Here is a 57671-nt window from a genome sequence, read left to right as displayed (position 1 = left end):
TCCGCGCTTCAGTGGTCGACGTGTCCACAGACTCGGTGGTCATTGAAGCAACCGGCCATCCCGAAAAGCTCACTGCACTGTTGTCAGTGCTCGAGCCCTTCGGCATCCGCGAAATTGTGCAGTCCGGCACCCTTGCCGTTGGGCGGGGATCCCGATCCATGAGTGACAGGGCCTTGCGCTCCGCTTAAGACACAGTCTTGACCGCAGGCGGGGCATAGTCCCGCCTGCGGAGCAATGCCCGTGCAGTACCGCAGCACCACAGACTATTTACACCAGAGAATCCACTCAAAAGGAGTTACGCAAGTGACTGAAATGTTCTATGACGACGACGCAGACCTCTCCATCATCCAGGGCCGGAAGGTGGCCATCGTCGGCTATGGCTCGCAGGGCCACGCCCACGCCCTGAACCTGCGCGACTCCGGCGTTGAGGTGACGATCGCCCTCAAGGAGGGCTCTTCCTCGATCGCCAAGGCCCAGGATGCAGGCTTCACGGTCAAGAACGTCGCCGACGCCGCCGAATGGGCAGACGTCATCATGATCCTGGCGCCGGACCAGCACCAGCGCTCGATCTACAACGACTCCATCAAGGACAAGCTCACCCCCGGAAAGGCCCTGGCCTTCGCGCACGGCTTCAACATCCGCTTCGGCTACATCAAGGCACCGGAGGGCGTTGACGTCATCCTGATCGCCCCGAAGGCTCCCGGCCACACTGTGCGCCGCGAATTCGAAGCCGGCCGCGGCATCCCCGATATCATCGCCGTAGAGCAGGACGCCACCGGTGCAGCATGGGACCTCGCGAAGTCCTACGCCAAGGCCATTGGCGGTACCCGCGCCGGCGTCATCAAGACCACCTTCACCGAAGAGACCGAGACCGACCTGTTCGGCGAGCAGGCAGTCCTGTGCGGCGGTGTCTCCCAGCTGGTCCAGTACGGCTTCGAGACCCTCACCGAGGCCGGCTACCAGCCGCAGATCGCCTACTTCGAGGTCCTGCACGAGCTCAAGCTCATCGTCGACCTCATGTGGGAAGGCGGCATCGCCAAGCAGCGCTGGAGCGTCTCCGACACCGCAGAGTACGGCGACTACGTTTCCGGCCCGCGCGTCATCACCCCCGAGGTGAAGGAAAACATGAAGGCTGTCCTCGCCGACATCCAGAATGGTGCGTTCGCCAAGCGCTTCATCGAGGACCAGGACAACGGCGGCGTAGAGTTCAAGGCGCTCCGGGCCAAGGCAGAGCAGCACCCCATCGAGAGCGTTGGCCGCGAACTGCGCGGGCTCTTCTCCTGGCAGCAGCAGGACGAGGACTACGTCGAGGGCTCGGCAGCCCGCTAAGGCTGCCTGCCGCCCAGGCCATCGGCCAGGTGCCCTCAAGAGTCAACAGTGAGGCCGGGTTCACACTTAACAATGTGAGCCCGGCCTTTCCGTCAGCCTAGACTTGATTTATCCCCCGGACTGCAACGCAGAGGATCAGCCGTGTCAAAACCCGTAGTACTGCTCGCCGAAGAACTTTCACCCGCCACAGTCGAGGCCCTCGGCCCGGACTTCGAAATCCGCCAGACCGACGGCGCCGACCGTTCCCAGCTGCTTTCTGCCATCGCGGATGTTGACGCAATCCTGGTCCGCTCCGCCACGCAGGTGGACGCCGAAGCCATCGCCGCGGCCAAGAACCTCAAGGTCATTGCCCGCGCAGGGGTCGGCTTGGACAACGTCGACATCAAGGCCGCCACGCAGGCCGGTGTCATGGTCGTCAACGCGCCGACGTCGAACATCGTCTCCGCTGCCGAACTGACCGTGGGCCACATCCTGAGCCTCGCCCGCCACATTCCGCAGGCCAGCGCCGCGCTCAAGGACGGCGAATGGAAGCGCTCCAAGTACACGGGCATTGAACTTTACGAGAAGAAGATCGGCATCATCGGCCTCGGCCGGATCGGCGCCCTGGTGGCAGCCCGCCTGAAGGGCTTCGACACCAAGATCCTGGCGTACGACCCCTACATCACCTCCGCCCGCGCCGCCCAGCTGGGCGTGCAGCTGGTCACCCTGGACGAGCTGCTGGCGCAGTCCGACTTCATCACCATCCACATGCCCAAGACGCCTGAAACGGTGGGCATGCTCGGCGCCGAGGCATTTAAGAAGATGAAGAAGACCGCCTACGTCATCAACGTGGCCCGCGGCGGTCTGGTGGACGAGGAAGCCCTCCACGCCGCCCTGAAGGACGGCGAAATCGCCGGCGCCGGTGTTGACGTCTTCGTCAAGGAACCCAGCACCGACCTGCCGTTCTTCGCGATGGATAACGTGGTGGTCACCCCGCACCTGGGCGCATCCACTGACGAAGCGCAGGAAAAAGCAGGCGTTTCCGTGGCCAAGTCGGTTCGGCTTGCCCTGGCCGGGGAACTGGTTCCGGACGCAGTCAACGTTGCCGGCGGCGTCATCGCGCCGGACGTCCGTCCGGGCATCCCGCTGATCGAGAAGCTGGGCCGCATCTTCACCGCCCTCACCCATGCATCCCTGACGCAGTTCGACGTCGAAGTTGCCGGTGAGATCGCCTCCCTCGACGTCAAGGTGCTGGAACTGGCCGCCCTGAAGGGCATCTTCGCCGACGTCGTGACGGAACAGGTTTCCTACGTCAACGCCCCGGTCATTGCAGAGCAGCGCGGCATCAACGTGCGCCTCATCACCACTCCCGACACCGAGTCGTACCGCAACCTCCTGACTCTGCGCGGCGCCCTCAGCGACGGCAGCCAGATCTCGGTGGCCGGAACGCTGACGGGTCCCAAGCAGATCCAGAAGCTCGTGGGTGTCAACGGCTACGAGGTGGAAATCCCCATCAGCGAGCACCTGGTGGTGGTGGCCTACGCGGACCGTCCCGGCGTGATCGGTACTATCGGGCACATCCTGGGCATGAACAACATCAACATTGCCGGCATGCAGGTTGCGCGCCAGGCTGAGGGCGGCCAGGTCCTGGCCCTCCTGACCATTGACAGCTCGGTTCCGCAGCAGGTCCTTGACGCGATCAAGGCCGGCATCGGCGCCGAGATGGTACGGGAAGTCGACCTCGAAGACTGACCTCCCGCCTATTCGGTGAACTTCTCGTGACAGACGTTAACTTCTGCCACGTATGATTGGCCGGTCTGCGTACAATGGCTGGGTCCGATTTTCGGATCCGGCCGGCAGACCGGCCATTATTTTTTGCACATCCGGCAGGGGACGCCTTCACATCCATTAGGTGTGGACTGAGGTGTGCGCTCACGCAATCCAGCTTTTCAGGGAGCCCAATGAACGCCGTCCAGAGGTTCATCAGAAGCCGAGTGCTTTTGCTGACCGCGGCCATTTTGATCGTCGCCATGTGCCTGTCCGTCCTCGTCCAGGGCCAGTCGCAGGCAGCGCTCAACCGAACAGTCGACCAGAATTCCCGCGGACTCTATGACATCCTGGTCCAGGCCAAGGCGGGTTCCGGCGGAGTGCTCATGCAGCCGGAAATCGCCAACGGCCAGGGCGGCATCAGCTTCGACCAGCTGGACAGCATCCGGAAACTGTCCGGTACGTCCGTGGCGGCCCCCATCAGCCTGGTGTCACGGGTATCCCAGAACCTCGAATCTCCGCGCCTTGACGCCATGGACTACCTGGGCTTCAACTCCGGACTCGTGGGCACGGCCACCGCCGGTGAACCCGGCGCAACCGATCCCAGCAAGTGGCCGGCAGCGGAATCGGTCCTCACTGACAAGGCCAAGAAGTACCGGCTGACCGCCAGTGCCGTCAGCTCGGACGGCCATTCGGAACAGACCCTGTTCAAGTCCATGGCCGAGGGTTCCCTCGGCAAGGCCAGGCTCATCGAGGAGCAGGCCGCAGGCGGCAAGAGTATCCGCATCGCGGGCGCCGAGGGGGAAACCGGCATCAAGTTCCCGGCCCCCGCAGGCGGATCCGAACACAACCTCTTCAACCTTTCAGTGTCACTGCCGCTGGCCCCGCAGGTGACCGAGTCCGTCGTCGCCGTCGACCCCGTCTCCGAACGTGCCTTGCTGGGCACTGCCGGCGACTTCCTGGCTCCGCTCGAAAAGGCGCCGCCGGCGGACGCCCGGAACGCCGGAGCCATTGGCCGGCATTTCGAGAGCCTGTTCACCACTGGCATCAGCATGAAGGAACTCGAAGAGGGACCTGACTTCCTCGGCGTCAAGCTCAAGTACTGGGCGCCCCTGATGACCCAGTACCAGCAGGCAAAGCGTAACGGCCAGCTCACCGCAGACTCCCAGGCCATCCCGCTGATCGTCCGCTCCGGCACGTCCCTGGACCTCAAGTACTCCGTGAAGATCGAAGAAATCGACGACTCCGGAAACGTGGTCAAGGATGTCGGCACGGTGACCAGGTCGCTGGACAAGGACTACCTGCCCTTCGTTTCCAAATCACCGTTCGCACTCTCGTGGCCGGGCTCGCAGGACTACTCCCAGCTCCTGGGAAACACCGGCAACTTCAGCCAGGGCCTCTACAACCCGGCAACGTGGAGCACCGACTTCGCCTCCGCCCCCAAGTACACCGACGGCGCCACCGCCGGCAACGGCGCCGTTGACAAGACCGCCACGCCGGGGGAGTGGATCACCGTCAACCGGCTCCCGGAGAAGGGCGCCGGCGGCGCACCCGTCGACCAGACCCAGCGCGAGCCCGTAGACGAGCGCTCCTACCGCGAAAGCCTGCAGACCGGCACCAAGGTCGCGGCACCCCTGGCCATGGTCTACGGCACGTTCGACGCCGATAAGGTCAAGGAAGCCGCAGGGGACGTCAACCGGCTGCCCCTGGGCGGCTACGACCCCTCACCGCTTACCCTGACCGAGGACGCACAGGGCAAAAAGGTGGAGAACACCGTACTCAAGCCCTCACTGAGCGCCACGGGCCTGGTCAGCCAGTCCGCCGGTGCCATTACCGACTACTACGGCCTCGCCGCGGCCCGCGGATATGAAGAGAATGCTTCGGTGATCGATGCCGTCCGGGTCCGGGCCAAGGCGCCCGGCAGCTGGAAGGAATCGCAGCCGGAGGTGGAGAAGCTCGCGAACGAAATCCGGGACATGGGACTGGAAGCAACCGTGGTTGCCGGCTCCGCGCGTGAAGACGCCAACATCTTTGTGCCGGGTTACTCCAAGGACGACGCCGGCAAGGAATCCCCGCTCGGCACTGTCACCCAATCGTGGGTCCGCCAGGATGCCGCCGACGCCGTGTCCGGCTCATTGACCGGTACCAACATCACGCTGCTGTTCCTCACGTTGTGCGGCGCGGCCTTGCTCACCGGTGCCTCCACAGTCAGCTACATCCGCCAGCGCCGCCGCGAAGCCGGCACCCTGCGGGCCATGGGCTGGACCCAGAAGAGGATCCGGAGCTGGGTGCTCGCGGAGTTCGGCGTGGGAGCCGCCCTCCTGGCGATCGCCGGCACCGTCCTGAGCCTGCTCAGCTGGAACGTTGCTACGGTCATCGTTTCCGCTTCAGTCCTGGTTCTCTACGCCGCCGCGGCCTACTTCGCGGCAAGGCAGCTGAGGCACCGTGACGAAGTGGACCAGGAGCCGCAGCACGACGAGCGCCTGATCGCCGTTGATTCCCCGCTCACGTTCGCCAACCGCCAGCTGAGCACCAACAAATTCAACACCATCTCACTGGCTGTGGCAGTGGGCGTCTTCGGCGCCGCCGTGGGCGGTCTGATCGCCTTGCTGATCGACATCCCGCGGGCCGCCGGCGCAAGCGCCCTGAGCGGACTGGCAGCGGCCAGCGTGGCACTGCCCAGCATCGTCCTGGCACTGTCGGGCGTAGCCGTGGGCCTGGTGCTGACCCTCGTCACCGGGCGCTTCGAGCTGCAGGCCAAACGCCAGTACCTTGGCACCCTTGAAGCCATGGGCTGGAACCCGGACATGCTTGGCCAGGTCCGGCTGTTCGAAAACGCCCTCGTGGGCTCGGTGGCCCTGCCGTTGGGCGTGGTCGGCGCCCTCGGCATCGGTCTCCTGCTCGCACCCTATGCCGCGCTCTGGGCCGCCCTGGCCGGACTCGTGGCTGTACTTTGCTGGATTCCAATTGCAACGAAAGTGGTCCAATGAACAACGACCTGAATCTCGACCGGATTCCCCAGGATGACGCCGGGGACGGCTCGCTCCAGACCCGTGCCAACACCATCCTGAAGGCCGCGGACCACGGGACCCCGCTGGAACTGAGTAACATCACCATCCGCTACGGCGGCCAGAAGGGCGGGGCCGACGCCGTCAACGTCGTCGAAGGCTTTGACCTGACGCTCCACGCCGGGGAGATGCACTGCGTCGCCGGCCGAAGCGGCTCCGGCAAGACCAGCATCCTGACCGTGGGCGCCGGGCTCACCCTGCCGACGTCGGGCCGTGTCTTCTGGGAAGGCCAGTCGCTGGAGAGCATGGGCGACGACGAAATCGCCGACCGCCGCCGGGCCCTGATCGGCTACGTTGACCAGGGCGGCGCCCTGATCGACGGCATGAGCGCCCTGGAGAACGTGCTGTTGCCGGCCGTGCCGGACGGCGAAGTGGACCAGCGCCGGGACATGGCCAAGGACCTCCTGGACCTTGTGGGCCTGGGGCGGCGCATGCGCCACCGCCCGGCCCAGCTGTCCGGAGGCGAGCGTCAGCGCGTGGCGATTGCCCGCGCCCTGATCCTCGGAACACGCGTTCTCGTGGTCGACGAACCCACGGCAAGCCTGGACCGCACCTCGGCCAACCGCATTATCAGCATCCTCAAGGACACCACGTCCGACGGAATAGCCGTGCTGGTGGCGTCACATGACCACGAACTTGTCCGGCTCAGCGATACCCTGACCGAACTGATCTAGATTTAGGGGTAGCATTCCCAGCTCCCGGCCCGCCACGCTTCCGAAAAAAGGTAACTTCCCAGAGTGTCGTCTTCAGCCCAGACCCCGTTCTACATCACCACTGCCATCACGTACCCCAACGGTGTGCCCCACATTGGCCACGCCTATGAGTACATTGCTACGGACGCGATGGCACGGTTCAAGCGCCTGGACGGTTACGACGTCTTCTTCCTGACCGGCACCGACGAGCACGGGATGAAGATCGCGCAGACGGCGGATAAGGAAGGCATCACGCCGAAGGAACTCGTTGACCGGAACGCCGAAATCTACAAGGCCGCCCATGCCGCCCTGGGAATCTCGTACGACCGCTTCATCCGCACCACGGACGAGGACCACTACGCCGCATCCCAGGCCATCTGGAAGAAGATGGAGGCCAACGGGGACATCTACCTGTCCAAGTACGAAGGCTGGTACTCGGTCCGCGACGAGGCGTACTACGTTGAGGACGAGACCGTGGTCAAGGAGGACGGCCTCCGCTACTCGCGCGAGACGGATACCGAACTGACGTGGACGGCCGAGGAGAGCTACTTCTTCCGTCTTTCCGCCTACCAGGACAAGCTGCTGGCGCTGTATGAAGCACACCCCGAATTCGGTGCACCGCAGTCCCGTTTCAACGAGGTCATCAGCTTCGTCAAGCGCGGGCTCGAGGACCTCTCCATCAGCCGGACGACGTTCGACTGGGGTGTTCCCGTCCCCGGTAATGACAAGCACGTGATGTACGTGTGGGTGGATGCGTTGACCAACTACCTCACCGGCGTGGGCTACCCGGACACCGAATCCGATTCATTCAAGAAGTACTGGCCGGCCGATGTCCACGTGATCGGCAAGGACATTTCCCGGTTCCACGCCATTTATTGGCCGGCGTTCCTGATGAGCGCCGGGCTGGAGCTGCCCAAGCGGATCATGATCCACGGCTTCCTTAACAACAACGGTGTCAAGATGTCCAAGTCGCTGGGCAACGTGGTGGCGCCGTCGGACTTCGTGGCCCAGTATGGCCTTGACCAGGTGCGTTTCTTCTTCCTGCGGGAGGTTCCTTTCGGCGCCGACGGCAGCTACAGCCATGAGGCCATCGTGGGCCGGATGAACTCGGACCTCGCCAACAACTTCGGAAACCTGGCACAGCGTTCACTGTCCATGGTCGCCAAGAACTGCGAGGGACGGGTTCCGGTTCCCGGCGCCTTCACGGCGGAGGACTCCGCGCTGCTGAAGCAGGCCAACAGCCTGCTGGAGGCAGCCCGGGCCGCGTTCGAGAAGCAGGAATTCAGCCGCGCCCTGGAAGCGATCTGGGGCGTCCTTGGCGACACCAACGCATACTTTGCCGAGCAGGCGCCATGGGTGCTGCGGAAGACCGACGTCGAGCGCATGAACACTGTGCTGTACGTGACGCTTGAGGTGCTCAGGATCGTTGCGATCCTGGTCCAGCCGGTCATGCCGAAGGCGTCCGCCGCCCTCCTGGACACCCTCGGCCAGCCCGACGGCGAGGCCCGCCGGTTCGCGGCGATCGCCACGCCGCTTGTTCCCGGGACGGAACTCCCGGCTCCTTCCCCGATCTTCCCGAAGTACGAGGAACCGGCCGAAGGATAGTTCCTCGGCCTTTCGCCCCTGAACGGACCAACCCACCGACGCTCCCTCGCTTGCCTGGCAAGCAGGGGAGCGTTTTGTGTTCCCGCGTGAATGCCGTGCCCGTGCCGCCGCGGCGTCAGGCGAGTTCCAAGTAGTCCTCCCTATGCATGCGAGTGAATATATTCACGAAGCAAGTAATTGGTACCTGCGTCCGGTTGAGTAAACGCGTACCTGTTACTCGGGTTTAACTCCCGCCGCAAACCTAGCCTGAAAAGGCAAGCGAACTGACGACACTGTCTGGGGAGTAACTGTCAACTTCAATTCGCTGTTTGAGGTCTCACGCAGTTGCTTTTCCTGGTCTCGAAGACGGTTACTCCGCGCAGTCTGTCCGTTCGATCGGATTTGGTATGGAGGGACCGAACATGAAACGGACAATCGCCACTCTGGGGGTGGTGGGCCTCGGACTTATGGGCGCCACAGTAGCGGCGAACGCCGCCCCGGAAACGAAAATTACCATCTGCCACGCCACCGGCTCGGCATCAAACCCCTATCTAGCCGAGACGATCAACCTGAATGCCCTTGGGGCGCACGTTGGCGACACCGGCGACATCGTTCCGGCCAACGGCGGTGACGACATGCCCTATGGGCAAAACCTGACAGAAGCCAACGTCATTTTGCTCGCTAACAACTGCGTCGCGGCCGCGCCGGTGGATCCGGTGGATCCGGTGGATCCGGTGGACCCGGTGGACCCGGTGGATCCGGTGGACCCGGTGGACCCGGTGGACCCGGTGGATCCGGGTCCGGTGGATCCGGGCGACGGGGTAGTGGTTGTAACCCCCGTGGAAGCCGTTGTTCCGCCGGCAGCTGCCCCGCCGGTAGCGGCGCTCCCCGGGGCTCTGCCAGTTGCAGGCTCTGTGGTGACACCTGTGACGTCAACGCCGAAGGGTGCTGCAGCAGGCGCCGTTCCGGCAGCAAGCAACGAGGGCTACAACGTCCAGACCGCAGTCGGCAAGTCCGACGCCGGCATTCCGCAGTGGCTCGCCGCGGTGACCGGCTTCTTCGCCACAGTCGGCGCCTGGGTGCTCGTGAAGAGCGGCCTGCGGTTCCGCCGGGCGAACAGCTAGGGAACCAGACCGGGGGCGGGTGCCGTGGCATTACGGTACCCGCCCCAGCGTTTTCCGTCCTTCCAGTTTCGGCGCCCCAAGGAGCCCCCCATGGTCTGTCTTCAACGGAACCGGCACAGGAATAGCGCCGGTGTCCGGGGGCTGATTCTTAGCCTCAGGGACCTACTGGTGCTGGGCGCCTGCGTCACGGGGATTCTTGGAGCCTGGCTGGCCTACGGCGTGACCGGGGGTGCCAGCCACGGAGGACCTGCAGCCGGGGAACCGGCGGCCACAGTCCTTTCGGAGCGCTTGCCGGAGCCGCCGGCGCCAGTGCCTGCGGCGGACGGTGTGGTTCGGGAACCTGGCGCGGCAGCGGATCCGGTTGGCTTGCCCGCACTTCCGCTGGCTGTTGGCGGGCTGCCCGAGCCGGAACCTGCTTCTTCCGAGCCGGTTGCATCTGCTCCGCAGCGCATTACCTACCCCGCCGCCGGCATGGATGTTGTGGTTCACCCGTTGGAACCCGAGTCCGTCGATGCTGCAAGCCACAGCATCGTCCCGCCGGAGACGATGGATGGTTACTGGCTGACGCCGTTCGGGAAACCAGGCGCCGGTTCCGCCAACACAAGCTATGTCATCGGACACAGCTGGGAAGGGCTGGACGCGCCGTTCAACCACTTGAGTTCAGCTGCCGCGGCCGGGGACGAGCTGACCGTCACCACGTCAACCGGGGCCATGACCTACCGCGTCGACACGGTCACCACCTACACAAAGGCAACCCTGAAGGACAGCCCCATCTGGGCGGTGGTCCCCAACCGCCTGGTCCTCATCAGCTGCTACACGGAGGACCCCTGGGGCAAGAACGTCGCCGTCGTGGCGTCGCCTGTGCAAGGAAGCTGACGATTCGCCGTTTCCGGTGTGTTCGAATATTGAGACAACTTGACCATCATGTGGATGCCTTGGCTACCCTGAAAACATGAGCGCACCCACGATAAATCTTGCTGTCATTCCCGGCGACGGCATCGGCCCGGAGGTCATCGCCGAAGCCTTGAAGGTCCTGGAGAAGGTGGTGGCCGCCGAAGGCGTCACCTTGGAGCAGACCCATTACAAGCTCGGAGCCCAGCATTGGCTTGAGACAGGGGAGACCCTTCCGGAGGAAGTGCTGAGCGATCTCCGCACCCGGGATGCGATCCTGTTCGGCGCCGTCGGTGCAGCCCCCGGTGACACGCGGATCCCGTCCGGCATCATCGAGCGCGAGATGCTGCTGAAGCTCCGCTTCAGCCTTGACCACTTCGTCAACCTGCGGCCGTCGCGCCTCTTTGGCAGCGTCGGCAGCCCGCTCGCCAACCCCGGCAAGATCGATTTCATCGTGGTCCGTGAAGGCACCGAAGGTCCGTACGTCGGCAATGGCGGCACCCTGCGTGCCGGGACCAGGCACGAAGTTGCCACCGAGGTTTCGCTGAACACTGCCCACGGTGTGGAGCGGGTTGTCCGGGACGCGTTCCGCCGTGCCAGCGAACGTCCGCGCAAGCACGTCACGCTGGTGCACAAGCACAATGTCCTTGTCTATGCCGGCCACTTGTGGAAGCGCACCGTTGAGGCGGTGGCCCAGGAATTCCCTGATGTCACCCACGACTACCTGCACATCGACGCAGCCACGATCTTCATGGTCACCGACCCCGGGCGCTTCGACGTCATCGTCACAGACAACCTTTTTGGCGACATCATCACCGACCTCGCCGCAGCCATCACCGGCGGCATCGGCCTGGCGGCATCGGGCAACATCAACATGGAACGCACCGCACCCTCCATGTTCGAACCCGTGCACGGATCTGCCCCCGACATCGCCGGCCAGCAAAAAGCCGATCCTACGGCGGCAATCCTCTCAGCGGCAATGCTGCTGGACCATCTCGGCTACGCAGATGCAGCGAAGAAGATCGAGGCGGCAGTCATCGCCGACGTCGAAAGCCGCGATGGCCGGGCGCGCACCACCAGCGCGATCGGCGATGCGATCGTCGCCGCCCTGTAGGGTCCCGCATCGGGCGTAAGCTTGTCTCGAATCACCAAAATGCTGCCGTGGTCCGACGCTGAACCACGTTCACACACCAGGCAGCCGACCGTGGAGGAACCATGACTCAGACTGCCCATGGCGTCGAATTCACCCATCAGCCCTCGGTAACCCCGAAGTCTGCTGAAGAGCGTGCTGCCATCCTGGCGAACCCGGGTTTCGGCAACTATTTCACCGACCACACTGCGATTGTCGACTACAGCGTTGACGAGAACGGCAAGGGCGGCTGGCATGACGCGCGCATCGAGGCATACGGTCCCATCTCGCTTGACCCGTCGGCGGCCGTGCTGCACTACGGCCAGGAGATCTTCGAGGGACTCAAGGCCTACCGCCATGCCGACGGCTCAGTCTGGACGTTCCGCCCGGAGGCGAATGCCGCCCGCCTGAACAAGTCCGCCCGCAGGCTGGCGCTGCCGGAACTTCCGGAAGAGTACTTCCTCGGTGCCATCCGCGAGCTTGTGCAGGCCGACCGGGAGTGGGTCCCGGCCGGGGACGGCGAGGCGCTCTACCTCCGTCCGTTCATGATCGCCACCGAAGCGTTCCTTGGTGTGCGCGCGGCCAGGGAAGTCTCCTTCCGCGTGATCGCTTCCCCGGCCGGCAACTACTTCGGCGGCGAGCTGAAGCCCGTGTCGATCTGGATCTCCCGCGAGTACGCCCGCGCAGGCCGCGGCGGGACCGGAGCAGCCAAGTGCGGCGGCAACTATGCCGCGTCCCTGATCGCCCAGCAGGAGGCCGAGGCCCACGGCTGCAAGCAGGTCCTCTTCCTGGACCAGTTCAATGACAACGCTGTTGAAGAACTCGGCGGCATGAACGTCTTCTTCGTCATGAAGGACGGCTCGCTGGTCACGCCCGCACTGACCGGAACCATCCTGGAGGGCGTCACCCGGATGTCCGTCATGCAGGTGGCCAAGGACATGGGCCGTACCGTCACCGAGCGCAAGATCACCCTGGACGAATGGCGCGACGGTGTGGCTTCGGGGGAGATCACCGAGGTCTTCGCCTGCGGGACTGCCGCCGTGATTACGCCCATCGGTGTACTCAAGGACGCTACGGAGTTCATTGGCTCCGAGGACGCGAAGGCAGGGGAGACCACCATGGCCATCCGCGAGCAGCTCCTTGGCATCCAGACAGGCACGGTCGAGGACACGCACGGCTGGCTGATGCGCCTCGCCTAGGGTCCTTCAGACTCACGCACCACCCGACTGAACCACGACGCCGGGCGGACCGAAATGATTTCGGCCCGCCCGGCGTCGTGCGTTTGAATGCGAAGATGGAACGGTGAATCCCGAATCCTCACCATCGATTCTTCCCGCCAGCGACCTGGCCCGTTTCCGGCTGGCACCCAACCCCGGCCCCATGAGCCTGGACGGGACCAATTCGTACCTGCTGGGCCGGCCCGGATCGGAGACTACCGTGGTGGTGGACCCCGGGCCGTTGGACGAACGACACCTGCAGGAACTGGCTGCCGCGGGGAGGGTGGAGCTCATCCTCATCACGCACCGCCATGCCGACCACACCGCGGCGGCGGGGCGCTTCCACGAACTCACAGGGGCGCCGGTCCGCGCTGCGGATGCCCGGCACTGTCACGGCGGGAATCCGCTGGCTGACGGTGAAACCCTCTTTGCCGCCGGGGTGGAGCTACGCGTCATTGCCGCTCCCGGCCACACGTCCGACTCGCTCTGTTTCCATCTGCCAGGTGATGGCCCGCACGGCTCGGTGCTCACCGGCGACACCATCCTGGGCCGTGGCACCACGGTCCTGGATTTTCCCGACGGCAAACTGGGCGACTACCTGGCCACCCTGGACAGACTGGAAAGGATTGGTCCTGCCACTGTCCTGCCCGGGCACGGCGCGGTCCTGCCGGCGCTGGACGCGGTGGTCCGCGCCTACCGCGACCACCGCCAGGAACGGCTCGCGCAGATCCGTGCGGCCCTGATGGAGCTGGGGCCCGATGCCGGGTTGGGCGAAATCACAGATGCCGTCTATGCGGACATCGATCCCGCCGTCCGTCCGGCGGCGGAGAATTCAGTCGCAGCCCAGCTGGAGTTCCTCCGCGCCTGAGCACCTGGCCGGGGTCGGCACGGCAGCGCCTGCGGCAGGACGCCGTTCCGGAGGACTGTACGCTAGGAACCATGCGTATCGCCCGATTTGTAGCTGATTCTGATCCCCTTTACGGCGTTGTGGAAGGCGAGCCCGGCAGTGAGGAAGTCACTGTCATCAAGGGTGACCCTTTCTTCAACGGCGTTGAACGCAGCACCGTCAAGTACAAGCTTGAAGACGTGCGGCTGCTCGCACCCATCATTCCGCGCAGCAAGGTGGTGGGCGTCGGGCGCAACTTCGTGGAGCATGCCAGGGAGCTTGGCAATGACGTGCCGCAGCAGCCGCTGCTGTTCCTGAAGCCCAACACATCGGTGGTGGGGCCCAACGATCCCATCGTGCTGCCGGAGTTCTCTGAGGAGGTTTCCTTCGAGGCCGAGCTGTGCGTCGTGATCGGGCGGATCTGCAAGGACGTTCCCGAGGACCGCGTTGACGACGTCATCTTCGGCTACACCTGCGGCAACGACCTGACTGCCCGGGATGTCCAGAAGACCGACCTGCAGTGGGCCCGGGCCAAGGGTTTTGACACCTCGGCGCCCCTGGGCCCGTGGATCGAAACCGAACTGGACACCGACGACCTCCGGATCCAGGGCTGGCTCAACGGCGAACTCCGCCAGGACGGCAGCACCAGCCAGATGATCCGGGGCGTCCGTGAGCTTGTCTCCATCGTGTCGCAGGCTTTCACTCTGCTTCCCGGCGACGTGATCATGACCGGCACGCCTGCGGGCGTGGGAGTGGTTGCGGCGGGCGACCGGTTTGACGTGGAGATCGAAGGCATCGGCCGGCTTTCCAACCCTGTTGTCCGGCGCTAGCCGCACACAGCACCAACGTCACGACAGCCGCCCCGGGTATCCCGGGGCGGCTGTCCGTTTCCGTGCCGGATTCCGCGGCGGGTCCGAGTCCCGGGCAGGCGGTAAAGTTGGAGACACTATGACTACTCCTTCTGTGTCCAACGCTGTCTCCAGTCCTGCCGTCACTGCCGAAACCCCGGTCCGGGTGCGGTTCTGCCCGTCGCCCACGGGCACCCCGCACGTGGGCCTGATCCGTACGGCGCTGTTCAACTGGGCCTACGCCCGGCACACGCAGGGCACCTTTGTGTTCCGCATCGAGGACACGGACGCAGCCCGGGACTCGGAAGAGAGCTACGAGCAGCTGCTTGAGGCCCTGAAATGGCTGGGCATCTCGTGGGAAGAGGGCGTGGAAACGGGCGGCCCGCATGAGCCGTACCGCCAGTCACAGCGTCTTGACCTCTACAAGGACGTGGTGGCCAAGCTGCTGGAAGCCGGCTACGCCTACGAGTGCTACTCCTCGCCGGAGGAAGTTGAAGCGCGCCACCGGGCCGCCGGCCGCGACCCCAAGCTCGGCTACGACAACTTCGACCGCAACCTCAGCGCCGAGCAGGTTGCCGCGTTCAAGGCCGAGGGCCGCGAACCGGTCCTCCGAGTCCGCATGCCAGACGAGGACGTCACTTTCACCGACATGGTCCGCGGCGAAATCACCTTTAAGGCCGGGAGCATCCCGGACTACGTGATCGTCCGCGCCGACGGTTCTCCGCTGTACACCCTGGTGAACCCGGTGGATGACGCCCTGATGGGGATCACCCACGTACTGCGCGGCGAGGACCTGCTGTCCTCCACGCCCCGCCAGGTGGTGCTGATCCGCGCCCTGATGGAGATCGGCGTCGCAAGCTACATGCCCGTCTTCGGGCACCTGCCGTACGTTATGGGCGAGGGCAACAAGAAGCTGTCCAAGCGTGATCCGCAGTCCAACCTCTTCCTGCTGCGGGACCGCGGATTCATCCCCGAAGGCCTGCTCAACTATCTCTCGCTGCTGGGTTGGAGCCTGTCCGCCGACGAAGACATCTTCACGGTGGAACAGCTGATCGAGCACTTCGACGTCCATGACGTCCTGGCCAACCCGGCGCGCTTCGATATCAAGAAGGCCGAAGCGATCAACGGCACCCACATCCGGATGCTGGACGCGGACGACTTCAGGGGCCGCCTGGTTCCGTACCTCCGCGCAGCGAACCTGGTGGGCGAGACGCTGACCGCCCGTGAAGAGGAGATCCTCACCGAGGCCGCGCCGCTGATCCAGGAGCGCATCGCCTTGCTGGGCGAGGCGCCGGAGATGATTTCCTTCCTGTTCAAGAACGACGACGCCATCGACGTTGCGGATGACGCCCGCAAGGGACTTCCGGAAAACCTCACCGAGGTGCTGGACGCCGCGATAGCGGCCCTGGACGCCGTCACCGACTGGAGCGCCGAGAGCATCCAGGCCGCGCTGAAGCAGGCACTCGTGGAGGACATGGGCATCAAGCCGCGGCTGGCTTTCGGTCCGGTCCGGACAGCCGTTTCGGGGCGCCGGATCTCCCCGCCGCTCTTTGAATCCATGGTCATCCTGGGCAAGGCATCCTCACTGGCCCGCCTCCACGCTTTCCGCGGCTGATGACTGCCATGCGCGGCGACGGCGGCCGTGTCCTGCACACGGGCTTCGGCGTCGTCCGGGGTGTGCTGTTCGACATTGATGACACCCTGGTGGACCTGGAGTACGCCATGACGACGGCGTTGCGTGACGTCAGCGAACATCTCCTGCCCGGCCTGGACCAGGCCGGGTGGGAGAAGTTCGGGCGCATCTTCACGCACGAGACCACACACTTCTATGACCGCTACCTGGCCGGAGAACTGACCTTCAATGAACAGCGGCTGCTCCGGGGACGTGCTGCCCTGGGGCACTTCGGAGTGGAACTGGAAGAGGGCGAGGAGTCCCATGCCTGGGTCACCTCCTACGCAGCCCTGCAGCACGGCTACGTCCGTGCGTTCGAGGACGTTGCCCCGGTCCTGGACGCCCTCGACGCCGCAGGGATTCCCTACGGTGCGGTCAGCAACAACGTGCACGACTACCAGCGGGTGAAGCTCGACGCCGCGGGGCTGCAGCGGATCACCGTATTGGTGGGAACGGACACCTTGGGCGTACCCAAGCCGGATCCGGCCATCTACCTGGAGGGCGTACGCCTCCTGGGCAGCAGTGCCGCTGAGACCCTCTATGTGGGAGACAACCGCCTGCTGGACGCAGAAGGTTCGACGGCGGCGGGCTTGCTGGGCGTCTGGCTGAACCGCAGCGGGGAAACGGAGTCCGCGTTTGCCGGTCATCAGGTTGGCTCGCTCGCGGAGCTGCTGGGGTAGGAGGGACGGCTGGCCGGCTGGCCCGGCCTGATCATCGCCGGGCCACCTGCCGGGTCAGGCGGTTTCCACCGCTTTCCGACGGTTGCGCAGCGCCATAAAGGCGCCCACTGAACCGAGTCCCAGCACGCCCACCATGCCCACGGCAGTTCCGGCGTCGGGCCGGCCCACCACGTCCGACGGCGAGACAGCCGCTGCGCTTGAGTGCAGTGTTTCTGTTCCGGCTGCCACTTTTGCGTTCCCGTCCGCGAGCTTGCTTGCCCCGGTGGCCAGCTGCGAGGAGCCGGAAGCGAGCTTGGTGTTGCCCTCCGAGAGCTCGGAGGCTCCGGCGGCCAAGGCTTCGGAGCCTCTCAGGAGCCCGGGATTCGCGGGATCCGCAGGGTCCCCCTTGATGCCTGCGTTCAGTGCCGTGGTCCCGGCGGCAAGCCGGGAGGAGCCCTCGGTCATACTTGCGGTCGCCTTGAGCAGGCCCGGACGGTCGGGGTTCCCGGGTATTCCGTCCATGCCTTCCCTGATCTTGGCTGTCCCGTCGGCCAGAAGACGCGTGCCGAGGACAACCCCGGGGTTTTCGGGATCCTGGCTGTTGAGCTTGCCGCCCAGGGTGGTGAAACCCGCAGTCAGCTTCGCGGCACCGGCCCGCAGCTCTCCGGTACCTTCGTGGAGCCGGGAGGCCCCGGATTGGAGCTGGGCGGCTCCGGCATCGAGCTTGTGGGCACCCGCCGTAATTTTGGCGATTTTGTCCTTTACCACGGAGAGCGGCACGAGCCCCTGGACGGGATCGTCGGCCGCAGCCTGCAACAACTCCAGCGCCTGGGCCAGGGCTGCGGTGCCGGTGCCCGCTTCCGGACTGCCGTTGGCACCGCGGTAGCCCTTGAGCTGGGTTGTCCCTGCGGCAAGCTGGCCTGCGCCGCCCTCCACGCGGGACGCTCCCTCGCGTAGCTGTGTGGCGCCGTCGGCTAGGTTGTTTTCCGCGGTTCCCGAAGCAGTGGGGGTCAGCGCGGCTGAGAGTTGCTCCGCTCCGGAGGCGAGCTTGCGGGCACCGTCATCGACTTTGTACACCCCCGGCGCCAGCTTGTTGTTGACGTCCGCCTCGATTTTCACCGCCCCGGCCGCGAGTTTCCCGGCGCCGGCCTGGAGCTGGTCTGCACCGGGAGCGAGCTTGGTGGTGATGCCGGAATGGATCTTCTGCGCTCCGGCGGAGAGTTTGCCTGCCCCGGTGTCTGCCAGAGTGGCGCCGGTGGCGAGCTTTCCGGCGCCGTCCTCAAGCTGATCGGCGCCGGCGGAAGCCTGGCCGGCTCCGTCCTTGAGTCGCGCGGATCCGTCGGTGATGCGCCCGGTGACCAAGGTGTAGAAGCCCAGCAGGGCGATCAGTAGCAAGGCAAGGAGAGCTATGGCGATCTGTTGGCCGCGGGTGCGGACGTTCTGGGGAGCAGTGGCACGACTTTGTGGCACGGTTGGTTCCTCTCGACGGTGGGTGTCGGACTCCTGTGGTCCCCGGCCGCCCGGCCGTGATGCAGCTAACATTCGAAAGTGAGCGTAGAACTGCCGGTCGGGAGGCGTGGAGGGGAGTTGTTACTCATCGGTAACTTACCGAGCGTAAACTTGTCCACCCTGTAATTGCAAGGGTTTCTTCGCCCTGCGGTCGGTTGTGGAGTTTCCGCGCGGGCCGGTTGGCGGCCTCGGAAGGGGCTCCGGGCGCCGATTTGTGCCAGCCAAAACTCTCGGGTAAAGTAATTACTCGTGCTGAGGCGCGGGGAGCGAAGGTTTAGGCCTGAGTGACCGGCCCGAAAGTTCCATTGGGATATGGTGTAATTGGCAACACTACGGTTTCTGGTACCGTCATTCTAGGTTCGAGTCCTGGTATCCCAGCTCTGAAAAAGCCGCATTTCGGTGCGGCGGATCAGGGGTTTCAAGCGGTTTGGCCGATTTGAAACACCGGCTTTGTGTATGAAACAATCACTGAGCCTGATGGTAGAAATACCATCCGGAAGTACGCGGCCCCATCGTATAGCGGCCTAGTACGCTGCCCTCTCACGGCGGTAACGCGGGTTCGAATCCCGCTGGGGTCACCACTGAAGCGGTCCCGGGCAACAGCCCGGGGCCGCTTTGTTTTGTTTGCTTGGGCTCCGCTGTTGCTCTGGCAACCGCCCGTGCCGCGCGGTCTGTGCCGGATTCGAGCCGGGAGCGTTTTGAACTGGCATGATGAAGCTGTGACGTCCCCATCTGAGAGTTCACCCGCGGGCCCCGCCGTGCACAATGCGCGCGCAGCCGCAGCTGTGGAACTGCTCGAGACCGTCCGCAGGGACCTCGGCGAAGCCGTGCTGCCGCTCGCACTTCCCGGCGCTGACGCGGCCCGCCTCGATATCAAAAACGCACTGGCGCAGCTGGACGACTACATGCTTCCGCGCTTCCGCAGCCTTGACGCTCCGCTGCTGGCAGTTGTTGGCGGATCCACCGGAGCCGGCAAGTCCACATTGGTCAACGCCCTTGTGGGCCACCCGGTCACGAGGGCCGGCGCCATCCGGCCGACCACGAGGCAGCCGATATTGCTCCACAACCCGGCGGATTCTCCCTGGTTCGAAGACCAGCGGGTACTGCCGAACCTGAGCCGAATCCGCGGCGCAGTGCTGGAAACGCCTCTTCCCGCCAGCCGGGCCGGCGCTGCACCGGATGCGGCATCCATATCCTCCCTGGTGCTCGTGGGACACCCCGCCGTGCCGCAAGGAATCGCCATACTGGATGCTCCCGACGTCGACTCCGTCTCGGATGGCAACCGGACGCTTGCGGGCCACTTGCTCGCTGCAGCCGACCTCTGGATATTTGTGACAACAGCCAACCGCTATGCCGACGCCGTGCCCTGGAAGCTGCTCCTCGACGCTGCGTCAAGGGACATCATGGTGGCCGTGGTGCTGGACCGCGTGCCCCCGGCCGCCGAGGAGGAGGTCAGTGCGGACCTCCGGACCATGCTCCAGCGGGAGGGCCTGGGTGCAGCCCGGTTGTTTATTATTCCGGAGGTGACCCTGGACGGTCTCGGAATGCTGCCCGAAGGCGCCGTGGAACCGGTGGCCCACTGGCTGCGTCAACTGGCAGCAGATTCTGCCGGGAGGGCTGAGATTGCCCGCCGGACACTCAACGGCACGGTACGTGCGCTCAGCGGCCGCGTTGCAGCCCTCGCGCAGGCATCGAGGGAGCAACAGCAATCGCGGGATGTCCTCGCCAGGGATGTCCGCAACGCTTATCAGGATGCAGGGTCCAGGATTATGGACGCAACGCGAGACGGTGCCCTCCTGCGCGGCGAAGTTCTGGCCCGCTGGCAGGACTTTGTCGGTACCGGCGAGTTCTTCCGCGTCCTGGAACAGAACATCGGTCGCGTGCGGGACCGGATGGGCGCCTTCTTCCGCGGCGAGCCCGCTCCCGCTGTCAAGGTGGAAACAGCCATTGAAACGGGGCTGCAGGCGGTCATCATGGACGAAGCCGCCAACGCGGCCGAGGACGCCGACCAGCGCTGGCGCTCGGACCCCGCAGGCCGCCAGCTGCTGGGCGCGGACGATCTTTCCGGCACCAGTGCCGGCTTCGCGGACACGGTGGCAGCAGAAATCAGGGCCTGGCAGGGAGCGCTCATGGAGCTCATCCGTACGGAAGGCCAGGGCAAACGCACCCACGCCCGGTGGCTTTCTTTCGGGGTCAACGGACTCGGGGCCGCCCTCATGATCGTGGTTTTCTCCATGACCGCCGGGCTAACGGGACTGGAGATCGGAGTGGCGGGAGGTACCGCCGTCGTTGGTCAACGGCTCCTGGAGGCCGTCTTCGGCGAGGACGCCGTGAGACGCCTCGCGCAAACTGCCCGCGAGGACCTGAACTCGAGGTGCCACAAGCTGCTTCAGGCGGAACAGCAGCGCTTCCTGGACCGTCTCGACATTGGTACCGGGGTTCCGCCGGAGGTCTTGTCCGATCATTCGCGCGCCCTCCGGCAACTGGCCGGACCCGCATGAGCCGGCACAGCGGAAGCAGGGAAGCCTCCCGGCTCGACGCCCGCCTGCAAGCCCTGAACGATGCGCGGGAGCTCGCCGGTGGGGTGTTGCCGGACGAGGCTCTGGACGACGTGCTCCAGGTCCTTGAGCGCGCCAGTTCCCGCCGTTCACTGTCCGCGGAGCACACTGTGGTGGGATTCTTTGGCGCCACAGGCAGCGGGAAATCGTCGCTCTTCAATGCGGTCAGCGGTGCGGAAATCGCGACGGCGGCGGTGCGCCGTCCCACGACGTCCGAACCGCTGGCCGGTGTCTGGGGACAGGAGGGCAGCGAACCGCTGCTGGACTGGCTCGGGGTCGCCAAACGCCATCATTCCTCGGCACTGCCGGGGTTCGCCGATGAATCCACCGGCCTGATCCTGTTGGACCTGCCGGATTTCGATTCAACGAAGGCCGCCAACCGGGAGATTGTCCAGCGGATGGTGGGTCTAGTGGACGTCCTGGTGTGGGTGCTGGACCCGCAGAAATATGCGGACGCCGCGGTGCACAACGACTTCCTTGCGCCCCTGGCTTCGCACGGGGCGGTCACTCTGGTGGTACTCAACCAGGTTGACCGGCTTCCGCCGTCGGACATCGGGCCGGTGCTGGAATCCCTCAAAGCCATCCTGGCCCGGGACGGTCTGGGGAAGGTCCAGGTCCTTGGCGCCTCTGCGTTGGACGGGACCGGCGTCGACAAAGTCCGGGCGGCCATCCGAGACGTGGTGGTGCAACGGCAGGCGTCCTCGCAGCGGCTGGCCGCGGATGTCTCCAAGGCCACGGCCCGGCTTGCGGCGGCCTCCGGAACCGGGGAGGCAGCCGGAGTCAAAGCCGGCACCAGGTCCCGGCTGGCTGACGAGCTTGCGGCGGCCGCCAACGTCCCGCTCGTTGCTGATGCCGTGTCGAGGTCGTACCGGCAGGAAGCCACGAGGCGCACGGGCTGGCCGCTGACCCGCTGGCTGGTCCGGTTCCGCCCGGACCCGTTGCGGCGGCTGAACCTGCGTCGGGAGGGGGCCGCAGCGGAGGTCAACAGGACATCGCTGCCGCCGGCCGGGGCACCGGAACGCGCCAGGACGGACGCTGCCGTGCGGGAATTCGCGGATGCCGCCAGTGCCGGGGCACCGGGGCCGTGGCGCGCGGCCATCCGTGGCGCGGCGCGTGAAGGCCGGGACCAGCTGCCGGACGCAATGGATCAGGCGATTGCCGGCACTGAGCTGCTGGCCGGCAGAAAGTCGTGGTGGTGGGGACTGTTCAACGTTGCCCAATGGCTTGCCCTCGTGGCGGTTTTGGGCGGCGTGGGCTGGCTCGGTGTCCTGGCCGGGCTGGGATATCTCCAGCTGCCTGTTCCGGAGGTGCCCAGGGTGGAAGGGTGGCCGGTTCCAACGCTGATGATCGCCGGGGGATTGCTGCTGGGTGTGGTGCTGGCCCTCGCCGGAAAGGCCATCGCCGGGGCGGCCGCGCGAGTGCGGGGTGGCGCGGCGGGCAAGAAGCTCAGGGCGGCCGTGGCCGCCGTTGCGGACAGGCGTGTGGTTGAACCGGTGGAAGTGGAAGTCAGCAGGCTGAAGTCCTTTAACGCGGCCCTGAAAGCCGCGGGCCGCGACTAGCCGTTGCCCAGTGCCTTCGTGGCGTCTCGGACCTTGATCATGGTGCGAAGGTTTCGCGTGGTAGTGGTCGATTTGTAGCGCGCTTTGGATGAGAGTCTGCTGAATGGACTGTCCAGGGTGCCTCCGGCGGGTGCAAGCCAGGCCATGGCCTCCGGACCCAGGCGCTGCTGCTGCGTTCCGTCCAGCCGTGAACCGGACTCGAACAGCTCGTCCAGCACGGCTGTATCCGAACTGAGGGTGACATAGGTATGCGTCGTCTTGTCCTCGGCAGGGTACGGGCACGCCTCGACGAGTGCGGCAAGCCTGGCGTCGGTCAGAACCACCACCCACGCGTCGTAGCCGAAGGACTCGCGCAGGCAGGTTTCAACGTCCTTTTTGAGTGCGGCGGCGCCGAGAGGGCTGGCCAGGGCAACGTTGCCGCTGGCCAGGAGCGTCTTTACTCCGTCGAACCCGCGTTCCGCTAGGGCGCTCCTGAGGTCCGCCATTTTGATGTTGATTCCGCCCACGTTGATACCACGGAGGAAGACCGCATAGCTGTTCATGGGCACAGCCTAATACCCGGAGCCCGCAGGGGACGGCCGGGCGGCTGCGGTGTCAGTCGTTGTTCTTGCGGAGCGCCTCGGTCAGCACCCGGGCGGCATTGCAGACGACTTCGGCGTGCAACCGGCCCGGCTGGCGGGTAAGGCGCTCGATCGGACCGGAAATGGACACGGCGGCAATGACGCGTCCGGACGGGCCACGGACGGGCGCCGACACAGAGGCGACTCCCGGCTCACGTTCGCCGAGGCTCTGGCCCCAGCCCCGCCGTCGCACTCCTGCCAGGACGGTGGGCGTGAAGCGCGCTGCCTGCAGACCTTCGAGGAGCCGGTCGTGGTCCTCCCAGGCCAGCAGGACCTGGGCGGCGGAGCCGGCCTTCATGGAAAGCTGGGTACCCACCGGGATGGTGTCGCGGAGACCGATGGGACGCTCGGCAGACGCAACGCACACCCGCCAGTCACCCTGCCGCCGGAAGATCTGGGCGCTTTCGCCGGTGGCGTCGCGCAGCTGCATCAGGACGGGCCCGGCTGAGGCGATCAGCCGGTCCTCGCCGGCGGCCGAGGCGAGCTCCACCAACCGGCTTCCCAGCACAAAACGGCCCTGGATGTCGCGGCTGACAAGCCGGTGATGGACCAGTGCCAGGGCGAGCCTGTGTACGGTCGGCCGCGCCAGTCCGGTGGCAGCCACCAGCTGCGCCAGAGTGGTGGGCCCTGCCTCAAGTGCGTCGAGCACATGGGCCGCTTTATCGATGACACCGACGCCACTAGAATTGTCCATGTAATGATATTGCCGTCTCAATATCTGAGATGCAAATCATTTGGCTGGCGTATTACGCGGGCGTGCTGGTTCAGTGGATGTAAACAGCCAACAGCAGTGAAGGGAGATGGCCATGGCAAAGACATTGGCCGAGAAAGTCTGGGACGCGCACGTGGTGCGCAAAGGCGACGGCGAAGGTGCCAATGCCCAGCCGGACCTTCTCTACATCGACCTCCACCTGGTGCATGAAGTCACGTCGCCGCAGGCCTTTGAAGGGCTCCGGCTGGCCGGTCGCCCGCTGCGCCGCCCGGACCTCACCATCGCCACCGAGGACCACAACACCCCCACGCTGGACATCGACAAGCCTATCGCTGATCTGACCAGCCGGACCCAGATCCAGACGCTGCGCAACAACTGCAAGGAATTCGGCGTCCGCCTGCACTCCCTGGGCGACGCCGAGCAGGGGATCGTCCACGTTGTGGGCCCCCAGCTTGGCCTCACCCAACCCGGCATGACGGTGGTCTGCGGGGATTCGCACACCTCCACGCACGGAGCCTTCGGCGCGCTGGCCATGGGCATCGGCACCTCCGAGGTGGAGCACGTCATGGCCACCCAGACGCTGTCCTTGAAGCCGTTCAAGACCATGGCGATAAACGTCGAGGGAACCCTGCGCCCCGGAGTGTCGGCAAAGGACATCATCCTGGCGGTCATCGCGAAGATCGGCACCGGCGGCGGGCAGGGCTACGTCCTCGAATACCGTGGTTCGGCAATCCGTGCACTGTCCATGGAAGCCCGGATGACCATCTGCAACATGTCCATCGAAGCCGGCGCCCGCGCGGGCCTCGTTGCCCCGGACCAGACAACGTACGACTACATGTACGGACGGCCGCACGCGCCGCAGGGCGCGGAGTGGGACGCCGCCGTCGAATACTGGAACACGCTCCGCACGGACGACGACGCAACGTTCGACGTCGAGGTGGACCTGGACGCCGACACCCTGGAGCCCTTCGTCACCTGGGGCACGAACCCCGGCCAGGGCGTTTCGCTGTCTTCCAAGGTGCCGTCGCCGGAGGATTTCGGCGATGAAAACGCCAAGGCCGCGGCCGAACGGGCACTGCAGTACATGGGGCTGGAAGCCGGCACCCCGATGAAGGAGATCCGGGTGGACACGGTCTTCCTGGGCTCCTGCACGAACTCCCGGATGGAAGACCTGCGCGCCGCGGCGGACATCATCCGCGGCCGCACCAAGGACCCGAACATCCGGATGCTCGTTGTCCCGGGCTCGGCACGCGTGCGGCTCGAGGCGGAAGCGGAAGGCCTGGACAAGGTCTTCAAGGACTTTGGAGCTGAGTGGCGTTTTGCCGGCTGCTCCATGTGCCTGGGCATGAACCCGGACCAGCTGGAGGTGGGGGAACGTTGTGCCTCCACGTCCAACCGCAACTTTGAGGGACGTCAGGGCAAGGGTGGCCGCACCCACCTCGTCTCACCGGTCGTGGCGGCAGCTACGGCGGTGCGCGGCACGCTCAGTTCGCCGTCGGACCTGGACCCCGCTCCCGAGTCCGCCGCCGTCAGTAGCAGCGCCGCTTAGATAACGCCGCCTAGCCCGCGCAGCCCACACCTACCCAGCATCAAAGGAACCGCCATGGAAAAGTTCAGCACCCACACCGGGATCGGCGTACCGCTGCGCCAGAGCAACGTGGACACCGACCAGATCATCCCGGCCGTTTACCTCAAGCGCATTACCCGCACGGGCTTCGAGGACGCACTGTTTGCGGCCTGGCGCAAGGACCCTGCCTTCATCCTGAACCAGGAGCCGTTCAACGCCGGTTCCGTGCTGGTGGCCGGACCGGACTTCGGCACCGGGTCCTCCCGCGAGCACGCAGTATGGGCATTGAAGGACTTCGGGTTCAAGACCGTCCTGTCCTCAAGGTTCGCCGATATCTTTCGCGGCAACTCCGGCAAACAGGGCCTCCTGGCAGCCGAGGTCGCCCAGGATGACATCGAGCTCATCTGGAAGGTGCTGGAGAACGCCCCGGGCACCGAGGTGACCGTGGACCTCGTCTCGAAGACCGTGATGTGCGGCAACGTGGTGGCGCCGTTCGAGATTGACGACTACACGCGCTGGCGCCTCCTCGAAGGCCTGGACGACATCGGACTGACCCTCCAGCACGAAGAAGACATCACAGCCTACGAAGCCACCAGGCCCGCTTTCAAGCCGAAGACCCTGCCCGCTCGGCTGTCCTGATCGGGCCGGCGCTGAGGGGTGCGGCCGCCCCGCGGTCCCGCGGGGACGCCGGGGGCCGGGTACGGTCCCTGCGGCGCCGGTACCGCGGACCCCGCAGCGCCGGTCCCCGGTACCGGCTGCACCCTTGCCGCCCCCGCGGCGCCCTCCGGAAAAACGCGCCGTATTTCAGATCGGTAACGCTAGCTCCTATGCTTAGCTGGAGCCTTTGTAAGGATTTGGGGGCGAGTAGTCGTGAGGAAACCGGTATATGAGTAGTGTTTTGACAATCCGCGGAGGCGTCCCGCTAACTGGACGCGTCACCGTTCGCGGGGCCAAGAATCTTGTCCCCAAGGCCATGGTGGCCGCCCTGCTGGGCAACGAGCCGTCCGTGCTGCGCAACGTCCCTGAAATCAAGGACGTCGAGGTTGTCACCAGCCTGCTCCAGCTTCATGGCGTCACGGTCGAAAAGGACCCTGTTACGGGGGACCTGACCCTGGATCCGAAGGGCGCCAAGACCGCGTCCAGCACCGCAATCGACGCCCATGCAGGCGACTCCAGGATTCCCATCCTGTTGTGCGGTCCGCTGATCCACGCCATCGGTGAAGCGTTCATTCCCGACCTTGGCGGCTGCAAGATCGGCGACCGCCCCATTGATTACCACCTGAACGTCCTGCGCCAGTTCGGGGCCGTCGTCGAAAAGCGTCCGGGCGGCATCCACATTTCCGCCCCCAAGGGGCTCCAGGGCGCCAAGATCTCGCTGCCCTATCCGTCAGTGGGGGCCACCGAGCAGGTCCTGCTCAGCGCCACCAGGGCTGAAGGCATCACGGAGCTTTCCGGTGCCGCCACGGAGCCGGAAATCATCGACCTCATTGCCGTGCTGCAGAAGATGGGCGCCATCATCAGCGTCCAGACGGACCGCACCATCCGCATCGAAGGCGTCAGGGACCTCGGCGGTTACAACCACCGGGCACTCTCGGACCGGAACGAATCAGCGTCCTGGGCCTCAGCGGCGCTCGTGACGCGCGGAGATATTTTCGTTGAGGGCGCTTCCCAGCGCGACATGATGACGTTCCTGAACACCTACCGCAAGGTGGGCGGCGGGATGGACATCGGCGAGGACGGCATCCGTTTCTACCACCGCGGCGGCAAGCTGAATCCGCTAGTCCTTGAAACGGACGTGCACCCGGGATTCATGACGGACTGGCAGCAGCCCCTTGTGGTGGCCCTGACCCAGGCCGAAGGCGTGTCGATCGTCCACGAGACCGTCTACGAGAACCGGTTCGGCTTCACCGACGCACTGATCCGGATGGGCGCCAACATCCAGGTGCACCGGGAGTGCCTCGGCAGCGTGCCGTGCCGCTTCGGCCAGCGGAACTTCCTGCACTCGGCCGTCATCTCGGGATCCACGCAGCTCAAGGGCACCGACATCGACGTTCCGGACCTCCGGGGCGGTTTCAGCCACCTCATCGCCGCACTGGCTGCCACCGGAACGTCCCGGGTGACCGGAATCGACATCATCAACCGCGGCTACGAGCGCTTCACCGAGAAGCTCGCGGGCCTGGGCGCCGATTTCGACATCACCGCAGCCAAGTAACGGGGTCCCAGTGAAGGAAACGGCCAAGAGCCGCACCACCTTTGTCATCGTCGCCGGGATCGTCAGGCCAGTGATGAACCTGCTCATGAACAAGAAGTGGGAAGGGCTGGACAAGCTTCCGGCGGGCGGCTTCATCGCCGCACCCAACCACTGCACCGAGATCGACCCGCTCGTGATCGGCCACATGCTGTACAACCAGAAGCGGATGCCGCACTTCCTGGCCAAGGGCGGACTCTTCAAGGTGCCGGTTTTGGGGGCAGTCCTGCGCGCCACCAAGCAAATCCCGGTGGAACGTTCGACGGCGGGTGCCAACCGTTCGCTGCAGGTCGCCAAGGCAGTGGTGGACGAAGGCGGGGCCATCATCATCTACCCCGAGGGCACGCTGACGCGTGACCCGGAGCTGTGGCCGATGAAGGGCCACACCGGTGCGGCCCGGATGGCGCTGGAGAGCGGCATTCCGGTGGTTCCCATGGCCCACTGGGGAGCACACCAGGTCTTTCCGCGCTATGCGAAGCGGTTCCATCTGTTCCCCCGTCGGACCTCCCGCGTCATCGTGGGCGACCCCGTGGACCTTAGCGCTTTCGAGGGCCGTCCGCTGGACAAAGCCACGCTGACGGCCGCCACGGCGGTCATCATGGAGGCCATTACGGGCCTGCTGGCGACCCTGCGGGGGGAACAGCCTCCCGCTGAGCGGTGGGATCCTGCCGCCCACAACCAGACCAAGCATGGACGCAACATCGAGGGGAGCGGCAAATGACCCCCGACCAGGCCGCAGCCGGCTCGGCAATGTCGGTCGCCGTTCTCGGAGCCGGTTCCTGGGGGACCACGTTTGCCAAGATACTGGCTGATGCCGCCACCGCCTCCGGTGTCCAGCGGAGCATCCGGCTCTGGGGACGCCGCCGCGAGGTTGTTGAGCAGATCAACACCATGCACCGGAATTCGCAGTACCTTAAGGACATCGACCTCCCGCACAGCATCACCGCCTCCACCGACGTGGCGGAGGTGCTGTCCGGGGCGGACCTCGTCGTTCTGGCGGTGCCGGCCCAGTCCCTCCGGCTGCAGCTTCGCGAGTGGCGGCACCTGATATCGCCGGACGCCTTTGTGGTCTCCCTGATGAAGGGCCTGGAGCTCAGCTCAGATGCCCGCATGAGCGAGGTCATCAGTGAGGAGCTGGGCATCAAGCCGGACCGTATTGCCGTTGTGTCCGGACCCAACCTGGCCATGGAAATCGCCCGCGAGGAACCCACCGCCTCTGTGGTGGCGTGTGCGGACGCCGAGGTGGCGTCATGGATCGCCCGCAGCTGCACCGCACCCTATTTCCGCCCGTACACCACCACCGACGTCGTCGGTGTTGAAATCGGCGGCATCGTGAAAAACGTCATTGCACTCGCCGTGGGTATTTGCGAAGGCAAGAGGATGGGCGACAACACCAAGGCGTCCGTGATTACCCGGGGGCTTGCGGAGACGTCCAGGCTGGCGCTTGCCCTGGGGGGAGAAGCTCAAACCATGGCTGGCCTGGCCGGGCTGGGCGACCTCGTTGCCACCTGCTCTTCGCCGTTGTCCCGGAACCACACTGCCGGACGCCTGCTGGGCAAGGGGCTGACGCTGGAACAGGTGACCGGGGAAATGACCCAAACGGCCGAGGGGATCAAGTCCGGGCAGGCCGTGCACGAACTTGCCGGAAAGCTCGGCGTCGAGATGCCCATCACCGCGGCAGTGGTTGCCGTGCTGGCCGGAAAATTGTCCGTTGACGAACTGGGACCGCTGCTGCTGGCCCGGGACCTGAAATCCGAAGGCGATTACTGACTGTGTCGGAAGAACAATTGAACAAGCACACCGCACCCGGCCACGCCAAACCCCGCGTCGCCGTGTTGTTTGGTGGCCGCTCCAGCGAGCACGCCGTCAGCTGCGTGACGGCCGCCGGCGTGCTCGGGGCCATCGACTACGACAAGTACGATGTCATCCCCATCGGCATCGCAAAGACCGGACAATGGGTCCTTGTGTCGGGGGACACCCGGCAATGGTCTCTCTCGGCATCGTCCCTACCCGAGGTGTCGCCCTCTGCCCGCACGGTCACACTCGCCGAAATCGGCGGGGAACACCAGCTGATCGTGGCGTCCCCGAACGAAGTTCCGCAGGAGCTCGGTGCCGTGGACGTTGTCTTCCCGCTGCTTCACGGCCCGTTCGGTGAAGACGGCACCATCCAGGGACTGCTGGAACTCTCGGACACCCGCTACGTTGGCGCCGGTGTCCTCGCGTCCGCTGTCGGGATGGACAAGCATTACATGAAGGTGGTTTTTGAGGCCGCCGGCCTGCAGGTGGGACCGTACATCGCCGTGACGGACCGGCAGTGGCTCACTGACCCGGAAGCCATCCGCAAACGCGTTGACCGGCTGGGTTACCCCGTATTCGTCAAGCCCGCCCGGGCAGGATCTTCCATGGGCATCTCCAAAGTGGACTCCCTGGAGGGCCTGGACGCGGCCATCGCGGCCGCCCGCGAGCATGACCTCAAACTGGTGATCGAGGCCGGCATCGTGGGCCGCGAAATCGAATGCGCCGTCCTTGAAGGGCGCGGTACGGAACCGCCGCGGACCTCCATGCCGGGGGAGATCGCCGTGGCTCCGGGGGAGCACGAGTTCTATGACTTCAATGCAAAATACGTGGAAGACGACGCCGCCTCGCTGAGCTGCCCGGCCGACCTCCCTGACGAGGCGATCGCCAGGGTCCGCGAGCTTGCCGCCGCGGCGTTCGATGCCGTGGGCGCCGAGGGGCTTAGCCGGGTGGATTTCTTCTACACTCCCGACGGCGAGCTGATCATCAACGAGATCAACACCATGCCCGGCTTCACGCCGAAAAGCATGTACCCGCAGATGTGGGCTGCGTCCGGGCTGGGCTACGCGGAACTCATCGACGAACTGATCTACCTGGCCCTGAACCGGAAGACCGGGCTGCGCTAAGCGCTATTGCAGGCCGGCGGCCGGGACGCGTGGGTCCTATTGTCCGGTGGGCAGGTTCTGCAGCTCTTCCTGGCCCACGCAGTTCCTGGTGGCCTTGATCTTCCCGGCCGCGGCGGACAGTTCCGCCAGCACGGTTGCGGAACTGATCTGATCCGGGTCCATGAGGATCTCCGTGGCCGGTTCGCGGCCGAAGGTGGTCAGTGTCCAGACGGGGTCGCCCTCCTTGATGACCCAGTCGATGCCGTTGACACTGACGCAACGGTCTGTGGTCGGACCGGGAACGTTGACTCCGCACCGCAGGATGACCTTGGACGGATCGCCCCAGGCGGCGGTTGCCTGGCTGTTGGTCTTCCGCAGGGCCGCGTCACCCATCGTGTCCGGAAGTGCCACCATCATGGGTGCACAGGCAGGGTTGGCCGCATCCTTGGCCGGCGCGACGTCCACCACCGGTGCGCATGCGCTGAGGGCCAGCACCACTGCTGCAGCCGTTGCCGGCAGGCGAAGCGAACGGGTGGAAACCGGGGTGCGGAGCAGGTGCATTGTTTAAGCCTATCCCGCTCCGGGCAGCCGGCCGGACGCCGTTCGTCCGCTCTGCCCCCGCTTCCCGCCATGCCCGCAGGGGCCCATCAGGACCTTGTGGACAGGACCCCGCGAACGGATGTCGGTCCCTGACTGTAGCGTAGTGGTGTGCCTGAATCTCACCTCACCGTTGACGGACTTTCCGAATCCGAGCTCCTCGCCAGGATCTTTCCGCGCCTGAACAAAGGTCCAGCCGAGGGCACGGCGCTCCTGCTGGGACCCGGGGATGACGCCGCCATTGTGGCAGCCCCGGACGGCCGGACCGTGGTCAGCATTGACACTCAGGTCCAGGACCAGGATTTCCGGCTGGTGTGGCGAAACGGGTACCGGACCACCGGCTTCGACGTCGGCTGGAAGGCCGCGGCGCAGAACCTGAGCGACATCAACGCCATGGGTGCGCGGTCCGTGTCCATGGTGGTGAGCCTGACCCTGCCTCCGGAGACGCCGGTTTCCTGGGTTGAGGATTTCGCGGACGGGCTGTCCCACGCCATCAGCGGCCTTGGCGCCGCTGGATGTTCCGTGGCCGGCGGGGACCTGGGCCGGGGCCGCGAACTGGCCGTGACCGTGGCCATCCTGGGCACCCTGGACGGGCGGGAGCCGGTATTGCGCTCCGGGGCCCGTCCCGGGGACACCGTCGCGCTGGCCGGAACGCTGGGGCTCGCGGCGGCGGGCCTTGCCCTGCTGGAGTCGGCATTGGATGTTGAACGGTTAACGCCGGAGCAGCGGACCATTATGGACAGGCAATGCCGGCCGCTGCCGCCGCTGGATGCCGGGCCGTCCGCACTCGCGGCAGGCGCCTCGGCCATGATGGATGTTTCCGACGGACTGATCCGCGACGGCAACCGCCTGGCCGCCGCCAGCGGCGTGGTCCTGGACCTTGATCCCGACGCCCTGAAGCAGCTCGCAGAGCCTTTGGCCGCTGTCGCGGACGCGGTGGACGGCGACCCCATGGTCTGGGTGCTCGGCGGAGGGGAAGATCATGGACTTCTTGCCACATTCCCGGCGGACGTTCAGCTGCCTCCGGGTTTCGCTGCGATAGGCTCAGTAGAAGCCCTTGCACCAATGGAAAGCACTGGCGTGACGATAGCGGGCCGGCCCGCGGACACTGTGGGATGGGATCACTTTGCAGACTAAGATTGCCGCCAACGCGCAAGCGATGAAGCGGTGGTTGGGCAAGGCCGAAACAGTCCTCGGGAACCACAGCGACCGCCTCAACGCCATCAATATTTTCCCTGTGGCGGACGGCGATACCGGCACCAACCTCTACCTGACGGTCCGTGCAGCTGCACAGGCCCTCCACAGCCCCGCCACGTCACCGGACCCCGAATTCGCGCTGCAGTCCGGGGGGCCCCCGGGCCAGCAGGATGTCGGGGCCGTCCTCGCAAGCGCCGGCCAGGCCGCGATGGAGCAGGCACGCGGCAATTCCGGCACATTGTTCGCCGTGTTCCTGTGCGCCGCTGCGGAGCCGTTGGCCGGTCATACCCGCCTGAGCTCGCCGCTGCTCGCAGCCGCGCTCAACCGCGCCCAGATCCGGGCGTGGTCGGCGTTGAGCGATCCCGTTCCGGGAACCATGCTCTCGGTCATGGAGGCGGCCGCGCGTGCCGCCGCCGGAGTGGATGCCGAGCAGAACGGCGACGACAGCAATCACGTCCTGGGACTGGCCCTGGACGCTGCGGTGGAGGCAGCCCTCGAAGCGGTGGTCCGCACCGAAGACCAGTTGGCAGCCCTGCACGAGGCCCATGTCGTGGACGCCGGCGGCGTCGGGATGCTCTTGATCCTTGACTGCCTGCGTTCCGCGGTGCTCGGCGAAGAACTCCAAGGCGACATGCTGGACGGCCTGCACGGTTACAACGTCCAGGACCCCCACATTCATGCAGACATGCCCGACGACGACGGCGTGGAAGTCATGTGCACCATCAACCTTTCTCCCCTGGATGCGGCCACCCTGCGGCAACGGCTGGACGAAATGGGCGATTCGGTGATCATGAGCCAGGTTGGCGGTGCAATCGACGGCGACGGAAAGTACCGCTGGCGAGTGCACGTCCACGTGCCGGCCCCGGAACCGGCTGTGGCGCTCATCGGCTCACTCGGCGAACCCACGGACATTTCGGTCAGCCAGCTCGCCCTGCCGCGGGACGCCGACGGACATGAACACTGAGCTGGAACTGGGCCTGGAACGCCGCATCGGCAAACGGTCCGCAGCCGTCATTGAGAAACACCTGGGCATCACCACCGTCGGCGGCCTGCTCAACTATTTTCCGCGCCGGTACCTCAGCCGGGGTGAGCTGACCCCCATCAGCGAGGTGCCGCTGGACGAAGAGGTCACCCTGATCGCGCGCGTCGTGTCCAACAGCACCAGGGCAATGCGGGCGCGCCGCGGCACGCTGACCGACGTCGTGATTACGGACGATTCCGCGACGAACCACAACAGCCACGGAAGCGCCGGCAGGCTTCCCGGCGCCGGCGTGCCCGGCACCCTGAAGGTGAGCTTCTTCAACGGCTACCGGGCCAAAGCGGAGCTGCTCCCGGGGCGCCGGGCGATGTTCTCGGGCAAGGTCACCCGGTACGGCGGCAGCTTGAGTCTCACCAACCCTGACTTCCTGCTGCTGGACGAGGACCCGGACACCCCGGGCATGGACCCGGAGAAGCTCGCCGCCATGCCCATCCCGGTCTACCCGGCAACGGCCAAGCTCACCAGCTGGTCCATCCAGAAAGTCATCTCCACCCTCCTGGACACCGTCGACCTGGATGTCCTGGACGATCCGGTGCCGGCCGGGGTCTCGGCCCGGGAGAAGTTCCTGCCGGCTCCGGAGGCCTACCGGCTGATCCATACCCCGGAGGTGCCCGGCGACTGGCAGCGGGCCAGGGACCGCTTCAGGTACCAGGAGGCCCTGGTCCTGCAGACTGCCCTCGCGCGGCGCCGCGCCCAGCTGGCCGCCGAGGAGGCCACGGCCCGCCGGCCTGTTACCGACGGAATCCTGACCGCGTTCGACCGCCAGCTGCCCTTTACGCTCACGGCCGGCCAGTCCGCCGTCGGGAAAACACTTGCGGAGGAGCTTTCGCAGGACAGCCCTATGAACCGGCTCCTCCAGGGCGAGGTGGGGTCAGGCAAGACCATCGTCGCCCTGCGCGCAATGCTCCAGGTGGTTGACGCCGGGGGTCAGGCCTCCCTATTGGCGCCCACGGAAGTCCTGGCCGCGCAGCACTTCGAATCCATCCGCAGGACCCTGGGTCCGTTGTCCCGGGACGGCCTGCTGGGCGGAGCAGGTCCCGACGCAGTGCAGGTCACGATGCTTACCGGATCGATGCCCACTGCTGCCCGCAAACAGGCCATGCTGGATGCCGCGTCTGGCACTGCCGGGATCGTGATCGGGACGCACGCCCTGCTGAGCGACAATGTCTCGTTCTACGACCTCGGCCTGATCGTCGTGGATGAACAGCACCGCTTCGGGGTGGAGCAGCGCGACGCCCTGCGTGCGAAAGCCAGCAAGCCGCCCCACCTGCTCGTCATGACTGCCACGCCCATTCCCAGGACCGTCGCCATGACCGTGTTCGGCGATCTCGAAACATCAGTGCTGGACGAACTCCCCGCGGGCCGTGCCCCCATTTCCACGCATGTCGTTGGCCTCGCCGAAAACCCCGGCTGGGCCGGACGTATCTGGTCCCGGTCCCGGGAAGAGATCGACGCCGGGCACCAGGTCTACGTCGTGTGCCCCAAGATCGGAGAAGACGACGACGGCGACTTCAGCCCCGGGGAAGCGGAGCCTTCGGCGGCCGACCTGGAAGGTGACGGCCCGGCCCGCGAGCTCGCATCCGTCACTTCCGTCGTCGAACACCTGCAGGATGAACCCGCGCTGGCCGGCGTTCCGCTGGCGCCGCTGCACGGCAGGCAGGATCCCGTCCTGAAATCCGCAACGATGGCATCCTTCACGGCGAATGAAACCAAGTTGCTGGTGTCCACCACCGTGATCGAGGTGGGTGTTGACGTCCACAACGCCACACTGATGGTGATCCTGGATGCGGACAGGTTCGGCATCTCCCAGCTGCACCAGCTTCGCGGACGGGTGGGCCGGGGCGGGCTGCCCGGCACCTGCCTTCTGGTGACCACGCTTGAGCCCGGGCATCCCAGCCGCCGCCGCCTGGACGCCGTGGCGGCCACGACGGACGGATTCGAGCTGTCGCAGGAGGACCTGAAGCTGCGCCGCGAGGGCGACATCCTCGGCGCCTCGCAGTCCGGCGGACGCTCCACGCTCAAGCTGCTGCGCGTGCTGGAGCACGAGGCCGTCATTGCAAAGGCACGCCAGGACGCGCAACAAATCGTGGCCGCGGATCCCGGCCTGACGGACCATTCCGCACTCGCGGAGGCAATCGATGAGTATTTGAACCCGGAAAAGGAGGCATTCCTTGAGCGTGGCTAGGACATGGCGTATGGCTGGACATGACGGGACGGATCCGGCGTGAGCCGCATCATCGCCGGGGCCGGCGGGGGAATGCCGCTGGTCAGTGTGCCCGGGTCCATGACCCGTCCCACCACCGACCGCGTCAAGGAAGCACTCTTCTCCCGCCTTGAGGCCTTCAATGTGGTGGCAGGTGCCCGCGTCCTGGATCTTTATGCGGGCTCCGGCGCGCTGGGCGTGGAAAGCGCCAGCCGCGGGGCGGAGACTGTGGACCTCGTGGAGTTCGACGGAAAGGCCAGTGAGGTTTGCCAGCGCAACGCGGACCTCGTCAACGGGGCCGTAGGTCACAAGGCGGTGTCGGTCCACCGCTCCCGGGTGGAGTCCTTCCTGGAAAGGACCGTGCCGGGCACACTGTGGGACCTCGTGTTCCTGGACCCGCCGTATCCGCTGGACGAGCCCGCCATGGGCGCGGTACTGGAGGAACTGTCGCCTTACCTGGCAGAGTCCGCCGTCGTGGTGGTGGAGCGCTCGTCCCGCAGCCCGGAGCCGTCCTGGCCTGCGTCGCTGGAGCGGTTTGCCGAGAAGAAATACGGCGAAACCAAGCTGTGGTTTGCCGAACCTGTGGGCGGCGGCAGCTGACTTAGTCCGAGATCGCGTCGAGGTCCACGCCGGCCAGTACTTTTGCCGGGTGCGGGCCGCGTGCCGCCAGCTCCACGGTCCATTCCGCAGGCCACGGACCCCTTGTGCCGGCAAGGACAATGTTCCCGGGATGCCGCCCAGCGAACATCCCGGACTCGGCGAAAGCGGCAACACCGCCCATGACCTGGCGCATGGCTGCCACCTGGCTCCGTACCAGGGTCAGCCCCGGTTCATCGCCCACGTTGACGATCAACATCCCGCGTGGCGTCAGCCTGGCCGCAGCCTCCTCGTAGAAACCGGCACATGCGATGTGCTCCGGTGCCTCCGGGCCGGAGAAAATGTCCAGGATCACGACGTCGAAACGCAGTTCCGCCGGCAGTTCCGCCAGCGCGTCCCGTGCGTCGCCGATCAGCGTGTGCAGAACCGTTCCGTCCGGCATTGGCAACTGCTGCAGGACGAAGTCCAGCAGCTCGCGTTCGAGCTCCACGGCGTACTGTAGGGACCCCGGGCGGGTCGCCTGGATGTAGCGGGCCAGCGTCAGCGCCCCGGCGCCAAGATGCAGCGCGTGGACCGGCTCGCCGGCAGGTGCCGCGAGATCCACGACGTGCCCGATCCGGCGGAGGTACTCGTAGAAGATTTCGACCGGCTCGGCGAGGTTTACGTGGGACTGCTCCGCTCCGCCGATGCTCAGCACATAGGACCCTGCGGTGAAGGCATCCGGTTCGATGGTGGCGTGCTGTCCGGTGGTCCGGAGGAAACGTGATCCTGCCGGGGTCCGGGCAGGCATCGTCACAGCCGGTCCCGGAGGGTGGCGAGCCGCGATGCGGCCTCCTCGAGGACCTCGGTCTTCTTGCAGAACGCAAAGCGGAGCAGGCTGCGGGTCCGTTCGGCGCCCTCGAGATGGCAGAAGACTGGCACCGGGATGGCGGCCACCCCTACCAGTTCCGGAAGCCTCCGGGCCAGGTCCACGGAGTCGGAGATCCCCAGGGGAGCCGTGTCCACATTCACGAAGTAGGTTCCTTGCGGGGTGAAGACGTCCAGGCCGGCGGCCTTCAACCCGTCGCTGAGGATGTCCCGCTTGCGCCGGAGTGTCTCGGAAATCCCGGTGTAAAAGTCGTCGGGCAGGGCGAGCCCTACGGCGATGGCGCCCTGGAACGGCGTGCCGGAGCTGTAGCTGAGGAACTGTTTCACCGTCCTGATGGCAGACACGAGGTGTTCCGGTCCGCTCAGCCAGCCGATCTTCCAGCCGGTGAAGGAGAACGTCTTGCCGGCGGAGGATATGGTGACGGTCCTGCCGGCGGCACCGGGCAGGCTTGCCACCGGGATGTGTTGTTCCCCGAACGTCAGGTGCTCGTAGACCTCGTCGGTGATGATGACGGCGTCGTGCCTGGCGGCAAGTTCCACGACGCGCTGAAGAACCTCACGCGGAAAGACCGCGCCGGTGGGGTTGTGCGGATTATTGATCAGCACCACTTTGGTGCGGCTGCTGAAGGCCGCTTCCAGGGCTGCCATGTCCGGCATGAAATCCGGAGCGAGCAGCGGAGCCGTCACATGCGTGGCTCCCGCCAGTCCGATCATGGCGCCGTAGGAGTCGTAGAAGGGTTCGAACGTAAGCACCTCGTCACCGTGCTCCACGAGGGCCAGCAACGAGGCAGCAATGGCTTCGGTGGCTCCCGTGGTGACGATGATTTCAGTCTCCGGGTCCGGCGTGAGCCCGTAGAACCGCTGCTGGTGCGCCGATACGGCCTCCCGGAGGGGAAGGATTCCCTTGCCGGGAGCATATTGGTTGGCGCCGGAGGCAATCGCAACCTGGGCGGCCGCCTTGATTTCCAACGGACCGTCCTCGTCGGGGAAGCCCTGGCCAAGGTTGATGGCGCCGGTCCGGACCGCGAGGGTGGTCATCTCCTCGAAGATCGTGACCCCGAGGGTTCCGTTGGCTGCCAGGAGATTGGCACCCGACGCTGCCCGCTGCCACGGTGCCGGAGTTGTTGCGTTCACTGTTTGCCTGCCTGTCGGTTGGAGGTGGCGTCCTCTGCGCGCCCGGTGAATTTTTCCATGCCTCTGTAGATCCGGAAGACCTTACCGCCGATGAAGTCCCATACGCGGACCGGAAGGATCCCCCGCAGGACCTTGCCAAGATTGGCTGTCGCCGGAGCAATGAGGAGCGGGCGGCCCGCGGCCATCGCCCGCCACGCCCGGTCGACGGCGTTATCGGGAGTCATGAGCGGTGTGAGCAGGGGGCCGCGGGCGCCGGCGAACATCCCGGTGGAAATGTAGCTCGGACAGAAGGTGGTAACCCGCAGGTGCCGGTAGCCTTCCTGTTCCAATTCAAGCCGCAGCGAGTCACTCCAGCCCACTACAGCCCATTTGGAGGCTGCATAAACGCTCATCCTGGGGTTGGAAACCGTGCCGGCGGCGGAGGCGATGTTCAGGACCCGCCGGGCGCGCCCGCCGTCGGCCATCATGTCCGGAAGGAAAGCGAGGGTGACGTACATCGGCGCCAGTGCGTTGACGTCCATGGTCAAGGCAATGTCAGGGCCCGGCCGGTGCTCCCAAAAGTACGCGCCGCGCACGATTCCCGCGTTATTGACGAGGAGGGTAAGGGCGCCTTCAGCACGGCACTCCCGCGCGGCCTCGGCGATGGCGTCACGGTCCGCGAGATCCACGGCGCGGGCTACGGCTCGGGCGCCGAGCGCAGTCACCTCGCGGGCAACGCTTGCCAGTCCACCGGCATCCACGTCCCATAGGATCACCACAGTCGCGCCTTCCCTGGCGGCGCGGAGCGCGTGCAGCCGGCCCATGCCCATGGCTGCGCCGGTGACCAGCACCACGCCCCCTGCAACGGTGAAGGGAATGTTCGACTCGGGCATCCAGTCATGTTATCCCGCTTGGGGGATACGGTAGGTTCGGAGCATGAGACGCGCCGTATGCCCTGGCTCCTTTGACCCGATCCACAATGGCCACCTGGAAGTCATCGCCAGGGCCGCAGGCCTCTTTGACGAAGTCATCGTGGCTGTGTCCACCAACTACGCCAAGAAGTACCGCTTCCCGCTGGAGGAACGGATCGACATGGCCCGCGAGACCCTCGCGTCCCTGCGCGGCATCGTAGTGGAGCCGGTGGGCGAAGGCCTGCTGGCCGAATACTGCAGGCAGCGGGGGGTGTCCGCAATTGTGAAGGGCCTTCGATCGTCGTCGGACTTTGACTACGAGCTCCCGATGGCAACGATGAACCGGCAGCTGAGCGGCGTGGAAACGGTCTTTCTTCCCACCGAAGGCCACTATCTCCACTTGTCGTCAACGCTCATTAAGGAAGTCTTCACCCTCGGCGGCAACGTGTCCGATTATGTGCCACGATCGGTGCTGAAACGGCTGCTGGCGGGCGAGTCGTCCTAGGATCGGCCCGGCAGAGGGTAGGCTTGATCGGTACGCAACGGCCCCTGCCGGTTTTGCGGCCCAATCCCTGTCCGTCCCGCGGTGCTCAACTGTGTGGCATTCAGCCGGTTTGAGTCCGCCCGGAAGATCAGGCTAAGATAGTACGTCGGTCATATGTTCAACAGGAGTTCTCATTAAACGAGATGCTAGTTCGCCCTTGGCGTTCGACGTCAAGGACCTCGGGCGCAGCCCGGGGAGCATGCGGACGCTGAAAGAACATGTACCCGCACCAAGCGAGCTTGGTGTGGCACTCATTGGCGTGCAGGAAGGCTCGGATGTCGGGCTGGATCTGCGGCTGGAGGCCGTACACGAAGGAATTCTGGTATCAGGAACTGTTCACGTCGAAGTAACCGGCGAGTGCGGCCGATGCCTGGATCCCCTTGCGTATGACCTCGAGGTCGATGTGCAAGAACTTTTCTTCTACGAGGACGCCCAGTTCTCCGCCGAAGAAGACGAAGAAGAGCAATATCGAATCGAGCACGATTTAATCGATCTTGAGCCGGTGTTGCGGGACGCGGTTGTAACCATGCTGCCGTTCCAGCCGGTGTGCCGGGAAGACTGCCAGGGCCTTTGCTCCGAATGCGGAGTACGCCTGGAAGACGAGCCGGGGCATCACCACGAGGTCGTAGATCCTCGCTGGGCTGCCCTAGCTGACTTGGCTAAGCCTGACCGGCAAAATTGATTTGTAAGTGTTTTTCTAGAGAGAAATGAGTTAGCCGTGGCTGTCCCGAAGCGGAAAATGTCTCGCTCGAATACCCGCGCCCGCCGCTCCCAGTGGAAGGCAACCGCCCCCCACCTGGTGAAGACCGTCGAGAACGGCCAGGTTACGTACAGCCTGCCGCACCAGGCAAAGGTCGTTACCGACTCGGCTGGCACTGCGCTGTTCCTTGAGTACAAGGGCCGCAAGGTCGCGGACGTCTAATCGGCCCACTGGCTGAACATGACGTCTTCAACTGAAGAGCTTTTGAAGCGTCTCGGTGTCTCTATTGATGCCGGGACGCTTCGTCTTGCTCTGACACATCGTTCGTATGCCTACGAAAACGGCGGCATACCCACCAACGAGCGCCTCGAGTTCCTGGGTGATTCCATCCTGGGCTTTTCCGTGACGGATGCCCTCTACCGCGACAACCCTGCACTGCCTGAGGGTGACCTCGCGAAGCGGCGTTCAGCTGTGGTCAGCACCAGGGCACTCGCCGGAATCGGCCGCAGCCTTGGCATCGGAGAGTACATCTACCTCGGGCAGGGCGAAAAGCTCACCGACGGCAAGAACAAGGCCTCGATCCTTGCGGACACCATGGAAGCGCTGATCGGAGCCACCTACGTGTCCAACGACATCGAGACGGCACGCCAACTGGTCATGCGGCTGATCGGCCCGCTGCTGCAGGACGCCGCCGCGCTTGGTGCAGGCACCGACTGGAAGACCAGCATCCAGGAACTGGCGGCCAGCCGTCAGCTGGGCAGCATCTACTATGCCGTGGAGGGTTCCGGCCCGGATCACGCGCGGACGTTTGTCGCCGTGCTCCGGATCGGCGGGACCGATTACGGACAGGGTGCCGGACGGTCCAAGAAGGAAGCCGAGCAGGAAGCTGCCGCTGACGCCTGGCGGAAGCTGTCGGTTACCGCGACGTCAGGTCTTCCGGCGGAATCCGAAGCCGGCCTCTAGGTCTTTCCGTGCCCGAACTGCCGGAAGTCGAAGTTGTCCGCCGCGGCCTAGTGAGCTGGGTCCGCGGCAGGACGATCACTTCTGTCGACGTCCTGGATCCGCGTTCAATCCGCCGGCACGCCCTCGGCGCCCAGGACTTCACCGGCAACCTCGAATGCTCCCGGGTCCTGGATGTGGTGCGTCGCGGAAAATTCCTCTGGCTACCGCTGGAGGAGGCGGCAGCAGTCCAGCCAGGTACTGACGGCATTCCGGCCGCAGGCACGTCCCGGCCGCGAGTGGCGCTCATGGCCCACCTGGGAATGAGCGGCCAGCTGCTGATGCAGGATTCCGTGGTACCGGATGAAAAGCACCTAAAAGTCCGCCTGCGGCTGAGCCCCGCCCACGGCATGCCGGAACAACTCAGATTCGTGGACCAACGCATCTTTGGGGGCCTGTTTGTCACGTCGCTGGTGCCAACGGCCGACGGCGGACCCGGCGGCCTTGGGGAGGTCCCGGAGCCGTTTATTGCCGAAGAGGCGTCCCACATCGCCCGGGATCCCCTGGATCCCTATTTTTCCTTCGATTCCTTTTACCGCCGGCTGCGGAGCCGTAAGACTGGACTCAAACGTGCGCTGCTGGACCAGGGACTCGTTTCCGGGATCGGCAACATCTACGCAGACGAGGCACTGTGGCGGGCGCGCCTCCACTACGCCCGGCCCACCGAAACGCTCCGCCGCGCCGATGCGCTGCGGGTTCTCGACGCCGCCCGTGAGGTGATGCTGGACGCCCTTGCCGCCGGCGGGACAAGCTTCGACTCCCTCTACGTCAATGTAAACGGCGCCTCCGGGTACTTTGACCGGTCGCTTAACGCGTACGGCAGGGAAAACCAGGAGTGCAAACGCTGCGCCGCTGCAGGCATCGTAAGCCTGATGAAGCGCGAACAATTCATGAACCGGTCCTCCTATACCTGCCCCGTTTGCCAGCCCCGTCCCCGCAACGGCCGGTGGTGAGGCAGGGAAAAGCAGGTACCGCCACTCTATCGAAGCCGTCTTTTCCGGTGTCAGACTGTGCCCAAGGCAGCCCGGGCTGCCGGAATCGCAGGCGCGTTGGTCTCCAACGCCTGAACGGGAGGCGGGGGCCCAATGATAGCGAAGAGGCTTGTCATCGTGGGGGTGAGCGTCGCGGCAGTGCTGGGCGGCACCGCTGTTGTGTTCGATCAGCTGGCCGGAGTCACGGACACGGGAACGGCCGCTCCGTCAACGAGCGTCCCCCCGGCCTCGGCCGGCAGCGGCGGTACCCTGCCGCCGGGAGCTTCGGCCACTGAGGACGACACATCCGCCGCGCCGGGATCTGAGGCAGGCGGAGGGAGCGGGCCGGCCTCCGGAACCGGGGAATCAACGGAAAGCCCGGCAGCACCGGCGGTATTGGAAGTGCTTCCCCCTGTGTCGGCAGCACCCACTGGGCTTCCGCTGCCATCCCCGCCGTCGGCGTTGGTTAGCCTTCCGATGCCGCCGACAGCCTCCGCCCAGGGCAAGATCGTTGACGGTTTCCCTTCGTCTGTGTTTCCGTTTCCGGACGGAAGCGTTGTGGTCTCTACGGGTGTATCTGCCGCGGATACCGTCCTCCAAGTGACGGCGGATGCCATCTCGGCCTCCAGCCAGGACTCCGTAGTGGCCCACTTCCAGCAAAAACTCGCCGCACTGAAGTTTTGGTCCGAGGCGGCCCCCGCCGCGGACGGGCAGCGGTCGGTCCGCTTCGTCAGGGGCACCGATTCGGTGACCCTAACCACGTCAACCACGGGCACGGGCAGTACCCGTTTCATGTTGCTCGGCAACCTTCACGCGACGGCGGGGTAGCGGCCATGTACATCTCGGTCTCAGATCGGAACGGCGGCAAGAAGGACGCGCTGCCGGCAACGAACGATCCCATGGTGCCCCGGCGGGCTTTCCGCCTGTCGCCTGTCATCCTGTGGCTGGGTGTTGTCAGCATGTTCACCGATGTCTCCTCCGAATCGGTATCCGCTGTCCTTCCCCTTTACATCACCGGATTCCTCGGCCTGTCAGCCATTGCCTTCGGGATACTTGACGGGATCAACCAAGGTGCCAGCGCCATTGTCAGGATCGCTGCGGGGTGGGCAGCGGACCGGAGCGGACATCCCAAACGCATCGCACTCGCGGGCTACGGGTTGTCGATGGTGGCCAGGATCGGATTCCTTTTCGCCGGCGGCTTCTGGGCCCTGGCGGCCATCGTTACCGGTGACCGGATCGGTAAGGGCATCCGCACGGCACCGCGTGACGCTCTCATCACCGTGTCCGCCCAGCCCGAGTACCTGGCGCGCCACTTCGGCGTGCACCGGATGCTGGACAACATCGGTGCCGCAGCCGGACCGTTGCTGGCGTTCTTCATCCTGATGCTCATTCCCAACGGCTACGGCACTCTCTTTGTGGTGTCCCTTGCGTTCGCGGTGATCGGAGTAGCCGCCCTCGCACTGCTGGTACCCAACGTGAAAACGGGAACCGCGGCAGGACCGGCGCCCGGCCGGCGCCCCGGCCCGGTCTTCGTCTTTCGCTGGAGCCTTTTACGCGAGCCCGGACTTGGCCGGCTGCTTATCGCCTCGGGGCTCCTTGGACTGCTGACCGTCGGCGACGGATTCATCTACCTGGTCCTGCAGAACCGGGACTCCTTTGCGGTGCAGTGGTTCCCGCTGCTGTATGTGGGCACGAATGTCGTATTCCTTGTTCTCGCGATCCCGCTTGGCAAACTGGCCGACCGCTGGGGAAAAGCGAAAGTCTTTGTTACGGGGCATGTGGCCCTCCTGCTGTGCTATCTCCTCGCGGCGGCACCGCTTAGCGGATTCGGTCCGACGCTGGCCTGCCTTGTCCTGCTCGGAGCCTTCTACGCTGCAACCGACGGTGTGCTCGCCGCTCTGGCAAGCCAGCTCACACCGCCGGAGAAGCTGGCCACGGGCATCGGCGCAGCCCAGACCGTTGTGGCCCTGAGCCGCATGGCTGCTTCGGCCGGCTTTGGTGTCCTGTGGTTCACACTTGGCCCGTCCACGGCAATGGTGGTGGTGGGCGGCTGCCTCGCGGCCGCCGTCCCGGCCGCCCTGCTGATCCTGCGGGCGGGAACGCGCCAAAGGCACACAGCTTGAGCCCCGGGAGCGGCAGGAAACGCTGGATCATCCTGTTGGTGATCACGGTGATGGTTCTCGCGGGGGCCGGTTCTTATGCAGCCACCGCTTTTCAGCGGTTCCAGGACAGCCGCTCGGCAGCGTCCGTTGTCAGCGTGGCCTCCGGAGGTGCCCTTCCTGCGGCTGCTTTTGTCCTGTTCCGCAATACCGCGCCGGGCCAGGGGTATGGCATGGCCGCGACTGTCCCGCTGGAAGAGCCCGCCGGGCAGCGGGACCTGGCATCCGAGGCTTGCGACCGGGTCTACGGCACCGCTCGGAATATCGTTTGCCTGAAGACAAACCGAGGCCTCGTTACCAACTTCGAGGCGGTGTTGCTGAACCGGGAATGGCAACCCACCAGCCGGTGGGCGGTGCCGGGGATGCCCAGCCGAACACGGATGAGTGCGGACGGCTCGCTGGTGTCCACAACGGTGTTTGTCACCGGCCACTCTTACGGCGCATCGGGTTTCTCGACGGAAACGTCCATCAGCCGGACTGACGGAAGCCCCCTAACCGGCACCTTGGAGGGGTTTGCCCTCCTGGTCAACGGAGCTCAGGTGACAGCGGCCGACCGGAACATCTGGGGCGTGACCTTCGTCCCGGGGGAGGCGGACGCGTTCTATGCAACGGCGGCGTCGTCGGGGCGCATCTGGCTTGTCAAAGGCAGCATCTCGGCCAGGACCCTTACGGCAATCCACGACGGCGTCGAATGCCCCTCGCTGTCGCCTGACGGTACCCGCGTGGCCTACAAAAAGAACACGGGCACATCCCTGGCCGCTCACTGGAAGATCGCCATCCTGGACCTGGCCGGCGGAAACGAAACAGTTTTGTCGGAGACCCGCAGCGTTGACGACCAGATCGAATGGCTGGATGACGGGACACTGCTCTACGGACTGCCCCGTGACGGCGCCGAGGGCGATAGCGACGTCTGGCAAATCACGGCTGACCCTTCCGCCCAGGCGTCCCTGTACATAGAGCACGCCTGGTCGCCGTCGGTGGTTCGCTGAGCCTCCTGCATGCGGTCCTCTATCGGCCAATCTCACTGGGCCGACGCGCCGGGCAGGGATCGCCATCCTCGCGAAGGTTGCTGTGACAGGATCAGCTCGAAAGCACTCCGCAGCCACGTCTCCTCCGAGAACGTGAAACTGTGGGACAGCCTGGTGAACAATGGTGGATCGAAGGAGGGGCGGGATTTCTGCATGGTGGAGAAGATGGCTACCGGTCCTGCTGGCGGCCCGGGAGCGGGCGACGACCCCTGGCCCGGAACTAAGCCGTGTGAGCCGCAGTCGGACGGAAGGCCAGTGCCAGGCCGGATCCGTAGTTTGGGCTTTGCCTGCAACTACGGCCGACGCTGGAGTTAGCAGCATATTTCCCGGATATGACTTGACGGCTTCGGCAGAGTACCTTGCGGACAGGCGGGTTGCCGTCCGGCTCCTGTCGGGCGTCGGCACACGCCCGACGGGAGTCGGCCCTACAGTGAAGCCGGGGTGAAGACGACGTCGACGAAGTAGTTCGTGGAATTCCAGGAGTTCGTTGGGACCGGTCCGCCTCCCCCGTATCGGAAGACGCCGTTGTTGGGGCCCGGTGCGGTGAAGACACCGTTGGTCCACGATTGCGTGAAGAACGCCGATGTGTAGGCGTAGTTGCCATTAGGTGCCTGGTATGAAACTACGTAGTTCTGGCCAGCCTCGAGCGGGACCGGGTTGGCAAATATTGCGGTTTGCCAACCGGTTGCTGTCTCCTCGGTGAAGGTAACTTGGGCAATCTTCTCACCGGCTGAATTCCACAGCGAACCCACATGGGAACCGGTGTTGCCAGGACCCTTATAGAAGCGGATGCCCGTGGCGTTACCCGACGAAGAAACTGAGAAGGCGGTTCCCAGCTCGATGGATGAATTGTCGCCTGCTGCAGCTGGAACAGCCGGTAGCAAGGAGCCAAACATGGTTTGTTGAGCACCCGACGGATTGGCCGTTCTGAATTGCCAGTTAAGCGGTGCCAACGCGGCTCCTTGGGTTGAGATGACGTTGCTGATGCTGGCAGTCAATGTCGTGTCGGGCTGCAGTTGCTGGTCCGGCGAAAAAGTGACGGTGCTGCCATCCGCTGACAGCCCTGCGCTTCCTGGGACCGGTGAACCGCCTGCCGACAACTCGAATGCAAAGCCGGATTGAATGGGCGCCGAAAACGTGATCGCCGGTTTCGACGTCAATGGAAAGTCAGTCGAGTCTGGTGCCGGCATTTGTGATAGCACACTCAGCGGCGGTGGGGTGCCGGCGAAAACGACATCCACGAGGTAGCTGGCGCCCGACGAGGATGACGGGAAGTCGCCGCTATAGCTGTAAGCGCCGGACGTCGCATGCAGTGATCCGCTGATAAGCGCTGAACTGAGCCCTCCGGGAGTTGCGGAATAGGTACCTGTGGGGCTTCGGTATGCTGCCACATATTCGGTGTTGGCAACTATATCCACTGGTTGACTGAAGGTCGCTGTCTGCCACCCCGCGGTGGTTTCTCCGCTGAAAGTGACTGTGGCCAGTTGCTGACCGTTCGCGCTGTAAAGGGCACCTGTGTGGGTCCCGGTGTTGCCGGGGGCCTTGAAGAAGCGGACCCCTGAGACCTGGCCGGACGTGGTGCTGAAGAACCGGACGCCCAAGGTCAGTGACACTCCGTCCCTAAACTCCGGCACGTCAGGCACAGTAGTGTCCTGGTAGAGAGTGCACGGACAATCGCCCTCGGTCCGCGGCGGCGGTGCTGTGGTAAATGACCAGGTCCCGCCGGTCTCGAGTCCCTGGCCTGTCGTAGAACTTGCCGTCAGGGTGGCCGTGTAGGTAGTGGCTGCCGTCAGGGGTGCCGACGGCGTGAACTCCACCTTGCCTGTTGCCTGATTGTAGCTAGTGGTCCCCGGGATATCCGTGGCGTCAGGTCCTGCCAAGGTGAGACGGACAGTTGAGGGTACCGCCGGCTTAGAGAATGTCGCGCCCACCTGAGTACTCGGTGCAACACTGGAGGAGCCCGGGTAGGGGGTGTGTCCGGCTGCCGTGAATGCTACCTCTGGATATTCGGCCACCACGTCCACCATGTAGCTGGCGTGGGAACGGGCGTCCGGGAAGTTGTTGGTGTACGAATAGGCGCCTGCCTCGGAAGAAGTCCGCAGGTTGCCTGAACTGAGTCCACTCCCGAATCCATTGATCGTTGCGGAATATGTACCGATGTCCGTCTTGTAGGCCACGATGTATTCGGTGTTCGCCGCCATCGCAACGGGCTGATCAAAGTGGGCTGTTTGCCAACCGGAAGTGCTTTCGTTGGCGAACGTGGCGGTTGCCAGCTGCTGACCGGCTGCGGTGAAGAGAGATCCGGTGTGTGTGCCCGTGTTGCCGGCGGCCTTGTAAAAGCGGACCCCCGTCACGGTTCCGTCGATTGTGCTGGAGAACCGGAGGCCCAGCGTCAGCGGCACGCCGTCACGGAACTCCTGAATTCCCGGGAGGGCTGAATCATCATAGAAACCGCACGGGCAACTCCCTGGGGGTGATGGGGAAACGACCGTCGTGAAGGACCAGGTTCCTCCGGCGGTCAGGGAGCCGCCTCCCGTGGCGCTTGCGCCGAGCGCCGCAGTGTAAATGGTCGCCGGTTCGAGGGCGGCTGCGGGTGTGAAAGTTGCCTTGCGGGAGGTTCCGTCGTAGGCGACGGATCCGGTGACCGTTGTTCCGTTGGATGCCGTCAGGGTGAGCTGGACAGTTGAGGCCGCGACAGGCTTGGAGAAGACCGCTCCTACTGTGGTGGACTGGGACACGCTGGAAGATCCTGCTAGCGGCCACTGGCCGGAGGCTGTCAGGGGCGTGTTGTCCACTGTGTCAAAGACTGCGTCCACGAAGTAGTTGCCGTTGCCGAAGCTGCTTGCTGGGAAGGCGCCCGGCCCGCCATACACGCCGGCCGGTTCACTGCCGAAACCGCCTGCGACGGTAAGAGGGGGCTCCATAAAACCGAAACTTGCCCATTGGTTCTCTGCCACGGCGTAGTGGCCGTTGGGGGCCGTGTATGACACCGTGTACTTCTGTCCGGCCGTCACGGGCACCGGCTGGCCGAATAGCACCTTTTGCCATCCTGATGCTGATTCCGCAGTGAATGTGGCACTCGCCAGGCGCTGGCCGGCAGAGTCCCACAGCGAACCGGCATGCGTGCCGGAATTGCCGGTGCTCTTATAGAACCGGACACCGGTGATGAAACCGTCCACGCTCGGCGTGATCTTCATGCCGAGCTCGTAGGCTCCGCCGTCCTGGGAATCCGGAACGGCCGGAACCTGCTGGCCGAACACGGTGTAGGGGCCGCTTAGGTGCAGGCTTCGGGTCGAAGCGGTGCCGATGTTGGCACTGTCATCCACGGCGCGCACCTTGATGCTGGCCGTGTCGAGCCCTTTCTGGATATATGTGTAAGTCCAGTTTTGTTTGCCCTGGGCCGGATGCCAGGTGGTCCCGCCGTCGGTGGAGACTTCGACGCCGGCGACGATGCCGCCATTGTCACTGGCTGTGCCCGACACCGTGATGCTGCTGCCGTGTGCAACCACGGTACCTTCTGCGGGGGAGGAGATGGAGGCTGTTGGTGCTGCCGCATCACTGCTGGCAGTTGCCGCGGCCAGCGCCGGATCTCGCGTGCCTGGCTGGGCGCCCATGTCCGCCAGCAAGTTGATCTGGGCTTGCTGCATCCGTGGATCCGCGGCGGCACCGTTCCCGTCATGCTGCTGGTCGAGGCCCCAGGTCCACTGGACAGTGCCGGCTGAAAAGACCAGCGCACCGCTCGCTGCCCTGTATAGCGTCGTGTTGTGGGTGGTCGTTCCGGGTTTCACTGTGTTGCCGAAATCCTGGAGGTACTGGTCCGTCGGGCCGGTGGTCGTTGACAGCCTGATCAACCCTGCGGGCCTGAACCCGTTGTCCAGGTCCTCGTTGGACTCGTAGCCCACTGTATGGGGTGCCAGCTGCGCGGAACTTCCGGCTGCCAAGGAGGCGAGAGACGTGTTGCGCCACAGGCGGGCCTTACCCTCCGCAGCACTCACAGTAACGGGCAGGTCCGTGAAATTGGACATGTACAAGGTCCCGGTCAATCCGTTCTCCGGCATCCCGCCCCCATTGGCCTGCGCGGCGAACCTGGGATCACGCCAAGTCCCGGTCCACTCGGTGCTTGGATCCACCTTGCTGTTTGCCCACGTCTCCTTGTAGGACGTGATCGTGCGGTATGCCGCGCTGTCAACCTGGGACGGTTCGTAGCGAGTGCGCCAGTACATTTCGTTACCGGACAGAAACTGAAGGTTGACGCCGGCGTCGCGTGCGGCTTCCACATTGGCCCGTTGGGGACCTGACCAGTATTCGTCGTGGCCCACGGAGAGGAATACCTTGTGGTTTAGGAGCTGCGCGCCGTCCCGGTGAGTGTCGACGCCGCTGATGTAGCTGACGTCATAGCCGTTCTTCTCCAGGAAACGCACTAACGGGTACTCGTTGCCGAAGTAGAAGTCCCGTCCGTCAGGGCCGCCCCTGGTGGAAACCGGCCGGTTGTAGCTGATCTTGTAGGCCCTGCCGTTCGCCCCGCCTTCGTAGAAGTCGGAGCCGCCATAGGTGTTGTAGGCCTGCCACGTTGTGTCGGAGGTCTGGAAGACCACGTCGGAATGGCTGCCGTCGGCGCGGACAATGAAAGTGATGTGGCTTTGGCCGCCGGTGTCCGGCCGGGTCAGGAGGGCGACGTAGACGCCGGAGACGGCCGTGGCCGGGACCTGCCACGTGGCCGAAACGGCCCACGTTCCGCAATCGTAAAGTTCGGTTGCCACGTCGGAGCGGCATTGCGGCTGTGATTGCCGGAAGGCCAGGGGGGTGACGTTGGCGATCTTGCGGGCCCCGAGGCCCTGGTACCAGCCGGTCCGGTAGATGGCGATGGAGTAATTGGACGCGTTGGTATCAATCTTGAAGTTGATCGGCTGGCCGGCGTTGACACTGATGTCGGTGGCAAATCCCTGAATGTCCGAATCACCCGCCCCGGTGATGTCCCACTCTGATGGCGGGCTTCCCGGTTTGGAGTTTTCGCAGGCAATGGCGTTCACAACGGGAGCACAGGGGTCCGCCGCATATGCCAACGGTAGGAGCCCGACAGGTGCTGCAGCCGGCAGGAGCGCGGCCACCATCGCTAATGCCAGCAGGAAGATGACCTGCTTGAAGGCCTTGAGCGTGCGATCGGCTGAGGGTACAGACATGTGAACTCCTGGAGTGAGTGCGCAGTTGCTAATCAGGCGGTGCTTTGTGCACTGCCCTGCATGCCGCCCCCCGGCGCAGCCAAACCAAGATATTCAGTTGTCGTCCAGCAAAAGGTCGCGTCGTAAACGCCCCTCACTGCATCATGGCCAGTCCAGCTCCGCTGGATCCTGCCAAGTCGATCCGGTGTGAGACCACCGGGTCGAGCAGCGTCAAGCAACCTTTAGCCGCGAGTCTAAGGGCTTGCAACGAGGTGTGGCAAGGGTCTGGACGCCGCAACGTGCCAAAATCCGGGCTTTGTCATTGGCACGCAGTAGATTTAAGCCGGGAACAGCCCGCTTCAGCCATTCAGGAGATCCGAACCACCTTGCACCTCAAGAGCCTGACCGTCCGCGGATTCAAGTCGTTCGCGTCAGCCACGACGTTCGACTTCGAGCCGGGTGTCACTGCAGTGGTCGGTCCGAACGGTTCCGGGAAATCCAATGTTGTGGATGCACTGGCCTGGGTCATGGGGGAACAGGGTGCCAAGACCCTGCGCGGCGGCAAGATGGAGGACGTCATCTTTGCGGGCACGTCCGGCCGCCCGCCGCTGGGCCGGGCCCACGTCTCGTTGACCATCGACAATACTGACGGCGCCCTGCCGATCGAGTACAGCGAAGTGACCATCTCACGGACGCTTTTCCGCACCGGCGGGTCCGAGTACGCCATCAACGGTGCGGGCTGCCGTCTCCTGGACATACAGGAACTGCTCTCCGATTCCGGCCTGGGCCGGGAAATGCACGTGATCGTGGGGCAGGGCCAGCTGGACAAGGTCCTGCACGCCACCCCGGAGGACCGGCGTGGCTTTATTGAAGAGGCGGCAGGCATTCTCAAACACCGCCGGCGCAAGGAAAAAACGGTCCGGAAGCTGGAAGCGATGCAGGCAAACCTGCAGAGACTGAGCGACCTCACCAGTGAAATCCGGCGACAGTTGACCCCTCTTGGCAAGCAGGCGGAAGTGGCGCGACGGGCCCAAAGCGTCCAGTTTGACGTCCGGGACGCCCGTGCCAGGCTCCTGGCGGACGACCTGATGCAGCTGCAGTCCGCCCTTGCCCAGGATGTGGCCGACGAATCGGCGCTGAAGGCGCGCCGGGCTGTTGTGGAGGAGGGCCTCAAAAACGGTCGTCAGCGGCAGGCGGCGTTGGAACAACTCGCGGCCGAGGCAACCCCCCGGCTCAATGCTGCGCGTGACACCTGGTACCAGTTATCGGCGGGCAGGGAAAGATTCCGCTCTCTTGGGTCGCTTGCAGAGGAACGCCGCCGGCTGCTGGGTGCTGCGGACGAGATACCGGATTCCGGGAGGGATCCGGAGCAGCTCGAAAGGAATGCCGCCCGGGTCCGCGAAGAGCAGGCCGCCCTGGAGGACGCGATCCTGCGGCAGCGCACGGCACTTGAAGCCGCGTCGGCAGCCAAGCAGGAAGCCGAAAGTGCTGCAAGTGCCGAAGACAAACGATTGGCTGCAGTGCTTCGTGCCGCCGCCGACCGCCGTGAAGGACTGGCAAAATTGGCTGGCCAGGTGGGTGCGGCGCGCTCACGAGTGGAAGCTGCACAGGCCGAGCTTGGCCGGCTCCGGGAATCCCAAACGGCTGGCGATGAGCGCCGACGCCGCGCCCAGAGCGAGTTCACGGCGCTGGAATCGCAGGTCGCGGGCGTCGAAGACGGCGAGGAATCCCTGGACGCTGACTACGAGGACGCCAGCGCTTCACTGGACGCAATCCTGGCGGACATCGAGGCGCTGAAGTCTGCCGAACGCGAGGGGGAACGGGAGCGCGATTCGCTGCTGGCCAGGCGGGACGCGCTGCAGCTTGGGCTCAACCGCAGGGACGGGTCAGGCCGGGTGGCGGATTCGGGATTGCCCGGGATCATGGGGCCCCTGGCATCCATGCTCTCCGTCGAGTCCGGGTATGAGGCGGCAATCGCAGCCGCGCTGGGAAACTGCTCGGATGCTGTCGTGGTCAGGGATGCCGGGACCGCCGTCGAGGCCCTGGAGCTACTCAAGGCCGACGACGCCGGCCTTGCCTCGCTGCTGTTGGCGGTGCCGGCCGGGCAAGACGCCGCGGACCCGCTGTCCGGCGGCGGAGCCGCGCCAGCATGGCGGCCACTGCCCGGGGGTGCCCGCTGGGCCGCGGACCTCGTCACCACTTCTGCCGCCGGACTGAACGGGTTCCCGTCAACGCCGGAGGGCGACGCCTCCGAAACGGGCGCCCTGGTGCACGTCCTTCTGCGCAGGCTGCTGGCTGGAACTGCCGTTGCCGAGGATCTGGAGTCGGCGTCGGCGCTCATCCGCGCGCAGCCCGGCCTGACGGTCGTGACACGGGCGGGCGATGTCTTCACTGCATTCACCGTCCGGGGCGGCTCGGCGAGTGCACCGTCGCTGCTGGAGGTGCAGGCCGCCGTCGACGACGCCGAGACGCGGCTCGCCAAAGTAAGCGCTGATCTTGAGCGGAACCGGTTTGCACTCGCCGCCGCCCAGGCACGCAGGACCCAGGCCCAGGAACGCGCGGATGCCGCCTTGGAGCGGCTCCACGAATCGGATGCCCGATTGGCGGCCGTGGCCGAAAGGCTGGGCCATCTGAACTCGGTGCTGCGGAGCGCCGTGGGCGAGAGCGAACGGCTTGGTGCCTCGCTGGCCAGGGCAGAGGCCAATATTGCGGCCGGGGAGGAGGCCCTGCAGGCTGCAGTCGCGCGCCTGGAGGCAGCCCGGCAGGCCCCTGAGGATGAGGAACCGTCGGCTGAGCTCCGGGATGAGCTGGCCCTGGCGGCCGCTGGTGCGAGGGCGGCCGAGATGGAAGCCAGGCTTTCGCTGCGGAGCGCCGAAGAGCAACTGACCGCCACCCGCAATCGCGCCCTGTCCTTGGAACGGGCGGCGGCGGCGGAGCGCCGGGCCCGGGAAGAAGCTGCTCAGCGCGCCCGCCGCCGCAGGCTCCAGGCGCGCCGGGCGGCGGCCGTTTCAGCTGCGGTGGAGCAGGTCATCGGGTTCATGGACGTCTCCGTGGAGCTAGCCCGGCATTCGCGGGACCTTGCAGAGGAAGAGCGGGAGCTCCGGGACCGTGAACTGGTCGAAGTGAGGTCACAGAACGATTCCCTGGGCCGCGAGCTAGCGGAATTGACGGATTCGGTCCACCGCGATGAGCTTGCCCGCACCCAGCAGCGGCTGCGGATCGAAGCCCTCGAATTGAGGTCCGTCGAGGAACTCGGCTTATCACCGGACCAGCTCGTGGCAGACTATGGTCCCGACCAGCTGGTGCCGGTGCCGGCGGGGACGTCGGGTGACAAGTGGGCTGCGCTCCGGGCACCGGTGGACGAGCACGGCACCCCGGTCTTGGAAGGCAAGCCCTTCGTCCGCGATGAGCAGGAAAAACGGCTCCGCAAAGCAGAGCGGGACCTTTCTTCGCTGGGACGGGTGAATCCGCTGGCACTGGAGGAATTCGCCGCGCTGGAGGAGCGGCACCAGTTCCTCAGCAGCCAACTCGAGGACCTCAAGTCCAGCCGCAAGGACCTGCTGGACATCATCAAGGAAGTAGATGACCGTGTGCAGAAGGTGTTCGCCGAAGCGTTCGCAGATACCTCGGCGCAGTTCGTCCGCGTTTTCGCCCGGCTCTTCCCGGGCGGTGAAGGCAGGCTTATCCTGACCGACCCGTCAGACATGCTCACCACCGGAATTGAAGTGGAGGCGCGTCCGGCCGGCAAGAAGATCAAGCGGCTCTCACTGCTGTCCGGGGGCGAGCGTTCGCTGACCGCAGTGGCCCTGCTGGTGGCCATCTTCAAAGCGAGGCCATCGCCGTTTTATGTGATGGACGAAGTGGAGGCCGCCCTGGACGACACCAACCTGGGCCGGCTGATCACGATTTTCGAGGAACTCCGCGAGTCCAGCCAGCTGATTGTCATCACGCACCAGAAACGGACCATGGAGGTTGCCGACGCGCTTTACGGCGTCACCATGCGGGGCGACGGGGTTTCGACCGTCATCAGTCAACGGCTCGGCGCGGACGTATAGCGGCCCGGACCGCAGCATTTCATGTGTGTCTCATGGGTGAAACGTGTGTGAGAAGCTAGGGGAGTGAATGACATCCTCCCCATTATTCTTGCCATCCTCGCTGCCCTGGTGGTCATCGGCGGACTGATCCCGGTCCTCCTGAAGACCCGCAGGAACATCACCAAGTACCCCGGCACCCGGGACGCCAACGATCCCGTCGAACCCCTGCGCGGCGGCGGCGGAACCCTGGTGGAGGATCGCCCGGCGGTCACACCCGAGCGCAAGGCGCCCGGCGGCGTCGACCTCGAAGGGCTGGAGACCGCCGAGGTACCCGACGACGCGGCGGGGCTTGAAACCATTGCAGTGGAGACGCCGTTGCCCGTTGCGGGACGGCTGACAAGGCTGAGGGAACGCCTTGTCAGGTCCAACAACATCCTCGGCAAGGGCCTGCTGGCGCTCCTGTCCAGCGACAAGATCGATGAGGACGTCTGGGACGAGGTCGAGGAAACCCTCCTTCTCGCGGATCTTGGCACCGAGCCGACCATGCAGTTGGTTGACGCCCTCCGGGAGCGCGTCAAGGTGCTGGGCACACGGACCCCCGAACAGGTCAAAGCCCTGCTTCGCGAAGAACTCATCAAGCTCGTGGACCCGACCATGGACCGCAGCCTCCGTACTGATCGCCATGCCGACAAGCCCGCCGTCATGATGGTGGTGGGCGTCAACGGAGTCGGTAAGACCACCACGGTGGGCAAGCTAGCACGCGTCCTCGTGGCCGAAGACAAGGACGTTCTGCTGGGCGCGGCGGACACTTTCCGTGCGGCCGCCGCGGAGCAGCTCGCCACGTGGGGCCAGCGCGTCGGCGTCCCCACGGTGAAGTCCGACGTCGACGGCGCCGATCCTGCCTCCGTCGCCTATGAAGCGGTCAAGGCGGGCATCGACCAGGAGGTCGACGTAGTGATGATCGACACCGCCGGCCGGCTCCAGAACAAAGTGGGCCTGATGGACGAGCTTGGCAAGGTCAAGCGTGTCATCGAAAAGCTGGCCGAGGTGGATGAAGTCCTGCTGGTGCTGGATGCCACCACCGGACAGAACGGCCTGAACCAGGCGCGCGTGTTTTCCGAAGTAGTCAACATCACCGGCATTGTGCTCACCAAGCTGGACGGCACCGCGAAGGGCGGCATCGTGGTGGCAATCCAGAAGACCCTCGGGGTTCCGGTCAAGCTGATCGGGCTGGGCGAAGGCGCGGATGACCTGGCCCCGTTCGATGCCGAGAGCTTCGTGGACGCCCTGCTGAACTGAGCAGTCCCAACCCGGCTGGCTACTGGACCGGGCAGGCTACTGAGCTAGGCAGGCCGTTTGAGGGTCTCCCGCGCGAGTAGCCAGCCGGCCGCGGCCACGATGAGCACCCCGCCGGTCACGCCGAACGCCCACCCGTACCCGAGCCGGTCCGCCAGGAGGCCGGCAAGGACCGGGCCGATGATGGCGCCGGCGTCGGACATCATCTGGAAGACCGCCAGCACACGGCCGCCGGAGCGTCCGTTGCCGATCACATCGGCAATGGCGGCCTGCTGGGCCGGACCCAGCAGGCCGGAACCTATTCCGGCGACGGCGGAGGCCGCCAGGAACCAAAGCATGTCGTGGGTCAGACCGATGCCTGCGGTGGCCACACCGGTGAGCACCAGCCCGGAGATCATCAAAGGCTTGCGGCCGAGGCTGTCGGCAAGTTTCCCCGAGACCGTCAGGGCTGCCGCATTGCCGCCGGCAAAGACCGCCAGCGCCCAACCCGCCGCAGCCGGTCCGGCATTCAGCGCAGCCACGGCGAAAAGCGGCACCGTGGCCATACGGACACCGAAGGTTGCCCAGCCGTTGGCGAAGCTGGAGAACAGCCCCGCACGGTAGGCGCTGTCATGCAACGCCTCGCCGAGCCTCATCGCCGGCTCCAGGCTGCCATCCTTCCGCGATTTGCCGGGCACGTGGCTGAGTTGCGTCTGGACCACCAGCGCGGCCAGGACCAGAGCAGCGGCATACGCCAGGAACGGGACGCGGAGGCCAAAACCGGCAAGCATTCCGCCGACGATAGGGCCGCAGACGTTGCCGATGAGGAATGCGGACGCGTAGGCGCCCGAAACCCGGCCGCGGCTCTCCGGCGGCGCCAGCCGGACCACCAGCGCCATGGAAGCAACCGTAAACATCACCGAGCCTGCGCCGCCCAGGCCCCGGAAAATGAGCAGTTGCCAATAATCCTGGGCGAAGGCGCAGGCCGCCGTTGAGGCTGCCACGATCAAGAGGCCGGCCACATAGACCGGCCGTTCGCCCAGCCTTACGATCAGCGCGCCGCCGGCGGGCGCGAACAGCAGCCGCATGAAGGCAAAAATACTCACGATCACGGCGGCGGCCGTTGCCCCGACGTCGAACGTGGTCGCGAACTGGGGCAATACCGGCGCCACGAGCCCGAAACCCAGCGCGATCAGGAACGCAGCGGCCAGCATCACTTTAATGTCGCGGGGGAGCCGCGGGGAAGGAGGCTGCACCGCAGCGTCGGGATGGTCGGTTTGGCCACCATTCCGGCGGGGCAGGGCCTTACCGGAGTGGAATCGATCGGTCATGGTGCCGTTGTCCTTGCAGGGTGCTGGGATGTGCGGTTTAGGACTGGTGAAACATATCCGTAACAAGCAGGATATGCACCATTTACTTCCGGGAGGTTGTTGTAACAACCCGGACATCTAATTCCTCCGCCGGCGAAACACTGCCCGGCAAAAATCGTCTAAGAACGCAAAAGGCGTTGGGCAAGCGGACCAGTCCGCAGGATCAACTAAGCATCTAGGCAAGGGAGGACGTGCACCATGGAACTTACCGCAGGTCACGTATGGCTCATGGTTGCGGCGGCACTTGTGCTGTTCATGACACCAGGGCTGGCATTTTTCTACGGCGGCATGACACGTGCGAAGGCCGCGCTGAACATGATGATGATGAGCTTCATCTCCATCGGCATGGTGGGCGTGGTGTGGGTGCTCTGGGGCGCATCGATGAGCTCC

At 65.2% G+C, this 57671-nt stretch carries 46 protein-coding genes and 2 tRNA genes (2 of these 48 cut by a window edge); 39 read left to right on the top strand and 9 right to left on the bottom strand.

The window, feature by feature from the left end:
- The 14 genes from ilvN to JOE41_RS02600 all read left to right on the top strand — a co-directional run.
- Window positions 1-188 carry the 3' portion of an acetolactate synthase small subunit gene (gene ilvN, locus JOE41_RS02665; protein ID WP_011692379.1) on the top strand. Its footprint begins 325 nt before the window's first position, so only the last 188 of its 513 coding nucleotides appear in the window; the start codon falls outside the window, past its left edge; the stop codon is at window positions 186-188.
- Between the two features lie 115 nt (window positions 189-303).
- Window positions 304-1329 (top strand): ketol-acid reductoisomerase, encoded by a 1026-nt coding sequence (gene ilvC / locus JOE41_RS02660; protein ID WP_011692378.1) that lies wholly within the window; start codon window positions 304-306, stop codon window positions 1327-1329.
- 141 nt (window positions 1330-1470) lie between these two features.
- Window positions 1471-3060, top strand: a complete 1590-nt coding sequence (gene serA, locus JOE41_RS02655) for a phosphoglycerate dehydrogenase (protein ID WP_011692377.1) — start codon at window positions 1471-1473, stop codon at window positions 3058-3060.
- A 209-nt stretch (window positions 3061-3269) separates the two neighbouring features.
- On the top strand, window positions 3270-6065 hold the full coding sequence (locus JOE41_RS02650) for an ABC transporter permease (RefSeq protein WP_209750738.1): 2796 nt from the start codon (window positions 3270-3272) through the stop codon (window positions 6063-6065).
- Window positions 6062-6817, top strand: coding sequence for an ABC transporter ATP-binding protein (locus tag JOE41_RS02645; RefSeq protein WP_011692375.1), 756 nt, complete (start codon window positions 6062-6064; stop codon window positions 6815-6817). The genes JOE41_RS02650 and JOE41_RS02645 overlap by 4 nt, the downstream gene beginning before the upstream one ends.
- Window positions 6818-6880: 63 nt before the next feature.
- Complete coding sequence (gene metG, locus JOE41_RS02640) at window positions 6881-8440, top strand: methionine--tRNA ligase (protein ID WP_209750736.1); 1560 nt, start codon at window positions 6881-6883, stop codon at window positions 8438-8440.
- Window positions 8441-8841: 401 nt separating this feature from the next.
- Window positions 8842-9543, top strand: a complete 702-nt coding sequence (locus JOE41_RS02635) for a hypothetical protein (RefSeq protein WP_209750734.1) — start codon at window positions 8842-8844, stop codon at window positions 9541-9543.
- 90 nt (window positions 9544-9633) lie between these two features.
- On the top strand, window positions 9634-10419 hold the full coding sequence (locus JOE41_RS02630) for a class F sortase (protein ID WP_011692372.1): 786 nt from the start codon (window positions 9634-9636) through the stop codon (window positions 10417-10419).
- 76 nt (window positions 10420-10495) lie between these two features.
- Window positions 10496-11548 (top strand): 3-isopropylmalate dehydrogenase, encoded by a 1053-nt coding sequence (locus tag JOE41_RS02625; protein ID WP_209750732.1) that lies wholly within the window; start codon window positions 10496-10498, stop codon window positions 11546-11548.
- 101 nt (window positions 11549-11649) lie between these two features.
- The gene (locus JOE41_RS02620) at window positions 11650-12762 is read left to right on the top strand and encodes a branched-chain amino acid aminotransferase (protein WP_209750730.1); all 1113 of its coding nucleotides are present in this window, start codon (window positions 11650-11652) and stop codon (window positions 12760-12762) included.
- A gap of 103 nt (window positions 12763-12865) precedes the next feature.
- Window positions 12866-13648, top strand: a complete 783-nt coding sequence (locus JOE41_RS02615) for an MBL fold metallo-hydrolase (RefSeq protein WP_209750728.1) — start codon at window positions 12866-12868, stop codon at window positions 13646-13648.
- 71 nt (window positions 13649-13719) lie between these two features.
- Window positions 13720-14496 carry a fumarylacetoacetate hydrolase family protein gene (locus tag JOE41_RS02610; RefSeq protein ID WP_011692368.1) on the top strand — a complete coding sequence of 259 codons (777 nt, stop codon included), beginning with the start codon at window positions 13720-13722 and terminating at the stop codon, window positions 14494-14496.
- Between the two features lie 118 nt (window positions 14497-14614).
- Window positions 14615-16129, top strand: coding sequence for a glutamate--tRNA ligase (gene gltX / locus JOE41_RS02605; RefSeq protein WP_209750725.1), 1515 nt, complete (start codon window positions 14615-14617; stop codon window positions 16127-16129).
- A complete protein-coding gene (locus JOE41_RS02600; protein WP_011692366.1) occupies window positions 16129-16866 on the top strand; it encodes an HAD family hydrolase in 738 nt (245 codons plus the stop codon). Before gltX ends, JOE41_RS02600 begins: the two co-directional genes overlap by 1 nt.
- A 54-nt stretch (window positions 16867-16920) precedes the next feature.
- Here the strand turns inward: JOE41_RS02600 and JOE41_RS02595 are convergent, their stop codons facing one another.
- Window positions 16921-18315 carry a hypothetical protein gene (locus JOE41_RS02595; RefSeq protein ID WP_209750723.1) on the bottom strand — a complete coding sequence of 465 codons (1395 nt, stop codon included), beginning with the start codon at window positions 18313-18315 and terminating at the stop codon, window positions 16921-16923.
- Window positions 18316-18660: 345 nt separating this feature from the next.
- Here JOE41_RS02595 and JOE41_RS02590 point away from each other — a divergent pair.
- The 4 genes from JOE41_RS02590 to JOE41_RS02575 all read left to right on the top strand — a co-directional run bounded on the left by JOE41_RS02590 (window position 18661) and on the right by JOE41_RS02575 (window position 22471).
- Window positions 18661-18732, top strand: a tRNA-Gln gene (locus JOE41_RS02590).
- A 127-nt stretch (window positions 18733-18859) separates the two neighbouring features.
- A tRNA-Glu gene (locus JOE41_RS02585) sits at window positions 18860-18935 on the top strand.
- 138 nt (window positions 18936-19073) lie between these two features.
- Window positions 19074-20855: a dynamin family protein gene (locus JOE41_RS02580; RefSeq protein WP_209750721.1), complete on the top strand. Its 1782-nt coding sequence runs from the start codon at window positions 19074-19076 to the stop codon at window positions 20853-20855.
- Entirely contained in the window at window positions 20852-22471 is a 1620-nt protein-coding gene (locus JOE41_RS02575; protein WP_011692363.1) for a GTPase, read from the top strand. The genes JOE41_RS02580 and JOE41_RS02575 overlap by 4 nt, the downstream gene beginning before the upstream one ends.
- Here JOE41_RS02575 and JOE41_RS02570 read toward each other — a convergent pair.
- The gene (locus JOE41_RS02570) at window positions 22468-23013 is read right to left on the bottom strand and encodes a DUF1697 domain-containing protein (RefSeq protein WP_209750719.1); all 546 of its coding nucleotides are present in this window, start codon (window positions 23011-23013) and stop codon (window positions 22468-22470) included. The genes JOE41_RS02575 and JOE41_RS02570 overlap by 4 nt on opposite strands.
- Before the next feature lie 52 nt (window positions 23014-23065).
- A complete protein-coding gene (locus JOE41_RS02565) occupies window positions 23066-23785 on the bottom strand; it encodes an IclR family transcriptional regulator (RefSeq protein ID WP_011692361.1) in 720 nt (239 codons plus the stop codon).
- A gap of 112 nt (window positions 23786-23897) precedes the next feature.
- Here JOE41_RS02565 and leuC point away from each other — a divergent pair, with 112 nt between their 5' ends.
- From leuC to JOE41_RS02535, 6 genes are all read left to right on the top strand, one after another.
- On the top strand, window positions 23898-25352 hold the full coding sequence (gene leuC / locus JOE41_RS02560; protein WP_209750717.1) for a 3-isopropylmalate dehydratase large subunit: 1455 nt from the start codon (window positions 23898-23900) through the stop codon (window positions 25350-25352).
- 54 nt (window positions 25353-25406) lie between these two features.
- The gene (gene leuD, locus JOE41_RS02555; RefSeq protein WP_011692359.1) at window positions 25407-26009 is read left to right on the top strand and encodes a 3-isopropylmalate dehydratase small subunit; all 603 of its coding nucleotides are present in this window, start codon (window positions 25407-25409) and stop codon (window positions 26007-26009) included.
- Between the two features lie 247 nt (window positions 26010-26256).
- On the top strand, window positions 26257-27582 hold the full coding sequence (gene murA / locus JOE41_RS02550) for a UDP-N-acetylglucosamine 1-carboxyvinyltransferase (protein WP_011692358.1): 1326 nt from the start codon (window positions 26257-26259) through the stop codon (window positions 27580-27582).
- Between the two features lie 10 nt (window positions 27583-27592).
- A complete protein-coding gene (locus JOE41_RS02545) occupies window positions 27593-28339 on the top strand; it encodes a 1-acyl-sn-glycerol-3-phosphate acyltransferase (protein ID WP_011692357.1) in 747 nt (248 codons plus the stop codon).
- Entirely contained in the window at window positions 28336-29388 is a 1053-nt protein-coding gene (locus JOE41_RS02540; protein WP_209750715.1) for an NAD(P)H-dependent glycerol-3-phosphate dehydrogenase, read from the top strand. The genes JOE41_RS02545 and JOE41_RS02540 overlap by 4 nt, the downstream gene beginning before the upstream one ends.
- 2 nt (window positions 29389-29390) lie before the next feature.
- Window positions 29391-30539, top strand: a complete 1149-nt coding sequence (locus JOE41_RS02535) for a D-alanine--D-alanine ligase family protein (RefSeq protein WP_011692355.1) — start codon at window positions 29391-29393, stop codon at window positions 30537-30539.
- 36 nt (window positions 30540-30575) lie between these two features.
- Here JOE41_RS02535 and JOE41_RS02530 read toward each other — a convergent pair whose 3' ends face one another.
- Window positions 30576-31079 carry a DUF3515 domain-containing protein gene (locus JOE41_RS02530; RefSeq protein WP_209750713.1) on the bottom strand — a complete coding sequence of 168 codons (504 nt, stop codon included), beginning with the start codon at window positions 31077-31079 and terminating at the stop codon, window positions 30576-30578.
- Window positions 31080-31226: 147 nt separating this feature from the next.
- Between JOE41_RS02530 and JOE41_RS02525 the strand changes: the two genes are divergently transcribed.
- From JOE41_RS02525 to rsmD, 4 genes are read left to right on the top strand one after another with little or no spacing between them, the layout of a single operon-like run.
- The gene (locus JOE41_RS02525; RefSeq protein WP_011692353.1) at window positions 31227-32252 is read left to right on the top strand and encodes a thiamine-phosphate kinase; all 1026 of its coding nucleotides are present in this window, start codon (window positions 31227-31229) and stop codon (window positions 32250-32252) included.
- Window positions 32253-32274: 22 nt separating this feature from the next.
- A complete protein-coding gene (locus JOE41_RS02520; protein ID WP_209753511.1) occupies window positions 32275-33276 on the top strand; it encodes a DAK2 domain-containing protein in 1002 nt (333 codons plus the stop codon).
- Window positions 33266-35536 (top strand): ATP-dependent DNA helicase RecG, encoded by a 2271-nt coding sequence (locus JOE41_RS02515; protein WP_209750710.1) that lies wholly within the window; start codon window positions 33266-33268, stop codon window positions 35534-35536. Before JOE41_RS02520 ends, JOE41_RS02515 begins: the two co-directional genes overlap by 11 nt.
- A gap of 39 nt (window positions 35537-35575) precedes the next feature.
- Complete coding sequence (gene rsmD, locus JOE41_RS02510) at window positions 35576-36154, top strand: 16S rRNA (guanine(966)-N(2))-methyltransferase RsmD (RefSeq protein WP_011692350.1); 579 nt, start codon at window positions 35576-35578, stop codon at window positions 36152-36154.
- Window position 36155: 1 nt separating this feature from the next.
- Here the strand turns inward: rsmD and JOE41_RS02505 are convergent, their stop codons facing one another.
- From JOE41_RS02505 to JOE41_RS02495, 3 genes are read right to left on the bottom strand one after another with little or no spacing between them, the layout of a single operon-like run.
- Window positions 36156-36941 (bottom strand): spermidine synthase, encoded by a 786-nt coding sequence (locus tag JOE41_RS02505; protein WP_209753510.1) that lies wholly within the window; start codon window positions 36939-36941, stop codon window positions 36156-36158.
- Window positions 36942-36943: 2 nt separating this feature from the next.
- On the bottom strand, window positions 36944-38152 hold the full coding sequence (locus JOE41_RS02500) for an aminotransferase class I/II-fold pyridoxal phosphate-dependent enzyme (protein ID WP_209750708.1): 1209 nt from the start codon (window positions 38150-38152) through the stop codon (window positions 36944-36946).
- Window positions 38149-39024 carry an SDR family NAD(P)-dependent oxidoreductase gene (locus tag JOE41_RS02495; protein ID WP_209750706.1) on the bottom strand — a complete coding sequence of 292 codons (876 nt, stop codon included), beginning with the start codon at window positions 39022-39024 and terminating at the stop codon, window positions 38149-38151. Before JOE41_RS02495 ends, JOE41_RS02500 begins: the two co-directional genes overlap by 4 nt.
- A 43-nt stretch (window positions 39025-39067) precedes the next feature.
- Here JOE41_RS02495 and coaD point away from each other — a divergent pair, with 43 nt between their 5' ends.
- The 8 genes from coaD to JOE41_RS02455 all read left to right on the top strand — a co-directional run bounded on the left by coaD (window position 39068) and on the right by JOE41_RS02455 (window position 45404).
- Entirely contained in the window at window positions 39068-39547 is a 480-nt protein-coding gene (gene coaD, locus JOE41_RS02490; protein ID WP_011692345.1) for a pantetheine-phosphate adenylyltransferase, read from the top strand.
- 196 nt (window positions 39548-39743) lie between these two features.
- Complete coding sequence (locus tag JOE41_RS02485) at window positions 39744-40268, top strand: DUF177 domain-containing protein (protein WP_011692344.1); 525 nt, start codon at window positions 39744-39746, stop codon at window positions 40266-40268.
- Window positions 40269-40304: 36 nt separating this feature from the next.
- A complete protein-coding gene (gene rpmF, locus JOE41_RS02480) occupies window positions 40305-40508 on the top strand; it encodes a 50S ribosomal protein L32 (protein ID WP_009356569.1) in 204 nt (67 codons plus the stop codon).
- 18 nt (window positions 40509-40526) lie between these two features.
- On the top strand, window positions 40527-41249 hold the full coding sequence (gene rnc, locus JOE41_RS02475) for a ribonuclease III (protein ID WP_011692343.1): 723 nt from the start codon (window positions 40527-40529) through the stop codon (window positions 41247-41249).
- A gap of 8 nt (window positions 41250-41257) precedes the next feature.
- Entirely contained in the window at window positions 41258-42238 is a 981-nt protein-coding gene (gene mutM / locus JOE41_RS02470) for a bifunctional DNA-formamidopyrimidine glycosylase/DNA-(apurinic or apyrimidinic site) lyase (RefSeq protein WP_209750704.1), read from the top strand.
- A 132-nt stretch (window positions 42239-42370) separates the two neighbouring features.
- Window positions 42371-43084, top strand: coding sequence for a hypothetical protein (locus JOE41_RS02465; protein WP_209750702.1), 714 nt, complete (start codon window positions 42371-42373; stop codon window positions 43082-43084).
- Between the two features lie 5 nt (window positions 43085-43089).
- On the top strand, window positions 43090-44379 hold the full coding sequence (locus JOE41_RS02460) for an MFS transporter (protein ID WP_209750700.1): 1290 nt from the start codon (window positions 43090-43092) through the stop codon (window positions 44377-44379).
- A complete protein-coding gene (locus tag JOE41_RS02455) occupies window positions 44376-45404 on the top strand; it encodes a TolB family protein (protein WP_374068639.1) in 1029 nt (342 codons plus the stop codon). Before JOE41_RS02460 ends, JOE41_RS02455 begins: the two co-directional genes overlap by 4 nt.
- Window positions 45405-45868: 464 nt before the next feature.
- Here JOE41_RS02455 and JOE41_RS02450 read toward each other — a convergent pair whose 3' ends face one another.
- The gene (locus JOE41_RS02450; RefSeq protein ID WP_209750698.1) at window positions 45869-50623 is read right to left on the bottom strand and encodes a DUF4082 domain-containing protein; all 4755 of its coding nucleotides are present in this window, start codon (window positions 50621-50623) and stop codon (window positions 45869-45871) included.
- Window positions 50624-50988: 365 nt separating this feature from the next.
- Here JOE41_RS02450 and smc point away from each other — a divergent pair, with 365 nt between their 5' ends.
- Both smc and ftsY read left to right on the top strand, forming a co-directional pair.
- Complete coding sequence (gene smc / locus JOE41_RS02445) at window positions 50989-54657, top strand: chromosome segregation protein SMC (protein WP_209750695.1); 3669 nt, start codon at window positions 50989-50991, stop codon at window positions 54655-54657.
- A 63-nt stretch (window positions 54658-54720) separates the two neighbouring features.
- The gene (gene ftsY, locus JOE41_RS02440; protein WP_209750693.1) at window positions 54721-55935 is read left to right on the top strand and encodes a signal recognition particle-docking protein FtsY; all 1215 of its coding nucleotides are present in this window, start codon (window positions 54721-54723) and stop codon (window positions 55933-55935) included.
- 44 nt (window positions 55936-55979) lie between these two features.
- Here ftsY and JOE41_RS02435 read toward each other — a convergent pair whose 3' ends face one another.
- Window positions 55980-57125 carry an MFS transporter gene (locus JOE41_RS02435; RefSeq protein ID WP_245200857.1) on the bottom strand — a complete coding sequence of 382 codons (1146 nt, stop codon included), beginning with the start codon at window positions 57123-57125 and terminating at the stop codon, window positions 55980-55982.
- Window positions 57126-57479: 354 nt separating this feature from the next.
- On the opposite strand from JOE41_RS02435, the gene JOE41_RS02430 reads away from it, so the two are divergent.
- On the top strand, window positions 57480-57671 hold the 5' end (the start) of the coding sequence (locus tag JOE41_RS02430; protein WP_209750691.1) for an ammonium transporter. Its footprint extends 1161 nt past the window's final position; only the first 192 of its 1353 coding nucleotides appear in the window; it begins with the start codon at window positions 57480-57482; its stop codon lies beyond the right edge, outside the window.

The organism is Arthrobacter sp. PvP103 (assembly GCF_017833075.1).
Taxonomy (GTDB): Bacteria; Actinomycetota; Actinomycetes; order Actinomycetales; family Micrococcaceae; genus Arthrobacter.
The sequence above is the reverse complement of the archived record's forward strand: the minus strand, read 5'-3'. Positions and strand labels throughout refer to the sequence as shown.

Coding starts and splice junctions, on each gene's coding strand:
- JOE41_RS02650 (WP_209750738.1), top strand. CDS start 3,270: ATGAACGCCGTCCAGAGGTTCATCAGAAGCCGAGTGCTTTTGCTGACC.
- JOE41_RS02645 (WP_011692375.1), top strand. CDS start 6,062: ATGAACAACGACCTGAATCTCGACCGGATTCCCCAGGATGACGCCGGG.
- JOE41_RS02635 (WP_209750734.1), top strand. CDS start 8,842: ATGAAACGGACAATCGCCACTCTGGGGGTGGTGGGCCTCGGACTTATG.
- JOE41_RS02630 (WP_011692372.1), top strand. CDS start 9,634: ATGGTCTGTCTTCAACGGAACCGGCACAGGAATAGCGCCGGTGTCCGG.
- JOE41_RS02625 (WP_209750732.1), top strand. CDS start 10,496: ATGAGCGCACCCACGATAAATCTTGCTGTCATTCCCGGCGACGGCATC.
- JOE41_RS02620 (WP_209750730.1), top strand. CDS start 11,650: ATGACTCAGACTGCCCATGGCGTCGAATTCACCCATCAGCCCTCGGTA.
- JOE41_RS02610 (WP_011692368.1), top strand. CDS start 13,720: ATGCGTATCGCCCGATTTGTAGCTGATTCTGATCCCCTTTACGGCGTT.
- gltX (WP_209750725.1), top strand. CDS start 14,615: ATGACTACTCCTTCTGTGTCCAACGCTGTCTCCAGTCCTGCCGTCACT.
- JOE41_RS02600 (WP_011692366.1), top strand. CDS start 16,129: ATGACTGCCATGCGCGGCGACGGCGGCCGTGTCCTGCACACGGGCTTC.
- JOE41_RS02575 (WP_011692363.1), top strand. CDS start 20,852: ATGAGCCGGCACAGCGGAAGCAGGGAAGCCTCCCGGCTCGACGCCCGC.
- JOE41_RS02570 (WP_209750719.1), bottom strand. CDS start 23,013: ATGAACAGCTATGCGGTCTTCCTCCGTGGTATCAACGTGGGCGGAATC.
- JOE41_RS02565 (WP_011692361.1), bottom strand. CDS start 23,785: ATGGACAATTCTAGTGGCGTCGGTGTCATCGATAAAGCGGCCCATGTG.
- leuC (WP_209750717.1), top strand. CDS start 23,898: ATGGCAAAGACATTGGCCGAGAAAGTCTGGGACGCGCACGTGGTGCGC.
- leuD (WP_011692359.1), top strand. CDS start 25,407: ATGGAAAAGTTCAGCACCCACACCGGGATCGGCGTACCGCTGCGCCAG.
- murA (WP_011692358.1), top strand. CDS start 26,257: ATGAGTAGTGTTTTGACAATCCGCGGAGGCGTCCCGCTAACTGGACGC.
- JOE41_RS02540 (WP_209750715.1), top strand. CDS start 28,336: ATGACCCCCGACCAGGCCGCAGCCGGCTCGGCAATGTCGGTCGCCGTT.
- JOE41_RS02530 (WP_209750713.1), bottom strand. CDS start 31,079: ATGCACCTGCTCCGCACCCCGGTTTCCACCCGTTCGCTTCGCCTGCCG.
- JOE41_RS02520 (WP_209753511.1), top strand. CDS start 32,275: ATGAAGCGGTGGTTGGGCAAGGCCGAAACAGTCCTCGGGAACCACAGC.
- JOE41_RS02515 (WP_209750710.1), top strand. CDS start 33,266: ATGAACACTGAGCTGGAACTGGGCCTGGAACGCCGCATCGGCAAACGG.
- JOE41_RS02505 (WP_209753510.1), bottom strand. CDS start 36,941: ATGCCTGCCCGGACCCCGGCAGGATCACGTTTCCTCCGGACCACCGGA.
- JOE41_RS02495 (WP_209750706.1), bottom strand. CDS start 39,024: ATGCCCGAGTCGAACATTCCCTTCACCGTTGCAGGGGGCGTGGTGCTG.
- coaD (WP_011692345.1), top strand. CDS start 39,068: ATGAGACGCGCCGTATGCCCTGGCTCCTTTGACCCGATCCACAATGGC.
- rnc (WP_011692343.1), top strand. CDS start 40,527: ATGACGTCTTCAACTGAAGAGCTTTTGAAGCGTCTCGGTGTCTCTATT.
- JOE41_RS02465 (WP_209750702.1), top strand. CDS start 42,371: ATGATAGCGAAGAGGCTTGTCATCGTGGGGGTGAGCGTCGCGGCAGTG.
- JOE41_RS02460 (WP_209750700.1), top strand. CDS start 43,090: ATGTACATCTCGGTCTCAGATCGGAACGGCGGCAAGAAGGACGCGCTG.
- JOE41_RS02450 (WP_209750698.1), bottom strand. CDS start 50,623: ATGTCTGTACCCTCAGCCGATCGCACGCTCAAGGCCTTCAAGCAGGTC.
- JOE41_RS02435 (WP_245200857.1), bottom strand. CDS start 57,125: ATGCTGGCCGCTGCGTTCCTGATCGCGCTGGGTTTCGGGCTCGTGGCG.